This is a genomic window from Azotobacter salinestris, from assembly GCF_009363155.1.
GTDB classification, from domain to species: domain Bacteria; phylum Pseudomonadota; class Gammaproteobacteria; order Pseudomonadales; family Pseudomonadaceae; genus Azotobacter; species Azotobacter salinestris.
Window position 1 is genome coordinate 477,274 of the sequence record NZ_CP045302.1, and the last position, 57,671, is coordinate 534,944.

At 65.9% G+C, this 57,671-nt stretch carries 44 protein-coding genes (1 of these 44 running past the window's edge); 19 read left to right on the forward strand and 25 right to left on the reverse strand.

Annotated elements, in window-relative coordinates; all coding sequences use genetic code 11:
- The 6 genes in view from nuoI to nuoN are tightly spaced (at most 27 nt apart) and all read left to right on the forward strand, a layout consistent with a single transcriptional unit that may run on beyond the window.
- A protein-coding gene (gene nuoI / locus GCU53_RS02305; RefSeq protein WP_152386184.1) for an NADH-quinone oxidoreductase subunit NuoI crosses the window boundary here: on the forward strand, positions 1–236 show its end. It extends 313 nt beyond the left edge of the window; only the last 236 of its 549 coding nucleotides appear in the window; the start codon falls outside the window, past its left edge; it ends in the stop codon at positions 234–236.
- A 13-nt stretch (positions 237–249) separates the two neighbouring features.
- A complete protein-coding gene (gene nuoJ / locus GCU53_RS02310; RefSeq protein ID WP_152386185.1) occupies positions 250–750 on the forward strand; it encodes an NADH-quinone oxidoreductase subunit J in 501 nt (166 codons plus the stop codon).
- Between the two features lie 4 nt (positions 751–754).
- Positions 755–1,063: an NADH-quinone oxidoreductase subunit NuoK gene (gene nuoK, locus GCU53_RS02315; protein ID WP_152386186.1), complete on the forward strand. Its 309-nt coding sequence runs from the start codon at positions 755–757 to the stop codon at positions 1,061–1,063.
- Positions 1,060–2,907 (forward strand): NADH-quinone oxidoreductase subunit L, encoded by a 1,848-nt coding sequence (gene nuoL / locus GCU53_RS02320; RefSeq protein WP_152386187.1) that lies wholly within the window; start codon positions 1,060–1,062, stop codon positions 2,905–2,907. Before nuoK ends, nuoL begins: the two co-directional genes overlap by 4 nt.
- A 27-nt stretch (positions 2,908–2,934) precedes the next feature.
- Positions 2,935–4,464, forward strand: a complete 1,530-nt coding sequence (gene nuoM, locus GCU53_RS02325; protein ID WP_152386188.1) for an NADH-quinone oxidoreductase subunit M — start codon at positions 2,935–2,937, stop codon at positions 4,462–4,464.
- A gap of 8 nt (positions 4,465–4,472) precedes the next feature.
- Positions 4,473–5,945 (forward strand): NADH-quinone oxidoreductase subunit NuoN, encoded by a 1,473-nt coding sequence (gene nuoN / locus GCU53_RS02330; protein ID WP_152386189.1) that lies wholly within the window; start codon positions 4,473–4,475, stop codon positions 5,943–5,945.
- Positions 5,946–6,024: 79 nt separating this feature from the next.
- Here nuoN and GCU53_RS02335 read toward each other — a convergent pair whose 3' ends face one another.
- Genes GCU53_RS02335 through GCU53_RS02345 form a run of 3 tightly spaced genes read right to left on the reverse strand, consistent with a single transcriptional unit; the run spans position 6,025 to position 8,326 of the window.
- The gene (locus GCU53_RS02335; protein ID WP_152386190.1) at positions 6,025–7,347 is read right to left on the reverse strand and encodes a sensor histidine kinase; all 1,323 of its coding nucleotides are present in this window, start codon (positions 7,345–7,347) and stop codon (positions 6,025–6,027) included.
- Positions 7,344–8,009, reverse strand: a complete 666-nt coding sequence (locus GCU53_RS02340; RefSeq protein ID WP_152386191.1) for a response regulator transcription factor — start codon at positions 8,007–8,009, stop codon at positions 7,344–7,346. The genes GCU53_RS02335 and GCU53_RS02340 overlap by 4 nt, the downstream gene beginning before the upstream one ends.
- Positions 8,009–8,326 carry a PepSY domain-containing protein gene (locus tag GCU53_RS02345; protein WP_425278169.1) on the reverse strand — a complete coding sequence of 106 codons (318 nt, stop codon included), beginning with the start codon at positions 8,324–8,326 and terminating at the stop codon, positions 8,009–8,011. The genes GCU53_RS02340 and GCU53_RS02345 overlap by 1 nt, the downstream gene beginning before the upstream one ends.
- A 277-nt stretch (positions 8,327–8,603) precedes the next feature.
- On the opposite strand from GCU53_RS02345, the gene queD reads away from it, so the two are divergent.
- Positions 8,604–8,960: a 6-carboxytetrahydropterin synthase QueD gene (gene queD, locus GCU53_RS02350; protein ID WP_152386193.1), complete on the forward strand. Its 357-nt coding sequence runs from the start codon at positions 8,604–8,606 to the stop codon at positions 8,958–8,960.
- Here the strand turns inward: queD and GCU53_RS02355 are convergent, their stop codons facing one another.
- Positions 8,961–9,575, reverse strand: coding sequence for a lytic transglycosylase domain-containing protein (locus GCU53_RS02355; protein WP_152386194.1), 615 nt, complete (start codon positions 9,573–9,575; stop codon positions 8,961–8,963).
- Positions 9,576–9,957: 382 nt separating this feature from the next.
- Between GCU53_RS02355 and gspG the strand changes: the two genes are divergently transcribed.
- A complete protein-coding gene (gene gspG, locus GCU53_RS02360; protein ID WP_152389758.1) occupies positions 9,958–10,386 on the forward strand; it encodes a type II secretion system major pseudopilin GspG in 429 nt (142 codons plus the stop codon).
- 12 nt (positions 10,387–10,398) lie between these two features.
- On the forward strand, positions 10,399–11,589 hold the full coding sequence (locus tag GCU53_RS02365; protein WP_152386195.1) for a type II secretion system F family protein: 1,191 nt from the start codon (positions 10,399–10,401) through the stop codon (positions 11,587–11,589).
- Positions 11,590–11,652: 63 nt separating this feature from the next.
- Here GCU53_RS02365 and GCU53_RS02370 read toward each other — a convergent pair whose 3' ends face one another.
- Together GCU53_RS02370 and GCU53_RS02375 are read right to left on the reverse strand one after the other, a co-directional pair.
- Positions 11,653–14,148 carry a bifunctional diguanylate cyclase/phosphodiesterase gene (locus GCU53_RS02370; protein ID WP_152386196.1) on the reverse strand — a complete coding sequence of 832 codons (2,496 nt, stop codon included), beginning with the start codon at positions 14,146–14,148 and terminating at the stop codon, positions 11,653–11,655.
- An 841-nt stretch (positions 14,149–14,989) separates the two neighbouring features.
- Positions 14,990–15,568, reverse strand: coding sequence for an antibiotic biosynthesis monooxygenase (locus tag GCU53_RS02375; RefSeq protein ID WP_208845432.1), 579 nt, complete (start codon positions 15,566–15,568; stop codon positions 14,990–14,992).
- A 255-nt stretch (positions 15,569–15,823) separates the two neighbouring features.
- Here GCU53_RS02375 and GCU53_RS02380 point away from each other — a divergent pair, with 255 nt between their 5' ends.
- The 3 genes from GCU53_RS02380 (at position 15,824) to GCU53_RS02390 (ending at position 19,333) form a co-directional block, all read left to right on the forward strand.
- Positions 15,824–16,537, forward strand: coding sequence for an SOS response-associated peptidase (locus GCU53_RS02380; RefSeq protein WP_152386197.1), 714 nt, complete (start codon positions 15,824–15,826; stop codon positions 16,535–16,537).
- A gap of 188 nt (positions 16,538–16,725) precedes the next feature.
- Positions 16,726–16,947 (forward strand): hypothetical protein, encoded by a 222-nt coding sequence (locus GCU53_RS02385; RefSeq protein ID WP_152386198.1) that lies wholly within the window; start codon positions 16,726–16,728, stop codon positions 16,945–16,947.
- Positions 16,948–17,743: 796 nt separating this feature from the next.
- On the forward strand, positions 17,744–19,333 hold the full coding sequence (locus GCU53_RS02390; RefSeq protein WP_152386199.1) for an ABC-F family ATPase: 1,590 nt from the start codon (positions 17,744–17,746) through the stop codon (positions 19,331–19,333).
- A gap of 57 nt (positions 19,334–19,390) precedes the next feature.
- On the opposite strand, the gene GCU53_RS02395 is transcribed toward GCU53_RS02390, so the two are convergent.
- The 3 genes from GCU53_RS02395 to GCU53_RS02405 are packed head-to-tail and all read right to left on the reverse strand — an operon-like array spanning position 19,391 to position 21,434.
- Positions 19,391–19,903: a DUF1993 domain-containing protein gene (locus GCU53_RS02395; protein ID WP_152386200.1), complete on the reverse strand. Its 513-nt coding sequence runs from the start codon at positions 19,901–19,903 to the stop codon at positions 19,391–19,393.
- Positions 19,904–19,939: 36 nt separating this feature from the next.
- A complete protein-coding gene (locus GCU53_RS02400) occupies positions 19,940–20,587 on the reverse strand; it encodes a DUF1294 domain-containing protein (RefSeq protein ID WP_152386201.1) in 648 nt (215 codons plus the stop codon).
- A gap of 13 nt (positions 20,588–20,600) precedes the next feature.
- Positions 20,601–21,434 carry an undecaprenyl-diphosphate phosphatase gene (locus tag GCU53_RS02405; RefSeq protein WP_152386202.1) on the reverse strand — a complete coding sequence of 278 codons (834 nt, stop codon included), beginning with the start codon at positions 21,432–21,434 and terminating at the stop codon, positions 20,601–20,603.
- 373 nt (positions 21,435–21,807) lie between these two features.
- On the opposite strand from GCU53_RS02405, the gene GCU53_RS02410 reads away from it, so the two are divergent.
- Together GCU53_RS02410 and GCU53_RS02415 are read left to right on the forward strand one after the other, a co-directional pair.
- Entirely contained in the window at positions 21,808–22,419 is a 612-nt protein-coding gene (locus tag GCU53_RS02410; RefSeq protein WP_152386203.1) for a hypothetical protein, read from the forward strand.
- A gap of 201 nt (positions 22,420–22,620) precedes the next feature.
- On the forward strand, positions 22,621–22,887 hold the full coding sequence (locus tag GCU53_RS02415) for a hypothetical protein (RefSeq protein WP_152386204.1): 267 nt from the start codon (positions 22,621–22,623) through the stop codon (positions 22,885–22,887).
- A 156-nt stretch (positions 22,888–23,043) separates the two neighbouring features.
- On the opposite strand, the gene nfuA is transcribed toward GCU53_RS02415, so the two are convergent.
- From nfuA to GCU53_RS02465, 10 genes are all read right to left on the reverse strand, one after another.
- Positions 23,044–23,628: a Fe-S biogenesis protein NfuA gene (nfuA, locus tag GCU53_RS02420; RefSeq protein WP_152386205.1), complete on the reverse strand. Its 585-nt coding sequence runs from the start codon at positions 23,626–23,628 to the stop codon at positions 23,044–23,046.
- 108 nt (positions 23,629–23,736) lie between these two features.
- Positions 23,737–26,007 (reverse strand): fatty acid cis/trans isomerase, encoded by a 2,271-nt coding sequence (locus tag GCU53_RS02425; protein WP_152386206.1) that lies wholly within the window; start codon positions 26,005–26,007, stop codon positions 23,737–23,739.
- A gap of 330 nt (positions 26,008–26,337) precedes the next feature.
- Entirely contained in the window at positions 26,338–27,873 is a 1,536-nt protein-coding gene (locus tag GCU53_RS02430) for an efflux transporter outer membrane subunit (protein ID WP_152386207.1), read from the reverse strand.
- Positions 27,870–30,977 carry an efflux RND transporter permease subunit gene (locus GCU53_RS02435; RefSeq protein WP_152386208.1) on the reverse strand — a complete coding sequence of 1,036 codons (3,108 nt, stop codon included), beginning with the start codon at positions 30,975–30,977 and terminating at the stop codon, positions 27,870–27,872. Before GCU53_RS02435 ends, GCU53_RS02430 begins: the two co-directional genes overlap by 4 nt.
- Positions 30,978–31,065: 88 nt before the next feature.
- Entirely contained in the window at positions 31,066–34,161 is a 3,096-nt protein-coding gene (locus tag GCU53_RS02440) for an MdtB/MuxB family multidrug efflux RND transporter permease subunit (protein WP_152386209.1), read from the reverse strand.
- A complete protein-coding gene (locus tag GCU53_RS02445) occupies positions 34,158–35,477 on the reverse strand; it encodes an MdtA/MuxA family multidrug efflux RND transporter periplasmic adaptor subunit (RefSeq protein ID WP_152386210.1) in 1,320 nt (439 codons plus the stop codon). Before GCU53_RS02445 ends, GCU53_RS02440 begins: the two co-directional genes overlap by 4 nt.
- 311 nt (positions 35,478–35,788) lie before the next feature.
- Positions 35,789–37,162, reverse strand: a complete 1,374-nt coding sequence (locus tag GCU53_RS02450) for an alanine/glycine:cation symporter family protein (protein WP_152386211.1) — start codon at positions 37,160–37,162, stop codon at positions 35,789–35,791.
- 103 nt (positions 37,163–37,265) lie between these two features.
- A complete protein-coding gene (locus GCU53_RS02455; protein ID WP_152386212.1) occupies positions 37,266–40,964 on the reverse strand; it encodes a translocation/assembly module TamB domain-containing protein in 3,699 nt (1,232 codons plus the stop codon).
- The gene (locus GCU53_RS02460; protein ID WP_167520021.1) at positions 40,961–42,685 is read right to left on the reverse strand and encodes an autotransporter assembly complex protein TamA; all 1,725 of its coding nucleotides are present in this window, start codon (positions 42,683–42,685) and stop codon (positions 40,961–40,963) included. Before GCU53_RS02460 ends, GCU53_RS02455 begins: the two co-directional genes overlap by 4 nt.
- A gap of 75 nt (positions 42,686–42,760) precedes the next feature.
- Positions 42,761–43,399 carry a GNAT family N-acetyltransferase gene (locus GCU53_RS02465; RefSeq protein ID WP_152386213.1) on the reverse strand — a complete coding sequence of 213 codons (639 nt, stop codon included), beginning with the start codon at positions 43,397–43,399 and terminating at the stop codon, positions 42,761–42,763.
- Positions 43,400–43,535: 136 nt separating this feature from the next.
- On the opposite strand from GCU53_RS02465, the gene xthA reads away from it, so the two are divergent.
- Both xthA and GCU53_RS02475 read left to right on the forward strand, forming a co-directional pair.
- Positions 43,536–44,348: an exodeoxyribonuclease III gene (gene xthA, locus GCU53_RS02470; RefSeq protein ID WP_152386214.1), complete on the forward strand. Its 813-nt coding sequence runs from the start codon at positions 43,536–43,538 to the stop codon at positions 44,346–44,348.
- A 133-nt stretch (positions 44,349–44,481) separates the two neighbouring features.
- Positions 44,482–45,861 (forward strand): substrate-binding domain-containing protein, encoded by a 1,380-nt coding sequence (locus GCU53_RS02475; protein ID WP_152386215.1) that lies wholly within the window; start codon positions 44,482–44,484, stop codon positions 45,859–45,861.
- Positions 45,862–45,913: 52 nt separating this feature from the next.
- Here GCU53_RS02475 and GCU53_RS02480 read toward each other — a convergent pair whose 3' ends face one another.
- Positions 45,914–47,071, reverse strand: coding sequence for a PilT/PilU family type 4a pilus ATPase (locus GCU53_RS02480; protein ID WP_208845433.1), 1,158 nt, complete (start codon positions 47,069–47,071; stop codon positions 45,914–45,916).
- 122 nt (positions 47,072–47,193) lie between these two features.
- On the opposite strand from GCU53_RS02480, the gene GCU53_RS02485 reads away from it, so the two are divergent.
- Both GCU53_RS02485 and GCU53_RS02490 read left to right on the forward strand, forming a co-directional pair.
- Entirely contained in the window at positions 47,194–47,472 is a 279-nt protein-coding gene (locus tag GCU53_RS02485) for a peptidylprolyl isomerase (RefSeq protein ID WP_152386216.1), read from the forward strand.
- Between the two features lie 207 nt (positions 47,473–47,679).
- A complete protein-coding gene (locus GCU53_RS02490; protein WP_152386217.1) occupies positions 47,680–48,909 on the forward strand; it encodes an MFS transporter in 1,230 nt (409 codons plus the stop codon).
- A gap of 21 nt (positions 48,910–48,930) precedes the next feature.
- Here GCU53_RS02490 and GCU53_RS02495 read toward each other — a convergent pair whose 3' ends face one another.
- On the reverse strand, positions 48,931–49,158 hold the full coding sequence (locus GCU53_RS02495) for a hypothetical protein (RefSeq protein ID WP_152386218.1): 228 nt from the start codon (positions 49,156–49,158) through the stop codon (positions 48,931–48,933).
- 90 nt (positions 49,159–49,248) lie between these two features.
- Here GCU53_RS02495 and GCU53_RS02500 point away from each other — a divergent pair, with 90 nt between their 5' ends.
- Positions 49,249–50,346, forward strand: a complete 1,098-nt coding sequence (locus GCU53_RS02500) for an IS630 family transposase (protein WP_152386219.1) — start codon at positions 49,249–49,251, stop codon at positions 50,344–50,346.
- A 161-nt stretch (positions 50,347–50,507) separates the two neighbouring features.
- Here GCU53_RS02500 and GCU53_RS02505 read toward each other — a convergent pair whose 3' ends face one another.
- The 4 genes from GCU53_RS02505 to GCU53_RS02520 all read right to left on the reverse strand — a co-directional run bounded on the left by GCU53_RS02505 (position 50,508) and on the right by GCU53_RS02520 (position 57,451).
- Positions 50,508–51,488: an IS5 family transposase gene (locus GCU53_RS02505; RefSeq protein WP_152385958.1), complete on the reverse strand. Its 981-nt coding sequence runs from the start codon at positions 51,486–51,488 to the stop codon at positions 50,508–50,510.
- Positions 51,489–51,705: 217 nt separating this feature from the next.
- Entirely contained in the window at positions 51,706–52,686 is a 981-nt protein-coding gene (locus tag GCU53_RS02510) for an IS5 family transposase (protein WP_152385958.1), read from the reverse strand.
- Between the two features lie 543 nt (positions 52,687–53,229).
- Positions 53,230–54,210, reverse strand: coding sequence for an IS5 family transposase (locus GCU53_RS02515; RefSeq protein WP_152386220.1), 981 nt, complete (start codon positions 54,208–54,210; stop codon positions 53,230–53,232).
- 670 nt (positions 54,211–54,880) lie between these two features.
- Entirely contained in the window at positions 54,881–57,451 is a 2,571-nt protein-coding gene (locus tag GCU53_RS02520) for a glycoside hydrolase family 32 protein (RefSeq protein ID WP_152386221.1), read from the reverse strand.
- Between the last annotated feature and the right edge of the window lie 220 nt (positions 57,452–57,671).

The following is a 57,671-nucleotide window of genomic DNA, read 5'->3' on the forward strand; positions in this document are numbered from 1 at the left end:
GCCTCTGCGAGGAGGCCTGTCCGACCACCGCGATCCAGCTGACGCCGGACTTCGAGATGTCCGAGTACAAGCGCCAGGAGCTGGTCTACGAGAAGGAAGACCTGCTGATCTCCGGCCCCGGCAAGTATCCGGACTACAACTTCTACCGCGTGGCGGGCATGGCGATCGCCGGCAAGCCGAAAGGCACCGCGCAGAACGAAGCCGAGCCGATCAACGTGAAAGGCCTGCTGCCTTAAGGACCCAGGAAAGATGGAATTCGCGTTCTACTTCGCTGCCGGGGCCGCCGTGGTGTCCACCCTGCGGGTGATCACCCACACCAACCCCGTGCATGCCCTGCTCTATCTGATCGTTTCCCTGCTGGCGGTCTCGATGTGTTTCTTCAGCCTCGGCGCTCCCTTCGCCGGCGTGCTGGAGATCATCGTCTACGCCGGCGCCATCATGGTGCTCTTCGTCTTCGTGGTGATGATGCTCAACCTCGGCCCGGCCGTCGCCGAGCAGGAGCGGCAATGGCTGAAGCCCGGCATCTGGGCCGGACCCACGGTACTGTCCGCCCTGCTGCTGGTGCAGCTGCTGTACGTGCTGTTCGGCACCTCGAGCGGTGCCGTCGTCGGCCTACAGACGGTCGATGCCAAGGCCGTCGGCATCGCCCTGTACGGCCCCTACCTGCTGGCCGTGGAGCTGGCTTCCATGTTGCTGCTCGCCGCACTGATCGCCGCCTACCACCTCGGCCGCCGCGAAGCCAAGGAGTGACCCGATGAATGCAATTCCCATGGAGCACGGCCTGGCGCTGTCCGGCGTGCTGTTCAGCCTCGGCCTGGTCGGCCTGATGGTGCGCCGCAACATCCTGTTCGTGCTGATGAGTCTGGAAATCATGATGAACGCGGCTGCCCTGGCCTTCGTCGTCGCCGGCAGCCGCTGGGCGCAGGCCGACGGCCAGATCATGTTCATTCTGGTGATCACCCTGGCAGCCGCCGAGGCCAGCATCGGCCTGGCGATCCTGCTGCAGCTGTATCGCCGCTTCCATACCCTCGATATCGACGCTGCCAGCGAGATGCGCGGATGAACCTACTATTCCTCACCTGTCTGTTCCCGCTGATCGGCTGGCTGCTGCTGGCCTTCTCCCGCGGACGCCTTTCCGAAAACCTGTCGGCGCTGATCGGCGTCGGCTCCGTGGGCCTCTCGGCCCTGACCGCTGCCTGGGTGATCTGGCAGTTCAACAGCGCCCCGCCGGAAGGCGGCGTCTTCACCCAGACGCTGTGGCAGTGGATGAGCGTGGATGGCCTCGCGCCGAGCTTCACCCTCTATCTGGACGGCCTGTCGGTCACCATGCTCGGCGTGGTCACCGGCGTGGGCTTCCTGATCCACCTGTTCGCCAGCTGGTACATGCGCGGCGAAGAGGGCTACTCGCGCTTCTTCGCCTACACCAACCTGTTCATCGCCAGCATGCTGTTCCTGGTGCTGGGCGACAACCTGCTGTTCCTCTACTTCGGCTGGGAAGGCGTGGGGCTGTGCTCCTACCTGCTGATCGGCTTCTACTACCACGAACGCAAGAACGGCAACGCAGCGCTCAAGGCCTTCATCGTCACCCGCATCGGCGACGTGTTCATGGCCATCGGCCTGTTCATCCTGTTCTTCAATCTCGGCACCCTGAACATCCAGGAACTGGTCGCCCTGGCCCCGCAGAAATACGCCGAAGGCGACAGCTGGCTGTGGATCGCCACCCTGATGCTGCTCGGCGGCGCGGTCGGCAAGTCCGCCCAGCTGCCTCTGCAGACCTGGCTGGCCGACGCCATGGCCGGTCCGACCCCGGTCTCGGCGCTGATCCACGCGGCGACCATGGTGACCGCCGGCGTCTACCTGATCGCCCGGACCCACGGCCTCTACCTGCTGACCCCGGAGATCCTCGCCCTGGTCGGCATCGTCGGCGGCCTGACCCTGCTGCTGGCCGGCTTCGCCGCCCTGGTGCAGACCGACATCAAGCGCATCCTCGCCTACTCGACCATGAGCCAGATCGGCTACATGTTCCTCGCCCTGGGCGTCGGCGCCTGGGATGCGGCGATCTTCCACCTGATGACCCATGCCTTCTTCAAGGCCCTGCTGTTCCTCGCTTCCGGCTCGGTGATCCTTGCCTGCCACCACGAACAGAACATCTTCAGGATGGGTGGCCTGCGCAGGAAGCTGCCGCTGGCCTACGCCAGCTTCCTGGTCGGCGGTGCCGCACTGGCCGCCCTGCCGCTGCTGACCGCGGGCTTCTACTCCAAGGACGAGATCCTCTGGGAGGCCTATGCCAGCGGCCGCGTCCTGCTGCTCTTCGCCGGCCTGGCCGGTGCCTTCCTGACCTCCCTGTACACCTTCCGGCTGATCTTCATCGCCTTCCACGGCGAGGCCAGGGGCGAAGTGCACGAAGGACACGGTCTCGCCCACAACCTGCCGCTCGTGGTGCTGATCGTCCTGTCGACCTTCATCGGCGCCTGGATCGTGCCGCCGGTGCATGGCGTGCTGCCGGAAAGCGTCGGTCACGCCGGCGGTGGGGCCAAGCACGTGCTGGAAATCATCTCCGCGATCATCGCCGTGGCCGGGATCGCCCTCGCCGCGCGCCTCTACCTGGGGGACCGGAAACTGCTCGAGGGCATAGCGCAGAGCGAGCCGGCGCGCCGGATGATCCCGCTGTGGTATGCCGCCTGGGGCTTCGACTGGCTCTACGACCGACTGTTCGTCACTCCCTACCTGCAGCTCTGCCGTCTGCTCGGCCGCGACCCCATCGACCGCGGCATCGGCGTGATCCCCCACCTGGCCCGTGGCGGCCATGGGATCCTGAGCCGCAGCGAAACCGGCCAGCTGCGCTGGTATGCCGGCTCCATCGTCGGCGGTGCCGTGCTGCTGCTCGGCATCGTGCTGTTGGCCTGACATTTTGCGAAAGGAATTGAGCCCGTCATGATTCTGCCCTGGCTGATCCTGATCCCCTTTATCGGCGGCCTGCTGTGCTGGCAGGGTGAGCGCTTCGGCGCCACCCTGCCGCGCTGGATCGCGCTGCTGACCATGTCCCTGCTGCTGGTTCTCGGCCTCTGGCTGTGGACCACCGGGGACTTCACCCTGGCTCCCGCACCCGGAGCCGCGCCCCTCTGGACCTCCGAGTTCCGGCTGAGCTGGATCGAGCGCTTCGGCATCGAGCTGCACCTGGCCCTCGACGGCCTGTCGATGCTGATGGTGGTGCTCACCGGCCTGCTCGGTGTGCTCTCGGTCCTCTGCTCCTGGAAGGAAATCCAGCAGAAGGTCGGTTTCTTCCACCTCAACCTGATGTGGATCCTCGGGGGGGTGGTCGGCGTCTTCCTGGCCGTCGACCTGTTCCTGTTCTTCTTCTTCTGGGAAATGATGCTGGTGCCGATGTATTTCCTCATCGCGCTCTGGGGTCATAGCGGTAGCACCGGCAGCACCCGCATCACGGCCGCCACCAAGTTCTTCATCTTCACCCAGGCCAGCGGCCTGGTCATGCTGGTGGCCATCCTCGGCCTGGTGTTCGTCCACTACAGCCAGACCGGCGTGCTCACCTTCAGCTACGCCGAGCTGCTGAAGACCCAGTTGGCGCCGGGTACCGAGTTCCTGCTGATGCTCGGCTTCTTCGTCTCCTTCGCGGTGAAGTTCCCGGTCGTCCCGGTCCACTCCTGGCTGCCCGACGCCCATGCCCAGGCGCCGACCGCCGGCTCCGTGGACCTGGCCGGCATCCTGCTGAAGACCGCCGCCTACGGCCTGCTGCGCTTCGCCCTGCCGCTGTTCCCCAACGCCTCGGCGGAATTCGCGCCGATCGCCATGGGCCTCGGCGTGTTCGCCATCGTCTATGGCGCCCTGCTGTCCTTCGCGCAGACCGACATCAAGCGCCTGGTGGCCTACTCCAGCGTGTCGCACATGGGCTTCATCCTGATCGCCATCTACTCCGGCAGCCAGATCGCCCTGCAGGGCGCTGTGGTGCAGATGATCGCCCACGGCCTCTCCGCCGCAGCGCTGTTCATCCTCTGCGGCCAGCTCTACGAGCGCCTGCACACCCGTGACATGCGCGAGATGGGCGGCATCTGGGGGCGCATGCCCTGGCTGCCGGCCGTCAGCCTGTTCTTCGCCGCCGCTGCGCTCGGCCTGCCGGGCACCGGCAACTTCGTCGGCGAGCTCCTGGTCCTGATCGGCACCTTCCCGCAGGCTCCCTGGGTCACCGTGCTGGCCTCCACCGGCCTGGTGCTCGGCTCGGTCTACTCGCTGATCATGATCCATCGCGCCTACTTCGGTCCGAGCAAGGCGGAAGGCGCCCTGCTCGGCCTGAACGGTCGCGAGCTGAGCATGGTGCTCGGCCTGGCAGGACTGCTGATTCTCCTCGGCGTCTATCCGCAGCCGGTTCTCGACACCTCTGCCGCCAGCATGCAAGGCGTGCAGCAGTGGCTGAGCACCGCCCTCACCCAACTCGTTTCGGCCCGGTAAGTAGAGCCATGCACATGACGACGCAACATCTCATCGCCCTGCTGCCGCTGCTCATCACCTCCGCCACCGTCGTGGCGGTGATGCTCGGCATTGCCTGGAGGCGCAATCACTCGCAGACCTTCATCCTCTCGGTGTCCGGTCTCAACCTCGCCCTGCTGTCGGTCATTCCGGCGGTCAAGGTCGCGCCGCTGGCGATCACCCCGCTACTGCAGATGGACAGCTTCGCCGGCTTCTACATGGCGCTGATCCTGGTCGCAACCCTGGCCTGCGTGACCCTGATCCATGCCTACATGGGCGACAAGAGCGGCGCGCCGGGCTATCCCGGCAACCGCGAGGAAATGTACCTGCTGATCCTGCTCGCCACCGCCGGGGCACTGGTCCTGGTCGGAGCCCAGCACCTGGCCGGGCTGTTCATCGGCCTGGAACTGCTTTCGGTACCGGTCTACGGCATGGTCGCCTACGCCTTCTTCAACCGGCGTTCTCTGGAGGCCGGCATCAAGTACATGGTGCTCTCGGCGGCCGGCTCGGCCTTCCTGCTGTTCGGCATGGCCCTGCTCTACGCCGAATCCGGCAGCCTGAGCTTCGCCAGCCTGGGCAATGCCATGGCGCCGGATGGCGTGCAGGGCAGCCTGATCCATGTCGGCATCGGCCTGATGCTGATTGGCTTGGCCTTCAAGCTGTCGCTGGTGCCCTTCCACCTGTGGACGCCGGACGTCTACGAGGGTGCTCCGGCACCAGTCTCGGCCTTCCTGGCGACCGCCAGCAAGGTCGCGGTGTTCGCCGTGCTGCTTCGCCTGTACCAGATCTCTCCGGCGACCTCCGGTGGCTGGCTGAACGATCTGCTGAGCCTGATCGCGGTCGCCTCGATCCTGCTCGGCAACCTGCTGGCGCTGCTGCAGAGCAACCTCAAGCGTCTGCTCGGCTATTCGTCCATCGCCCACTTCGGCTACCTGCTGGTGGCGCTGATCGCCAGCAAGGGCGTGGCCGTGGAGGCGATCGGCGTCTACCTGGCGTCCTACGTGCTGACCAGCCTCGGCGCCTTCGGGGTGATCACCCTGATGTCCACCCCCTACAGCGGCCGCGACGCCGACGCCCTGTACGAGTACCGCGGCCTGTTCTGGCGCCGTCCGTACCTGACCGCCGTGCTCACCACCATGATGCTGTCGCTGGCCGGCATCCCGCTGACGGCCGGCTTCATCGGCAAGTTCTACGTGATCGCTGCGGGCGTCGAGTCCGAACTCTGGTGGCTGCTCGCGGCGCTGGTCATCGGTAGTGCCATCGGCGTCTACTACTACCTGCGGGTGATGGTCACCCTGTTCCTGGTCGAGCCGAAGCTGCAGCGTCGCGATGCTCCGCTCAACTGGAACCTGGGCAGCGGCGGCATCATGCTGCTGCTCATCGCCCTGCTGGCCTTCGGCCTCGGCGTCTACCCGCAACCCCTGCTGGAACTGGTGCAGCAGAGCGGCCTCCTGGTCGGCTGAAGCCGGATCTCCGGTGCGGCGAAGCCTCTTCGCTGCACCGGGATCGGTCCGAACGCCCCCCGCAAGCCCCTTCCCCCGCTCACGCCTCCCTGCGCGCCGGCAACTCGATTGCCACCCGCAAACCGCCCAGCGGCGAATCCTGCAACGCCAGCCGGCCACGCCAGGCCTCGAGAATATCGCGCACGATGGCCAGACCCAGACCGTGCCCCGCGACTTGCTCGTCCAGGCGGATGCCGCGATTCAAGGCCTCGCCACGGAATTCGGCGGCCATCCCCGGACCATCGTCGTCGACCCGGATCAGCCAGCCGTCCGGCGCTCCGGCGATCTCCAGATTCACCCGCGTGCATGCCCACTTGCAGGCGTTGTCCAGCAGGTTGCCGAGCAGCTCCAGCATATCCTCCCGATCCCATGGCAAGCGCACGCCCGGCGGGGCCTGCCAGTCGAGCGCCAGTCCCCGGTTGTGGACCATCGCCAGGGTGGCGAACAGTCCGGGCAGTTCCACGGCACAATCGAAATGACTGGCCGGCAGAGCCTCGCCGGCCAGCCGCGCGCGGCCCAGCTCGCGGGCCAGCCGCTGCTCGATCTGCGCCAACTGCTCCTGCAGCGACGCCTGCAGCTCCGGGCAGGCCGCCAGTTCGGCCCGCGCGGCCAGACTGGTCAGCACCGCCAGGGGCGTCTTCAGGGCATGGCCGAGATTGCCGACCGCATGCCGCGAACGCTGCAGGGTGCTCTCGGTCTGGCGCAGCAGATGGTTGATCTGCGCCACCAGCGGCTCCAGCTCGATGGGGACTCCGGGGTCCAGCGCCTGGCGCAGCCCCTGCTGCAGCTGCTCGACCTGACGACGCACCTCCTCGAGCGGTTGCAAGGCCCGGCGCACCGTGAGTCGCTGCAGCACCACCACCAGAACCAGCACCGCCAGCCCGAGCAGACAGGCGAGCCACTGCACACGCCGGTAGGCCTGCAGGATCGGTGTGTAGTCGGAGGCGACATTGATCGAAATGTCCTGCCCGAAGCGCCGGTAGTCGGCGCGATAGAGCAGTAGGCGCTGATCGTTCGGGCCATCGACCAGCCCGTCTTGCAGGCCTGTGGCAGGCGATGGCGTCAGGGCATGATCCCAGAGGGAACGCGAGCGCCAGCTCTCGCCCGGCAGGTCGATGCGAAAATAATGGCCGGAATAGGGACGCTGATAGATGCCCGGCAGGTGCGGATCATCCAGCTGGATGCCGCTCTGTCCGCGGACCAGGCTCGCCAGCAGGGTTTCAGCCTGCTCGCGCAGATCGTCCTGCAGGTAGCGGCGCAGCCCCGCATCGAGCATCCAGAGGGTGGCCTGCGCCAACAGCAGCCCTGTGCCCAGCAGGACGCCGATCAGGCCGATCCCCAGGCGGCGCTGGATCGATCTCAACGCACACCGGTGAAGCGGTAGCCCTGGCCGCGGCGGGTTTCGATCACCGTCCGGCCAAGCTTGCCGCGCAGGCGGTTGATGTGTACCTCGATGACGTTGGAGTCGCGCTCGGTTTCGCCGTCGTAGAGGTGCTCGGCGAGCTGCCCCTTGGAGAGCAGTTGGCCCGGATGCAGCATCAGGTAGCGCAGCAGGCGGAATTCGGCGGCGGTGAGTTCGATATCCTCGCTGCCGCAGCGAACCACCTGGCGCGCCTCGTCGAGCTGCAGCCCGCCCGCCTCCAGCTGCGGCTGGTTGGCCAGGCCGTGGGCCCGGCGCAGCAGCGCCTGGATGCGCAACTGCAGCTCTTCGGGATGAAAGGGCTTGCACAGATAGTCGTCGGCCCCCGCCTTCAGCCCCTCGATGCGCTCCGCCCAGGAAGCGCGTGCGGTGAGCACCAGCACCGGCGTGGCCAATCCCTGGGCGCGCCACTCGCGCAGCACCTCCAGCCCTGGTTTGCCGGGCAGCCCCAGATCGAGAATCATCAGGTCGTAGGGCTCGCAAGCGCCCTGGCGAGCAGCATCGCGCCCGTCGGCCAGCCAGTCGACGGCATAGCCCTGGCGCTGCAGACCGGCCACCAGCTCATCGGCCAGACCGACCGAGTCCTCCACCAACAGCAGGCGCATCAGTCGTCTTCCTCGTCCTTCAGGATGCGACCGTCGCGGGCATCCAGCTCCAGCTCGCGCACGACTCCGCCAGGTGTGAGAATCTCCACCTCGTAGACGTAGACGCCATGCTCCTCTTCCAACTCGGCCTCCAGCAGGCGGGCCCCCGGGTAACGATCCAGGGCATTGCGGACCAGCTGCTCGAGCGGCTGGATGACGCCCTCCTGACGCAGACGCAGGGCCTGATCCTGATCCAGGTCCCGCGCACTCGCGCTCAGCAGGCAGAGAGCGCCAAGCAAGGCGCCTCCCCAGGCGCCGAATCGGGCACGCAAGCGCATCATCGGGCAGGCACGGATCCCGAGAGCGGGACGGTGAAAGCGTGCATGGAAACCCTCCTCGGGAAACATGGCGGAAAGACAGCCGGCAGGAGCAGCCGCCTCCAGGCGAGCCCCCTTGGCCAGTCTGGGGCGGGCGCCTTAATTCAAGCTGAACGGCACCTTCCGGTCGCTTTCGCTGAACCATAAGCCGACCCAGGGGGTAAAATCCACCCTGCGCGCCTGCGGGACGCGCCCCCGAGGCGGAAAGCGTCCAAATCACCTACTCAAGGCACTTTCAGTGGAATTATTCAAAGAATTCATATTCGAAGCGGCTCACCGCCTCCCCCATGTTCCGGCCGGACACAAGTGCGGCCGTCTGCACGGGCACTCCTTCCGCGTGGCCATCTACATCGAGGGCGAGGTCGATCCCTACACGGGCTGGATTCGCGACTTCTCCGAGATCAAGGAGATCTTCAAACCGATCTACGAGCGGCTGGACCACAACTACCTGAACGAGATCGAAGGCCTGGAGAACCCGACCAGCGAGATCCTCGCCAAGTGGATCTGGCAGCAGCTCAAGCCCCTGCTGCCCGAGCTTTCCCGGGTGCGCATCCACGAAACCTGCACCAGCGGCTGCGAATACCGCGGCGACTGATCAGCCGCCGCTCTGCAGGCGACGGTAGTACTCGAGCACCTTGGGTACATAGCGCTGGGTCTCGGCGAAGGGCGGGATGGCGCTGCCGCTGCCGATGACCGCTCCCGGGCCGGCGTTGTAGGCGGCCACGGCCAGGCTGAGGTCCTGGTCGAACATCTCCAGCAGGCGCTTCAGGTAGCGGGCGCCGCCGCGGATATTGGCGGCCGGGTCCCAGACATCCGTCACACCCAGCTCGCGGGCGGTATCCGGCATCAGTTGCATCAGACCGGCCGCCCCCTTCGGCGAGACGGCCCGCGGATCGTAGTTGGACTCGGCACGGATCACCGCATGCAGCAATGCCTCGGGCAGGCCGTGCTCGGCCGCCGCGACGGCCACCAGCGAGGCGTAGGGCAGCGCCCCGACCGGCACCCCGTGCCTCGGCGCAGGAGCGGCGAATACCGGCGGCGGTGCAGGCGGCTCGCGGCGCAGGCGCACGCTCTTGCGTTCCCGGCGATAGACATTGGTGAGGATGATGCTGCCGTCCGCCGCCACCTCCCTGTAGATATCGCCGTATGCCGGCATCGCCGACACCAGCACGGCCCCCATGCCGAGCAGAACCACGGTTACCCGTCCCATGCATCCCTCTCCCAATGGCGGCCGCGTCTCCCGGCGGCTCCTGCATCCACCTGTCAGCAGCCAAGCAAGAATCGTGCAGCCTCGAGAGAATGCCGCCCCCCTCGGTACGCCGGGCTTTTCCGCGGTCCGAAGGGATCGGGGGAGCGTCCATATCGGGGAAAAGTGGGTGAAAATCCCCAATTCCCCAGCAGGCCACGGCCAGAGCCCGCGAAAAACGACCTCAGGCGCCTGGCCCGAAGCTTGCTGAACTCCCGGCGCGCTCCGGCGTTTATCGCCTGTCGACGGCAGCGCCGGGGGCCTCCACTGCGGGAGTGGCCGCCCCAGCGCTGTCGCGGCATCGCCCCTTCTGTCACCGGAACCCGAGGTCAGCCAGATGAAACGGATGCATACCCTTGCCCAGGCCCGCCACAGCCCGGGCTTCACCCTGCTGGAACTGCTGGTCGTGCTGGTCGTGCTCGGCCTGCTGGCCGGCATCGTCGGCCCCAAATACTTCAATCAGCTCGGCCGCTCGGAAACCAAGGTCGCCCGCGCGCAGATCGAGGGCCTGAGCAAGGCGCTGGACATCTACCGGGTGGAAACCGGCCACTACCCCAGCACCGAGCAGGGACTCAACGCCCTGGTCACGGCGCCCAGCGACGAACCGCGCTGGTCCGGCCCCTATCTGCAGAAGGCCGTACCGCTGGACCCCTGGGGTCGTGCCTACGTCTACCGCTCGCCGGGCGAGAACGGCGACTACGATCTGCTGACCTTCGGCAAGGACGGTCAGCCCGGCGGCGAGGGCGAGAACGCGGAAATCACCAGCTGGCAATGACGGGAGCCGGACATGCGCTTTCAGATCAAGGGCATGCGCAAGGCCGCGGAAGTGGTGTCGCTGGTCCTCGAGGCGCCGAGCCCGGCCGACGCCCGGCGCCTGGCCGAACACCAGGGCCTGAGGGTGCTCAGCCTGCGCGCCGAAAGGCGCTGGTCGCCTCTCCACTGGCGGCGCCGCGAAGCCTTCCCGCTGGTACTGTTCAGCCAGGAGCTGACCACCCTGCTGAATGCCGGCCTGGCGCTGATCGACGCCCTGGAAAGCCTTGCCGAGAAGGAGTCCGACGCCCAGGCGCGCAAGATCCTCTCCGATCTGGTGCGCCTGCTCTACGAGGGCAAGTCCCTTTCCCAGGCGCTGGGCGAATTCCCTTCGGTCTTCCCGCCGCTCTACGTGGCGCTGGTGCAGTCCAGCGAGAAGACCGGCGCGGTCGGCGACGCCCTGGGCCGCTATGTGGCCTACCGCATGCGCATGGACGAAGTGCGCCAGAAGATCGTCAGCGCCTCGGTCTATCCGCTCCTGCTGCTGCTGGTCGGCAACGGGGTGCTGCTGTTTCTGATCGGCTACGTGGTGCCGCGCTTCAGTCTGGTCTTTGAAGGGCTAGGCTCCAACCTGCCCTGGCTGTCGCAGGTACTGCTGAGCGTCGGGCAGTTCATTCATACCCATCAGAATGCGCTGCTCGGCAGCCTGCTGCCGACCCTGGTCGCCCTCGTCGTCCTGCTGCGCCAGGAGCGGGTCCGCAGAGCTCTAGGGCGGCTGGTCGAGAAGATCCCGACCATCCGCGAGCGCCTGTTCATCTACGAGATGGCGCGCTTCTACCGCTCCCTGGGCATTCTGCTGCAAGGCGGCATCCCCATCCTCACCGCCCTGGGCATGGTCCGCGGCCTGCTGGGCTCCGCCTCGCGGGTCCGCCTGGACCGGGCCGCCGGACTCATCCGCGAGGGCCACGCCCTGTCCCGCTCGCTGGAGGAGAACCACCTGGCGACCCCGGTCTCCCTGCGCATGCTGCGCGCCGGCGAACAGGCCGGCAACCTCGGCCTCATGATGGAACGCACCGCGGATTTCTACGATGAGGAAACCGGCCGCTGGATCGATTGGTTCGTGCGGCTGTTCGAACCGCTGCTGATGACTTTCATCGGACTGATCATCGGGGTGATCGTGATCCTGATGTACATGCCGATCTTCGAACTGGCCTCGAGCATCCAGTAGCTTCGGGAGCGAGCGCCTCACGGCCTCTTCCACCGCCCCCTGGTGACCCCGTTCGGCACGGGATCACCAGCTGCTCACGGAGAACTCGTGCAACGTGGGCAGGAACTCCGAGGCCGGCAACGGCTTGCAGAACAGGTAACCCTGCCCCGAATCGCAGCCCAGCGCCTCCAGAAGCTGGCGCTGCTCCTCGGTCTCGATCCCCTCGGCTATGGTCTGCATGTCCAGATCCTTGGCCAGACCGATGATGGCCTGGACGATGGTCCGATCGCTGCTGGTGGCCGAGATGGCCTGGATGAAGGAGCGGTCGATCTTCAGCTTGTGCACCTGCAGTTTCTTCAGGTAGCTGAGCGACGAATAACCCGTTCCGAAGTCGTCGATGGACAGCTTCACGCCTCGGGAGCGCAAGCTGCGCACGATCTCGATGACCTGCTCGGGATTTTCCATCGCCACGCTTTCGGTCAGCTCCAGCTCGAGCGACCATGGCGGCAACTGGCTTTCGGCGAGCGCCGTATCGATCTTTTCCAGCAGGGCGGCATCGCGGAACTGGGCCATGGAGATATTGACCGCGATGCTCATATCCCCCGGCAAGCCCGCATCCAGCCAATGCCTCATCTGCTGCGTGGCCTTCTGCAGGACCAGATCGCCGATCTTGATGATCTGGCCACTGATCTCGGCGATCGGGATGAACTCGGCAGGACTGATGAAGCCCAGCTCGGGATGGCACCATCTCACCAGCGCCTCGGCCCCCTCCAGCCGCCTGCCCGTTATGTCGAACTGCGGCTGGTAATAGACGTCCAGCTGTCCCCACTGGATCGCCTCGCGCAGCGCTCCCTCCAGCAGCAGGGAGCGGGCCGTACAGGCCTGCATTTCCCCCGTGAAGAACGCATAGTGGCTGCGGCGCTCGTGCTTCGCCCGATACATGGCGATGTCGGCATGGCTGGACAGGGTTTCCAGATCCCGCCCATCCTGGGGAAACAGGCAGATGCCCATCGATGCGGCGACATGCAGCGTATATTGCCCCACCTGGATGGGCACCTCGATGGACCTTTTTATGCATTCGGCCATTTGTCCGGCCGCGTGCACATCCGCCTCGGGGAGCAGGAACATGAACTCGTCCCCGCCCTGACGGGACACTATGTCCCTTGGGCGCAGAACCTTTTCCAGACGAGAAGCGAGTTCGATCAGCAATGCATCGCCGACCTTGTGGCCGAGCGAGTCGTTGACGTTCTTGAAGTTGTCGAGATCCATGAAGATCAGCGCCAGAGGCTGCTGATTCTTCTCGCAGCGCGTCGCCTCGAAATCGAAGCGGGTATTGAACAGCGTACGGTTCGGAAGCCCGGTGAGCGCATCGAAATGCGCCATCTGCTCGATTTTGGATTGACTTCTGGCCTGCTCCGTCACATCCCGGATCAAAATGACGAAATGACTTTTCTCTTCAGGCCACTGGGCGAGCAGCGAGGCCGAAACCTCGAAGACCAGTCCTTCCGTGCCGTTGCCGATCTGGAACTTGAAGCCTGAGCCCTGCCCCTTGCCTTCCGCGGCCCGCATCGCCCGTATCAGGCACTCGAGGGCCTGGGGCGGAAGCAGGTCCTGAAGGTATTCGCCTGCCTTCGGATCCTTCGTCCCGAATAGTTTCTCATTCGTCGGAACATGGGTGCTGAGCAGCAGACCATCGAGACGGGCCTCGAGAATGATATCCGGCAGTGCCTCCATGAGGACTTCGACATGCTGTCTCGAATCTTCCAGCGACTTGTAGGGCGCCAGTATCGACTCCACGAAGATAGCCCTGTAGAGGATCAGATAAGCAATGATCTTGTAGATATGCCCGGACAGGTTGTACACGTCCGTGACACTGCTGTAGACCACGAAAAACATTGTGCTCATCACCATGACCAGCAGCGAGCAGAGCAGAAGACCTGTCTCGAGCCCCATATCCCGGTGCCTTCTCATCGACAGCAAGGCCATGCTGGTGCAGTAGAGAATAGCGATCGTGTATTCCGTCCTCTGCTTGAACGGGGTCAGGCCAACCCCCTCCTGATAAGTATCCGGAACGATTTCCGGAAACAGGAACAGGACCAGATGGGCAAGAGCTATGACGAACAGCGTGATGAACAGGGCTCTGTATCTATCCGCATTGGTGGAGCCGGAAGGAGTGGAGGCCACCAGCCTCCAGGGCATGCAGGCAATGATCAGAATGCCCAGCGCCGTCAGGCAGCGCGCCAGTAGCCAGAAGCTGATCGCCTTCTCCGGAGAATTCGGGCCGAGAAAATCGGGCATTCCCTTGTAGGACAGCATGTGCGAGAAGTCGGAAATCGCCACTGCCAGGAACGTACAGGAAACGATCAGGATGGCGCGATTCCCGTGCATCCTGAACGTATGCCAGCCCACGGCAAAGATCAGCACGCTCACCATGATGGAAGCGGTTTCCACTATCTGATGCAGCGTCAGAAAGTGCTGTATCGGCGGCAGCGAATCGCCCAGTAAATAAATCAGCAGCCAACCACCCAGCAGCAGCGACATCCACAGCCAGCGATTGCCAAAGGATTTACTTTTCTGCATGTCAGGCACCACCACTCGAGACAAGCTGCAGCCGAATAAAACGAGTCCATGTCATCAAGTAGAAACTCATACACTCCATGTTCCTGCAGACAGCTTGCCGGCATCGGGTGCGTACTGCGGATGCCGAACCAGGCCATGCCGGCAGGGAACGCATCGAACTCGGAAAAACCGTCTGGATTCGAGCGCGTATCGGCACGGGCAACTATCCGCTCATCAGCTCAGGGCTCGCTCTGCCTCCGACATGCCTGCGGCATCGGTCGCCAGCCCTTCAAGGCCTGAACGCCGTTGGCCATCAACCGATCCTCCTGTTGTCATTCAAGGAATCGGCTACAGACTGCACCCCGTGCACAACGGGCTTATCCGCGCGGGCGGCTTGCTTCCTGCTCCAGCCTGGCCGCAGAGGGCGCCGGATGCCGTGCGCGGCAGCAGTATCCGGGTAGGAGAAAAGGAGCGAAACGGCAAGCCTGGCCATAGGCACAATCAGTCCGTGATCAGGGCGGTACCACTGTAACCGTATCGTCTTGCAACGAGAGACGCGAACAAGCAGCCCATGGATAGCCTGTTTGCCTGATTGGAGGCCTCAAGTTTGAAGGCGCGGAGCCGATAGGGGGTGCCGGACCGCAGGGAATGCCGGAACAGTCGAGCCGTCCGGCAAGACGCCCCTATGCCATGCCCCCGACGCCGAAGGACGAACCGGCAGCTCGCCAAGCGCTTGCCCTGTCGCAGCAGCGGATTGCCTGAAGCGCCCTTGCGAGAGGAGGCGGATAAGGCCCCCCTTGCGTCCTGCGCGTCGAACCGGCCCCCACACGCCTCAGCGAGCGCTTGGAGGCCGGACTGCCCGCTATGATCGGCCCGGATGCAGCAGGCGCTCGAGACGCCCCAGGGCAGCGGGACGGCCATTGAGCCAGGGGGCCAGCAGGCGTGTGATGAGCGGGATGAAGAGGAAGACCATCAGGGGCGTCATCATCAGGGTACTGAGCAGTATCCGCGGGAAGAGCGGCAACGAGCCCAGCGAATCGCCGAACAGCCACTGGAATGCCAGGGACACGGGAAAGAACGCCAGCCAGATCGCCGTGGCCTGCTTCCAGCGCGGCGGAGCATTGCCTGCGGCATCGTGGAACCAGCTGCCCAGCCCGGTGGCACGGTGCTCGTGGGGAGCGTCGAAGAGGCCCTGCCCGCGAGCCAGCCAGGCATGCCGGGAGGCGGAATGCTCCCAGGCGGCCAGGGTGGACTCGTCGCGGAAGCGGAAGACGATCTGGTACTCGTCGTCGCCGGGCGGCGGTGCCAGCACACCGGATCCCAGAAAGCCATCGAAGTCGGCGGCCAGGCGGCGTCCTTCGTCGAGCCAGGCGCTGAAGGCCCGGTAGCGTCCGCGAGCCACGCGGCGCGCCACCATGAGGGTGACGGGGTCGTTAGACATCCTGTATCTCCTTTTCAGTGTCCGGCTACCCGGGTAGGGCCTGCCGAAGAAACGGGGAGTCTGGGTAAAACCCTCCGAAAGGCAGGTCAAAACTACTCCATCCGGCAGCAAGGAACCAACCCCCGAATGCAGCGGGAAACCGCTCCTGGCTCGGGCTGCCGGACGACCGCCCTGCTTCCTTGGACAGGCTTTCTGGCCGCACTCGCAAAGGCTGGCAATACTTCGAAACAGACGGACCATGCAACGGAGGCCGGCATGTGCGGCAGATTCGTGCAGTACCGGGCGGCGATCGACTACCTGCAGGCACTGCACAGCGAGGCGCCGCTGGCGGCCGGCATCGAGCCCGTGCCGATCGCTCGCTACAACGTGGCTCCGCATACGCGGGTGCTGCTGATCCATGTGGATGCCGACGGGCTGCGCATGGAGCCCGTTCCCTGGGGTTACGCGCCAGCCTGGGCCCAGGGGCCGCGGGCACGACCACCAGCGATCAATGCCCGGGTGGAAACGCTGGCGAGCAGCCGCTTCTGGCGGGAAGCCTGGAAATCCGGACGCGCCCTGATACCGGCCGATGGCTGGTACGAATGGCAGCAGGAGGCAGCCGGCACGGGGCGCAAGCAGCCCTTCTTCTTTCGCCTGAAGAGCGGCGAGCCACTGTTCTTCCCGGCCATCGGCCGGTTTCCGCGCGCAGGCGCAGCAGTGCGCGAAGGAGACGGCTTCGCCCTGATCACCCGGCCCAGCAAGGGACGGATGGGCGAGATCCACGACCGCCAGCCGCTGGTCCTGTCGCCCGAGACGGCCCGCGCCTGGATCGATCAGCAACAGACGCCGGCCCAGGCCGAGGAAATCGCCCTGCACCGGGGACTGCCATCAGAGGCGTTCGAGTGGTATCCGGTCGGACTGGCCGTGGGGAACGTGCACAACGAGGGGAGCGGACTGATTCAGCCTGTGGGACCGGCGAATGCAGGCTGAGACAGGCTCGGAATGCCACAGCGCTGGGCAGGCCAGCTCAAAAACTGGCAAGATCGCGCCCCTCATGCCCCTTCGTCTGCCTGCAGGCCGACAGCTCGGGCCAAGCAAGATCCGGAGTCGAACTCCGCCTTGACGACCAGAGCCAAGGCATTCCTCCTCCAGCCGCTTGATTAGCAAGGACACCCCCTATGGATACCCTTTGGATTAGCGTCGCAGTGATCGCCGCCATGGCAGTCGTGGCAGTAGCGATTCGCCTCGCGCTGAAGCCGCGTCGATTCAAACCCAGAGGCGACGCCTATTGGAAAGCAAAAGCCAGAGCCATCCAGAAGAGGCATACGGGACAAGTCATTTCGGGCAGCGTGCCTTTGGCCAAGAATCGTGCAAGTTCCAGAGCGAAGAATGATCGCTAATGCGGGAGCGGCAAGTCCTGCTGCGTCCAAGGCCACACCGCCCGCCGGCTGCCTGGGGATCGGCAAGGGCGCTGGAAGTGCCGCACGCCATGCACCCGGCCTGGTTCACCCAGGCAAGACGGTGGTGCAGAAGTTGTCGACAGCATGGCAATAGCCAGAAAAACCGACCGCCCACGTACAGGGCCGAACTCCTGCAAAGCGCGGTCGCTCCCTGCGGAGACGGCTTGCAAGTTTTCAATTGATAATAATTATCATTTGTGTATTATGGAGATGCCGTCGGCAGATCGGCATGCAAGCGGCGTCAGCTGGCCATTGCCAAGAGGTGGCCACGCCGGGTTTCACGGTTCCCGGCAAGGCGCGCGGCCTGTTCGAGTAATCTGCAAGCCTGGGGGTTCATCAGCCCCATCCTGCTGGTAGGCATGCCAGCGGCGACACAGTGCCCGACTAGCCGGCGTAACCGGCCAATCCCTCTCCTGCCCATATCCCAGCCGACCGCTACCTCCCCCTGGAGCGGTTCCGCTATGCGCGCGCCATACCGGCCGGTGGAAATCGTGCCGCTGGGCCGGATGGGCCGGGTTGCAGCTCCGTACAACTACCGGCATACCTATGCAACAATACGCCCCATGTCAGGCATGAATCCTGCCTTTATTGATTGCCCGGCAGCCCGACCACAGCGTCCACTGCTGCTCCCCACACACGTCCGCCGGCTGAATCCAAGTCGCGACCGGCAGGTGAGCTGACAGCCCCAGCCCAAGCCCGAAACAGACACCGCGCAACTCCCTGATAGGTAAGCCCCTTGATCTCTACCGCCAACATCACCATGCAGTTCGGCGCCAAGCCGCTGTTCGAGAACGTTTCCGTCAAGTTCGGCAACGGCAACCGCTACGGCCTGATCGGCGCCAACGGTTGCGGCAAGTCCACCTTCATGAAAATCCTCGGCGGCGACCTGGAGCCCTCCGCCGGCCAGGTGATGCTCGAGCCCAACGTGCGCCTCGGCAAGCTGCGCCAAGACCAGTTCGCCTACGAGGACTTCACGGTGATCGACACCGTGATCATGGGTCACGAGGAACTGTGGAACGTGAAGGCCGAGCGCGACCGTATCTATGCGTTGCCGGAGATGAGCGAAGAGGACGGCATGAAGGTCGCCGACCTCGAGGTGCAGTTCGCCGAAATGGACGGCTATACCGCCGAGTCCCGTGCCGGCGAGCTGCTGCTCGGGGTGGGCATTCCCATGGAGCAGCACTTCGGCCCGATGAGCGCCGTCTCGCCCGGCTGGAAGCTGCGCGTGCTGCTGGCCCAGGCGCTGTTTTCCAACCCGGACGTGCTGCTGCTCGACGAGCCGACCAACCACCTGGACATCAACACCATCCGCTGGCTGGAAGGCGTGCTCACCGCGCGCAACTCCACCATGATCATCATCTCCCACGACCGTCACTTCCTGAACAGCGTCTGCACGCACATGGCCGACCTGGACTACGGCGAGCTGCGCCTGTTCCCCGGCAACTACGACGAGTACATGACTGCGGCGACCCAGGCCCGCGAGCGCCTGCTGGCCGACAATGCCAAGAAGAAGGCGCAGATCGCCGAACTGCAGACCTTCGTCAGCCGCTTCTCGGCCAACGCCTCCAAGGCCAAGCAGGCGACCAGCCGCGCCAAGCAGATCGACAAGATCCAGCTCGAAGAAGTCAAGCCGTCCAGCCGGGTCAGCCCGTTCATCCGCTTCGAGCAGACCAAGAAGCTGCACCGCCAGGCGGTGACCCTCGAGAAGGTCAGCCAGGGCTTCGACGGCAATGCGCTGTTCAAGAACCTGTCGATGCAGATCGAGGCCGGCGAGCGGGTGGCGATCATTGGCCCCAACGGCATCGGCAAGACCACTCTGCTGCGCACGATGGTCGGCGAGATGCCGCCGCTGTCCGGCGAGGTGAAGTGGACCGAAAGCGCCGAGGTCGGCTATTTCGCCCAGGACCACGCCGACGACTTCGAACAGGACATGACCCTGTTCGACTGGATGGGCCAGTGGACCCAGGGCGGCGAGCAGCTGATCCGCGGCACCCTCGGGCGCATGCTGTTCTCCAACGACGACATCCGGAAATCGGTGAAGGTGATTTCCGGCGGCGAGCAGGGCCGCATGCTGTTCGGCAAGCTGATCCTCAACAAGCCCAACGTGCTGGTGATGGACGAGCCGACCAACCACCTCGACATGGAGTCCATCGAGGCGCTCAACCTGGCGCTGGAGAACTACCCGGGCACGCTGATCTTCGTCAGCCACGACCGCGAGTTCGTCAGCTCGCTGGCTACCCGCATCATCGAACTCTCCGCAAGCGGCGTGACCGACTTCAGCGGCAGCTACGACGACTACCTGCGCAGCCAGGGCGTGGTGATCTGAGGCCTTGCCTGCATCAGAAGCCCCGCCTCATGATGCGGGGCTTTTTCATAGCTGAACTCAGACCGGCGGCTTGCCGAGAAAATCCATCTTGCCGATGTCCAGGCCGTTGTGGCGCAAGATGGCGTAGGCCGTGGTGACATGGAAATAAAAATTGGGCAGGACGAAATCGAGCAGGTATTCGCCGCCGCCGAACTTCAGCTCCATCTTGGGAAAGTTCAGGGTGATGGGCCGCTCCTCGCTGCCATCGAGCTGTGCGGCATTAATGCTCTCGAGAAAGGCCACGGTCTTGGCGATGCGCTCCTGCAACTCGGCGAAGCTGCTCTCGGTGTCCGGGTAGCTGGGAACCTCCACCCCGGCCAGGCGCGCAGCACAGCCCTTGGCGGTGTCGCTGGCGATCTGGATCTGGCTGCTCAGCGGCAGCATGTCCGGTGCCAGGCGTGCGTTGACCAACACGGCAGGGGCGATGCCGCGTGTCTCGGCGTAAGCGGAGGCCTTGTGCAGGATGGCCGACAGGTTGCCCAGCATGCGGACAAAGATGGGAATCGACGCCTGGTACATGGACAGCGGCATGGTGCAGTTCCTCGCAGGGGGATGGGAGATATCAGACTAGCCGAGGAAGCGCTGCATGAGGGTCGAAGCGAGGAGCCGCTGGAAATACAGGTAGTCGATCCAGGCTGCCTGGTGCAACAGCACGATGCCCCAGAACACCAGCTGATAGGCGAGCTTGCGGGTCTTGTGGCGGAACCGCTGCTGCGCCAGCAACGCGCCGGGCCAGCCGCCGAGCAGTTCGACGGCATGCAGGCTGGCCTCCGGAATGCGCCAGCGCCCCGTCGCAGCGCGGCGCTTGTCCAGCCAGTACTGCAGAAAGCTGACGAAGCTGAACAGCGCGTAGCCGCCGAGCGCCCAGAACGGACCATCCTGTGGCAGCTTGAATGCTCCGGCAAGCGGCAACGCGCAGAGTGCGAGAAACGCCAGGAGCTTGGGCAGCGGATGGCGCACGCCGTTGGCCGTCCGGCGCGGGCTGCGGATCGACGGCTCGTCGAGGCTCAGCCCGGCATGGCGCATGTGCCTGGCCCGCGCCCTTCCCTCCCGGTCGCGCCCGGCGACGAACAACACCGTCTCGCCCGCCCTGGGCCGGCGGTCGCCGCGCATCGCCGAAATATGCACGAACAACGGCTCACCGCCCGCCTCCGGCTCGATGAAGCCGAAGCCCTTGCGGTCATCCCAGCTTTTCAGCACGCCGCGTCGTTCCATGAGCGCTCCGTCCTCAGCCCTGCGCCGTGCTCCAGTCGACCATGCCCATCTGCCAGGTGGCGAGAATCAGCAGGCCGAAGCCGATGCGGTACCAGGCGAACACCGCATAGCTGTGGCTGGCGATGAAGCGGAGCAACGCGCGCACGGCGAGCATGGCGAAGATGAAGGAGACGACGAAGCCCAGCGCGAAGACCGGCAGGTCGCCGCCGTTTTCGAACAGGGCACGGTGCTTGTAGCCGGAATAGACCGCAGCGCCGACCATGGTCGGCATGGCGAGGAAGAACGAGAACTCGGTCGCCGCCTTGCGCGACAGGCCGAACAGCAGGCCGCCGATGATGGTCGAAGCCGAGCGCGAGGTGCCCGGAATCATGGCCAGACACTGGGCGCAGCCGATCTTGAGGGCGTGCGTCCAGTTCATCTCGTCCACCGCATGCACCTCGATGGCGTGCTGGCGCCTCTCGGCCCAGAGCATGACCAGGCCGCCGATCACCAGCGCGCTGGCCACGGTGATCGGGTTGAACAGCCAGTGCTCGATCAGATCGGCGAAGGCCACGCCGAGGATCACCGCCGGAAGGAAGGCGACCAGCAGATTGACGGTGAAGCGCTGAGCCTGACGCTCGCGCGGCAGGCCGAGGATCACGCCGAAGACCCGCTGGCGGAACTCCCAGACCACGGCCAGGATCGCCCCGAGCTGGATGATGATGTTGAACGCCTTGGCCCGGTCGCCGCCGAAGCCGATCAGATCGGCGACGATGATCTGGTGCCCGGTGCTGGATATCGGCAGAAACTCGGTCAGTCCCTCAACAACCCCCAAGATGAATGCCTGCGCGGCGAGCCAAAGCTCCATCGATCCTCCATTCGAAATGCAGAAATGATCCAGCCGTCCGCCGGACCCTGACGAAGGGAGCGAACACTGCCAACGAAGTCGCACGCCGAGGGGAACGGCAACACGGATGCCCGCCCTCGCCTTGCGGGCCGGCATGCTAGCAGAGCGAAACGAGTGGTGCCGCAACTTCAATGTATGAAGTTCAACAACGGTTGAGACATATTCTCTTGGCATTATGATGGCAACCTGGAGTGCTGTGGACGCGGGTACCAATTCACGTGCAGATCGCCAAGGCGGAATCGCGGTTGCAGAAATGCTCACCGAACCGCTTGCTTGCCAGGATCCTTCCGCCCACTCGGCAGCTTCGTCACCAGATCGCGAGAAAGAGCCACGCATGAGCAGCATGAAGCATCAGGAAGTCGATTTCAGCAAACCGGTCAACCCCGACCTGGTATGGGAACTGGACCACATTGCCCGCCGCGAACTGGCCGAGCGCTTCATCCAGTTGTTCGAGAACCGGCTGTGCGTCTATTCGGAGTCGGTACGCCAGCTGTACACCAACTACAACCTGCACTTCCCGGCCGATCTCGGCCGGAAGATGGTGGTTTTGCCCAATCCCTATGCCTTCCATGACACCCTGCACGGCATCGACTCCCTAGCCGTCCGTCCGACAGGCCTTTTCATCCTGCCCGGCCGGGTATTCGGCAGACCGGGTCTGCTGCTGACCAAGCACCTGAAGGAAGGCGAATCGATTCCAAAGAGCATGCCCTTCAAGCAGGCGCTGGCGCAGATCATCAGCAACCAGAAGAAGCTCGGCGACGTATTCCTGCCCATCCTGATCAAGGGAGACCTGCGCGAATTCGGCCAGCAGCTGCCCTATCTTCACCTGCACCGCCTGCAGGTCAGCAAGCTCAGCCACCTGTCCAGCTTCGAGCGGATCGACATCCAGAACACCATTACCCGCAAACTTCTATTGCTCTATCGCCAGGCGGATACGCTGGGCTGACATTCGTCGGAAAAATCTGTATCAAACTTGCGACACCGGCCTATACTTCATTCTGTCATGTGAGTTTCAGGGCAGCGGAAGGAATCCGTTAGCCCAGGCAAGTTCCAGACTCCTGTCACGCTCACGTGACATGGCTTTGCCTGAAAGACAAAACGGCCGCATCAGACGGCCTCATCATGGTACTCAAAGAGGGATCGATCCATGACCAACCCGCTCCGTTTCAACGAAGCCCTTCTGATCGCCAACCGCGCGTTCAAACCCCTGCAATGCATCGCCTGGACCCAGGAAATCAACAGTGAGCTGAACCTGACCGTCGTGGATCGCGCCAATACGCGCACCCTGGGGCACAAGCGCATTCCCTGCTCGACCTATTCCGACCCGAAGAAACTCGCCGCCGTCATCCAGCAAACCCGCCAGGAACTGACCCGCCAAGGCTTCAACCTGGCTCCCTGGAACATGCCCGACTGAGCCATCCGATACATGATGGAGCCTTGTCCCGGCAGGGCTTCGCGACAGGGTGCGACATACGGGCCGAATCGGCAGGACGCATCCCTCGCAAAACAACAAGCAAACGAAAGGCGGCCATGGCCGCCTTTTTCATGCCTTCCCGCCACCAACCATCGGTCAGTAATAGGCGTTTTCCCGATTGCTGTGGTCGGTGACGTCGCGCACGCCCTTGAGGTCTGGGATGCGCTCCAGCAGGGTCCTCTCCACGCCGTCCTTCAGCGTCATGTCGACCATGCCGCAGCCCTGGCAGCCACCGCCGAAACGCAGTACGGCGACGCCTTCCTCGACGATGTCCACCAGGCTCACCTGTCCGCCGTGGCTGGCCAGACCCGGATTGATCTCGGTCTGCAGGTAATAGTTGACCCGCTCGCCCAGCGGGCTGTCCTCGCTGATCATCGGTACCTTGGCGTTCGGTGCCTTGATGGTCAGCTGGCCACCCATGCGATCGCTGGCATAGTCGACGACGGCGTCCTCGAGAAAGGGCTCGCTGACGGCGTCGATCCACACGGTGAAGCTCTTCAGCGCCAGGGGGGTGTCGTCCGGGTGCCGCTCGTGCGGCCGGCAGTAGGCGATGCAGGTCTCGGCGCTGGGCGTGCCGGGCTGAGTGATGAAGATGCGGATACCGATGTCGGTGCCGCTCTGCTTGGCCAGCAATTCGGCCAGATAGTCGTGTGCGGCGTCGGTGATGGTGATGGCGCTCATGGCAGCTCCTCGCGAATATGGCTTCGAGTGTACGCCAAGCACCCGAGGGGATAAAGTCCTAGTGTGATTGTCGGATTAGTCCGGAAGATCCGATACAGACGTGCCGGTTCACAGATTCCGGTAGCGGTTCATGTCCAGCACCCCGGCCTCCAGCGGCTCGGTTTCCCTCATCCAGGCCGAGAGATCGTTGAAATGGCGCCAGAACTCCGGATGGCTGCGGCGGATGCCCCAGCGCTCGACCACGGCCGTGAAGCTCGCCCCCACCCTCGCCTGCTCCAGCGCCGCGACGAACTCCGGCACCTCGTCGGCGCGGACGTTGAACAGGAAATTCGGGTAGCTGCTCATGACCCCCGGATAGAACGTCAGGGTATCCAGTGCCGGCTTGTGGCGCAGATGCTCGCCGAAGATGAACGCCACATTGCTGTGGGCGCGGTTGCGCAGCAAGCTGTAGATCTCCCGCCGCCCCTCGCCGTACTCGATGCGCAGCAGACTGGCCTCCGGCAAGGCGAGCACCACCGGCAGGCTGATGGCGGGCCGACCGGCCAGCCGGCTGAGGGCCTGCTCGGCGTATTGCAGCTCCCGCGCCACACCGGGACGGTGGCAATGCGCCGAGCGACAACGGTTGATCGGATCGGGCCGGGCATTGATCGCCGTGTGTCGCCCCAGCAGGAGCTCGGCAAAACTGCGGATCGGCTCGCGCTGCGGCAGGCCGAGTGCCGAAGGGGTCTTGCCGTCGACCTCGGTATAGGCCAGCCAGAGCTTGAGCTGGCCGCTGTTCTCGTACCAGCTGTCGAGGATCGCCTGGCGCGAGTCGGCCGGCAGCAGGCGCAGGAAGTTCTGTTCGGCGCCGTTGCGGATCAGGTCGAAATACAGGCGTGTCTGCAACTGGTGGGAGAGGTTGCCGAACACGTCGAAGTTCACCACCAACTGATAGTAGGTCCGCTCGAACAGCGGGAAATCCAGCAGCCACAGGGTCTGCGGCACGGCCCCGACCAGCCCCTTGCGCACCGAGGCGCTGTCGTGCTGGCGGAAGATGGTCAGCAGCGCGTTGTCGTTGCCGGCCCACAGATCCGACCACTCGGCCGGATGCTCGGCGTAGGCCTGCCTGCGCAGGCTCTCGTAGCGCCTGAAGCGCTCCAGGTAGGTGCTCCAGAGGCTCCACAGACTGGCGATGTCGTCGAGCTGGCCGGGCAGCGCGAGCAACGGCGTCACCGCCTCGCGGTACTCTGCATCGGTGAGATAGCGGTCCCGCTCGGGAGCCTGGAACAGCGTCCAGAAGTGATCGCGGATCACGTCCGTGGCGATCTGGCCACGACATACCGGACCGCGAATGAAGGTACGCACGAAGTATTCGGCGTTGTCCAGCATGAAGCGGTAGCGCGCCTGCGCCGGAATCGCCGCGAAGGTCTCGAACGGATTGGCGCGGCGCTGGGCGCCGTAGCCGGGCAGCTCCGCCACCTGCCAGTCGCCGGCGAGGAACAGCTCGCGCACCCGCGCCAGCTTCTGCGGGCCGAGCGGATAGGTGATGTGCGTCTTGTGCACGATCACGTCGGAAATCGGCCGCAACCGGTAGTAAAAATCGCTGCCGGGATCGTCGTTCGGACGCCGCGTGGCGATCGGCTCGACCGGCTGGCCGGAAGGCGTGCGCGAACGCACCAACTGGAAGAAGTGCCCCGGTGCGCCCCCCTCGAAATGCAGGTGGGCGAGGAACAGGTGCTCGTACAGCCAGCGGGCGACCAGCCGGAAGCGCTTGTCCTGCACATTCAGCAGCCGCTCCCAGTCGGCGATCTGTGCCGCCTCGGCCGGCGACGGCGCGAGCAGCGCCTCGTCGACTGGCGCGCCCTGCGCCAGCCATTTCCGCAGGGTCGCATATTCGCCGTCGGTCAGGCCGGTGACGGCGAAAGGCATGCCGGCCAGGGGATTGTCGCGGGCGAAGGCCGCGAACTCGCCGGGCAGCGGACAGCTGTTCCGTCGCTCGATGCCGATCTCCAGGTCCTCCGGCAGCAAGGCGTTGTGTATCAGCGGCCGGTTGCGGCCGAGCTCCAGCATGCGCGCCATCAGCGCCGCCTGGCCTCCGGCTTCGAGTACCGAGTGAAAGCCCTTGCGCCGCCAGGCCGCCTCGCCCTCGGCATCCAGGAACAGCCGGGTGGTTTCCTGGGCCTCGGTGCGCAGGCCGTTGTAGACCGGCAGCTTGTGGGCGCCACGCCGCGCGCCCTCGCCGCTGCCCAGGTTGAGCTGGCAGGGCGAGTCGTAGCAGGCATGGCAGGCCAGGCACTTGGCGGTGAAGATCGGCTGGACGTCGCGGCGGTACGAGAGCTCTTCGGCCCGCGCCACGGCGCCAAGCGCCAGGAGCACGAGGAGGAGAAGGCGAAGCGGCATGGGGCAGGTCCTAGGGGGTGTTGGCGTTTTGGCGTGAGCCGCGTTGCCGCGTCAAATGCCGCCAGGCAAGGCGCAGGGCGCCGGCAATGGTCATTCCCTTGCCAAGCCCTGCAACGCCGCATGGCGGCATTTGCCGCGCAACCCGTAGGGACGGAGCCCGTTTGGCGCAGCACGGCGTCGCTCGTCGCTCATTTGGAGCGACCAAACTTCTCTCCTCGCTCCTTGTTCTGCGCCAAACGGGCTGCCGTCGCGGCCTACGCCAAAACGCCAACACCCCCTATGCGGGACGGCATTCTAACCGCAAGCGCATCCCGTCATCGCCAGAGGCCGTCAATCCTCTTCCTGCCTTGCCTGTGCCTGCTCCAGTCGCTCGTCGAGCCTTTCCAGATTGTCCAGCTCGACACTGTCCCAGCCGCCGCCGAGCGCGGCGATCAGCTGCACGCTGGCGGTCAGCCGGTTGCTCAGGAGGGTCAGGCTGGTGCGTTCGTTGGTCAACGCCGCGGTCTGCACGTCGACCACGCTGGTGTAGTCGACGGTACCGGCCTTGTACTGGTTCTCCATCAGCCGGCGGGATTCCTGGGCAGCCTCCACCGCCTCCTGCTGGGCCTGGCTCTCGCGCTCCAGCACGCTCAGCTGCACCAGGTAGTCCTCCACCTCGCGGAAGCTGTCCAGCACGGTCTGCCGGTAGGTCGCCACCGCCTGCTGGTGGGTGGCCCGCGCCCGATCCACCTGGGAGCGCAGCAGGCCGCCGTCGAACAGGGTCAGGGCCATCTCCGGGCTGATGTTCCAGAAGCGGTTGTCCTGCTCGAACCAGTCGTCCGTGTGGCTGGCACGATACCCCCCGGCCGCGCTCAGGCTGAAGGTCGGGAAGCGGGCCGCCTTGGCCACGCCGATCAGGGCGTTGGCGGAGATCACCTCGCGCTCGGCCGCAGCCACGTCCGGACGCCGCTCGAGCAACTGCGACGGCAGCAGCGTGGGAATTTCCGGCAGCGCCGGCAGAGTCTCCACCTCGGCCAGGGCGAACTCGGCCGGCGGCATGCCGATCAGCACGGCGATGGCGTGTTCCAGCTGGGCACGCTGGTAGTCCAGGTCGATGGACTGCGCCTCGGTACTCTTCAGCTGGGTCAGCGCCTGGGTCACGTCGGACTTGGTGACCATGCCGGCGCGGTACTGGTTTTCGGTCAGGCGCAAGCTGCGTGCGTAGGCCTCCACCGTGGCCCTGAGCAGGCGCCGCTGGCCGTCCAGCACGCGCAGTTGCAGGTAGCTCTGGGCCAGCGTGGACTGCTGACTGAGGCGTACCGCGGCGAGATCGGCGGCGCTGCCCTGCAGGCCGGCGCGGTCCGACTCCAGCTGGCGGCGCATCTTGCCCCAGAAGTCCAGCTCCCAGCTGATGTTGCTGACCGCGTTGTAGCTGTTGGAGATGTCGCCGCCACCGCCGCCGGAGCTCACCGTGGAGCCGTCGGGCAGGCGCGACGTACCGCCGCCGCCGCTGGCCGTCGACGAGCGGGTCTCGTCGACGGTGACCCGTCCGGTCGGGAAGAAGTCCGCCTTCGCCGCACGCACCGCCGCCTTCGCCTGCAGGTACTGGGCGACCGACTGGGCGACGGTCTGGTTGGACTCGTCCAGCCGGCGCATCAGGTCGTTGAGGAGGGGATCGCCGTACATCTCCCACCAGGGACCGCGCTCGGCCTCGTCGGCCGGCGTGGCGAGCTTCCAGCCCTCGCCTTCCTTGAAGCTGTCCGGGGTGGCCAGCTGCGGACGCTCATAGTCCGGGCCGAGGGTGCAGCCAGTCAGGGCCAGGCTCAGGGCGAGCGTCACCGACCAGGCCAGGCGGTTCGGTCGAACGGCTAAAACGGTTGCGGTCATAACGAGGTATCCAGGGCGGCATCGCTGTGCACGCCGCGCCAGCGGTTGAAGCGGTGGCGCAGGCGGTCGAAGAACAGGTAGACCGCCGGCGTGCTGTAAAGGGTGAGCAGTTGGCTGAGAACGAGGCCGCCGACGATGGCGATCCCCAGCGGCCGGCGCATTTCCGCGCCCTCGGCGGTATCCAGCAGCAACGGCAGGGCACCGAGGATGGCCGACAGGGTGGTCATCAGGATCGGCCTGAAGCGCAGCAGGCAGGCGCGGCGGATCGACTCCAGCGGACTGAGCCGCTCCTGGCGCTCCAGCTGCAGCGCCAGGTCGATCATCAGGATGGCGTTCTTCTTCACCACGCCGATCAACAGGAACAGGCCGAGCAGCGAGATCAGGCTGAACTGGTCGCCGACCAGCTCGATCGCCAAAAGCGCGCCGACGCCCGCCGAGGGCAGCGTGGAGAGGATGGTCAGCGGGTGGACGTAGCTCTCGTAGAGGATGCCGAGGACGATGTACACCACCACCAGCGCGCCGAGGATCATCAGCGGCTGGGCCTTCTGCGCCTGCATCAGCGCACCGCCGGTGCCACCGAGCATGCCCTGCACGTCGGTGGGCAGGCCGAGCCGCGCCACCGCCTGCTGGATCGCCTGGCTGGCCTCCAGGGCGCTGTAGCCGGGGGCGATCGAATAGCCGATGTTCTCCGCGGCGAACTGGCCCTGGTGCTGCACCCGGTCCTCCTCCAGGCTGCGCTCCCAGCGGGCGAAGGCCGACAGCGGCACGCGCAGCCCGTCGTCGGTGATCAGTTGGACCATGTCCAGCGCCTCCGGGGACTGGGCGTACTTCGGGTCGATCTCCATCACCACCTTGTACTGGTTGAGCTCGTCGTAGATGGTGGAGATCTGCCGCTGGCTGAAGGCGTTGTTCAGCACCGTGGTGACCATGCTCATGTCCACGCCCAGACGCTTGGCGCTCTCGCGGTCGACCACCAGGCGAATCTGCTGGGCGCCCTCGCCTACGTTGCTGTCGAGGTCGGTGAGCTGCGGCAGCGCGGCCATCGCCTCGCGCACCCTGGGCAGCCAGGTGCGCAGCAGGTCGAGGTCGCTGGAGAGCAGCACGTACTCGTTCTCCGAGCTGCGTCCCTGGCGGCCGCCGAACTGCAGGTCCTGGTCGGCCATGAGGAACAGCTGGCCGCCCGGCACCTTCGGCAGGTTCCGGCGCAGGCGATCGATCACCTGCTGGGCGGAGAGGCGGCGCTCGGCGATCGGCTTCAGGCGCACGATGATGAAGGCGTTGCCGATCCCGCCCTTGCCACCGATGAAGCCGGCCACGCTCTGCACCGCCGGATCGGCCAGCAACGCCCGGCGGAACTCCTGCAGCTTCGGCTGCATGACCTGGAAGGACAGCCCGTCGTCGCCGCGGATGAAGCCCATCAGTTGGCCGGTGTCCTGCTGCGGCAGGAAGGTCTTGGGCACCGCGACATAGAGGTAGACGTTGAGGGCGATGGTCGCCAGTAGGCCGAACAGCATCAGCTTCGAGTGCCGCAGGGTCCAGTCCAGGCTGCGCGCGTAGCCGGCCAGCACCCGCGCCTGCAGCCAGTCGGAGAAACGCTGCAGGCGACCGGGCGCACGCGTCCCGGTCTCTGGCTTGAGCCAGCGCGCGCAGAGCATCGGCGTCAGGGTCAGCGAGACCGCCAGAGAGATCAGGATGGCCACTGCCAGGGTGATGGAGAACTCGCGGAACAGCCGTTCGACGATGCCACCCATGAACAGCATGGACAGGAACACCACCACCAGCGACAGGTTCATCGACAGCAGGGTGAAGCCTACCTCGCGCGAGCCCTTGAGCGCCGCCGCCAGCGGCTTCTCGCCGTCCTCAATGTGCCGGGCGATGTTCTCCAGCACCACGATGGCGTCGTCCACCACCAGGCCGGTGGCGATGATCAGCGCCATCAGCGACAGGTTGTTCAGCGAGAACCCCCACAGATACATCACCGCGAAGCTGCCGACCAGCGACACCGGCACCGCCAGCGCCGGAATCAACGCGGCGCGCCAGTGGCCGAGGAAGGCCAGCACCACCAGGATCACCAGCCCCACCGCGATCAACAGGGTGCGCTCGGCCTCGTGCAGGGTGGCGCGGATCACCGGCGAGCGGTCCATCGCCACCTCCAGCTCGACGCTGGCCGGGATCACCGCGCGCAGCGCCGGCAGCCGGGCGCGGATCTCGGCGATGGTTTCGATGATGTTGGCGTCGGCCTGGCGGTTGACGATCACCAGCACCGCATCCTTGTCGTTGTAGAAGCCGCTGTTGTAGCGGTCCTCCACGCCGTCGTGGACCTTGGCCACGTCGCTCAGGCGCACCGGACCGTCGTTCTGGTAGCGGATCACCAGCGGCCGGTAGTCGGCGGCGCGCATCAGCTGGTCGTTGGCCTGCACCTGCCAGTGACGCTCGCCGTCCTCCACGGCACCCTTGGGCCGGCGCACGTTGGCCGCATTGATCGCGGCGCGCACCTCGTCGAGGCCGATGTTGTACTGGTCGAGCAAGCGCGGCTCCAGTTCGACCCGCACCGCCGGCAGCGAACTGCCGCCGACCTGCACCTCGCCGACGCCGCTCACCTGCGACAGCTTCTGCGCCACGATGGTCGAGGCGACGTCGTAGAGCTGGCCCTTGTCGAGTACCGGCGAGGTCAGCGAGAGCACCATGATCGGCGCCTGCGAGGGGTTGACCTTGCGGTAGGTGGGCATGCTGCGCATGCCGCTGGGCAGCAGGTTGCGCGCCTCGTTGATCGCCGCCTGCACCTCGCGGGCGGCGGCGTCGATGTCGCGGCCGATGTCGAAGAGAATGATGATCCGCGTGTTGCCCTGGCTGCTGCGGCTGGTCATCTCGCTGATTCCGGCGATGCCGCCCAGCGCCCGCTCCAGGGGCGTCGCCACGCTGGATGCCATGATCTGCGGACTGGCCCCGGGCAAGGTGGCCTCCACGGTGATCGCCGGGAAGTCCATCTTCGGCAGCGGCGCCACCGGCAGCAGGCCGAAGCTCACCGCGCCGAGCAGGAGGATCGCCAGGCTCAGCAGCAGGGTCGCGACCGGACGCAGGATGAAGGGGGCGGAGAGGTTCATGCGGCCCACCCCGCAGGAGCACATTCATTTGCGACAGGTGCAACGCAAATCGCCAATGAATTGGCTCCCCCACCAAACGGCTTGAGGCTCATATCGCCACCCCCGCCGCGCTGCGGCCCACCAGACGCCGCGACAGGCGATCGAAGGCGAGGTAGATCACCGGCGTGGTGAACAGCGTCAGCAACTGGCTGAGCAGGAGCCCGCCGACCAACACCAGGCCCAGCGGCTGGCGCAGCTCGGCGCCGGAGCCGGTGGCGAACATCAGCGGGATGGCGCCGAACAGCGCGGCCAGGGTGGTCATCAGGATCGGCCGGAAGCGCAACAGCGCCGCCCGGTGGATCGCCGCCTGCGGCTCCATGCCCTGATGGCGCTCGGCCTCCAGGGCGAAGTCGATCATCATGATCGCGTTCTTCTTGACGATGCCGATCAAGAGGATGATGCCGATGATCGCGATCAGTCCCAGGTCGTTGCCGGAGAGCAGCAGCGCCAGCAGCGCGCCCACCGCCGCCGAAGGCAGCGTGGAGAGGATGGTGATCGGGTGGATGTAGCTCTCGTAAAGCACGCCAAGCACGATGTACATGGTGACGACGGCGGCGAGGATCAGCAGCAGGGTGCTCGACAGCGAGGCGCGGAACGCCTCGGCGGCGCCCTGGAAACGGCTCTCGATGCCACCCGGCAGGCCGATCTCCTCCTGCACCCGCTCGATCGCCGCCACCGCCTGGCCGAGCGAGACGCCCGGCGCCAGGTTGAACGACAGGGTCACCGCCGGGAACTGGCCGATGTGGTTGATCAGCAGCGCCGCCGCCCGCTCCTCGACGCGCGCCAGGGACGACAGGCGCACCTGGCCGCCCTCGGCGCTGGCCACGTGCACCTCGTCCAGCGCCGCCGGGCCGAGGCTGTCGACGGCACGGCTCTCCAGGACCACCCGGTACTGGTTGGCCTGGGTATAGATGGTGGAGATCTGCCGCTGGCCGAAGGCATCGTAGAGCGCATCGTCGATGGCGGCGACGGTCACGCCCAGGCGCGAGGCGGCGTCGCGGTCGATGTTCAGGTAGACCTGCAGGCCGCGGCTCTGCAGATCGCTGGCCACGTCGGTCAGCTCCGGCAGGTCGTCCAGCGCTTCGACCAGGCGCGGCGTCCACTCCTCCAGGAGGTCGCCGTCCGGCGACTCCAGGCTGAACTGGAACTGAGTGCGGCTGACCCGGTCCTCGATGGTCAGATCCTGCACCGGCTGGAGGAACAGCTGGATGCCCGACACCGTGGCCAGCTGCGGGCGCAGCCGCTCGATCACCTGGCTGGCGGTGACATCGCGTTCGGCATGCGGCTTGAGATTGATCAGCAGGCGTCCGCTGTTGAGGGTGACGTTGTCGCCGTCCACGCCGATGTAGGACGACAGGCTGGCCACCGCCGGGTCCTGCAGGATGACCTCGGCCAGGCGCTGCTGGCGCTCGCTCATGGCACGGAAGGAAATGCTCTGCGGCGCCTCGGAGATGCCCTGGATCACTCCGGTGTCCTGGACCGGGAAGAAGCCCTTGGGCACCGCCTGGTAGAGCACCACGGTGAGGCCGAGAGTGACCACGGCGATCAGCAGGGTCAGCCCCTGGTGGCGCAGCACCCAGTGCAGGGCGACGTCGTAGCGTGCGATCAGGGCCTCGATCCAGGCGCCGCTGGCACGGTAGAAGCGGCCCTGGCGCTCCGCCGGCTCTTCCGGCTTGAGGAACAGCGCGCACATCATCGGCGTCAGGCTCAGCGAGACCAGCAGGGAGATCAGGATCGACACCGCCAGGGTGATGGCGAACTCGCGGAACAGTCGGCCGACCACATCGGCCATGAACAGCAGCGGGATCAGCACGGCGATCAGCGAGAAGGTCAGCGAGATCAGGGTGAAGCCGATCTGCTTCGCGCCCTTCAGCGCCGCCTCGAGCGGCGTCGCGCCCTCCTCCAGATGGCGGGCGATGTTCTCCAGCATGACGATGGCGTCGTCGACCACGAAGCCGGCGGCGACGGTCAGTGCCATCAGCGTCAGGTTGTTGATGGAGAAGCCGGCCAGGTACATGACCCCGAAGGTGCCGATCAGAGACAGCGGCACGGCGATCGACGGGATCACCGTGGCCGACAGCTTGCGCAGGAAGACGAAGGTCACCAGCACCACCAGGCACACCGCCAGCACCAGCTCGAACTGCACGTCGCGCACCGCGGCGCGGATGGTCTGGGTGCGGTCGGTGAGCTGGATTACCTCGAGGCTGGCCGGCAGGGTCGCGGCGATCTGCGGCAGCAGCGCCTGGATGCGCTCGACCACCTCGATGACGTTGGCCCCCGGCTGGCGCTGGATGTTCACCAACACCGCCGCGTTGCGGTCGGCCCAGGCGGCCAGGCGCTCGTTCTCGGCGCCGTCGACGATCCGCGCGACATCCTTCAGGCGCAGGGTCGCGCCGTTCTGGTGGGCGAGGATCAGGTTGCGGTACTCGTCGGCGGATTTCAGCTGGTCGTTGGCGTCGAGCTGGGACACCCGGGTCGGGCCGTCGAAGTTGCCCTTGGGCTGGTTGACGTTGGAAGCGGTGATCAGCGAACGCACGTCGGACAGGTTCAGGCCGTAGGTGGCGAGCGCCTGCGGATCGACCTTGATGCGCACCGCCGGGCGCTGGCCGCCGGCCAGGCTGACCATGCCGACGCCGGTGATCTGCGCCAGCTTCTGCGCCATGCGGGTATCGACCAGGTCGTTGACCTGCGGCAGCGGCATGGTCGCCGAGGTGACCGCCAGGGTCACCACCGGGGTATCGGCCGGGTTGACCTTGTTGTACACCGGCGGCGTCGGCAGGTCGTCGGGCAACAGGTTGCTGGCCGCGTTGATCGCCGCCTGCACCGACTGCTCGGCGACGTCCAGGTTCACCTCCAGGCTGAAGCGCAGGGTGATCACCGAGGCGCCGCCCGAGCTGGTCGAGGACATCTGCTTGAGGCCCGGCATCTGGCCGAACTGGCGCTCCAGCGGCGCGGTCACCGCGCTGGTCATCACTTCCGGGCTGGCGCCCGGATAGAGGGTCATCACGCGGATGGTCGGATAGTCCACCTCGGGCAGCGCGGAAACCGGCAGCAGGCGGTAGGCGATCACCCCGCAGAGGAAGATCGCCACCATGATCAGCGTCGTGGCGACCGGACGGAGAATGAAGGGGCGCGAGATGTTCATGCGTCGGGCTTCGCTCTCTGCGGCCGGCCGGCCGGTGCGGGGCTGGTCGCCTCGCCGACGGCCGTGCGCTTGTCGTCGATCACCTCGACCCTGGCGCCGTCGCGCAGGCGGTCGGTGCCCTCCAGCACCAGCCGCTCGCCAGCGTTCAGGCCCAGCTCGATCAGGGTCGTGGTGCCGTCGCCAGGGCCGGCCGTCACATAGCGCAGCTCCACCTTGCTGTCTTCGCCGACCACGTAGACGAAGGTGCCCTGGGAGCCGAACTGCAGCGCCGCCGCCGGCGCCAGCGTGGCCTGCTCGCGGGTGGTCACGCGCAGCCGGACATTGACGAACTGGTTGGGGAACAGGCGCTGCTCGATGTTTTCGAAGCGCGCCTTGAGGCGCACGGTGCCGGTGGTCAGGTCGATCTGGTTGTCCAGGCTTTCCAGCTCGCCGACGGCCAGGCGGTTGCGCTCGCTGCGGTCCCAGGCCTCCACGGCCAGGCGCTGGCCGGCCTGCACCTGCTCGAGGACCTGCGGCAGCTCGCCCTCGGGCAGGGTGAAGCTGACCGAGATCGGCAGGGTCTGGGTGATGGTCACCAGCGGCGTGGTGTCGCCGCTGCTGACCAGGTTGCCGACGTCCACCTGACGCAGGCCGAGACGCCCGGCGATGGGCGCGCGCACCTGGGTGTACTCCAGGTTGACCTTGGCCTCCTCGACCGACGCCAGGTTGGAGCGCACCGTGCCCTGGTACTGGGCGACCAGCGCCTCCTGGGTGTCGAGGGTCTGCTTGGCGACGGAGTCCTCGGCGTACAGGGTCTTGTAGCGGGCCAGGTCGATCTCGGCGTTGCGCAATTGCGCACGGTTCTGCTGCAGGGTGCCTTCGGCCTGCTTCAGCGCCGCCTGGTACAGACGCGGGTCGATCACCGCCAGCAGGTCGCCGGCCTTGACCTGCTGCCCCTCGCGGAACAGCACCTTGATCAGCTCGCCATCCACCCGCGAGCGCACGTTCACCGTGTTGTAGGCAGTCACGGTGCCCAGCGCCCTGAGCTCGACCGGAAAATCGCCCTGGTGCACCTCGCCGACGCGCACCGGCACCGGCCCGCCGAAGGGACCGCCGGGGCCGCCCGGACCTCCCGGCCGCCCACCGCCCGGCCGGCCCATCCCCGGTCCGCCCGCAGCGGGACCGCCCGCCGCCGGAGCGGACGCTGTCCAGAGGCCGGACAGCGCGGGCCACTGCCACCAGGCGGCGAGCGCGGCGGCGACGAGGGCCGCCAGCACCCCGTAGAGCCAGCGACGGCGGGGAGCGGGGAAAGGAGGATTCAGGTTCGACTCGGACATGACGGACAACCACTTTCAAGGGAGGCTGAACGATAAGTAGTCGCTTCAACCAAGCAAAGGGCCTTTACGGGTCTTTTACGTTATTCGCACCCGCGCCTGTCGGAATGGGCCGAGACGCCCGCAGCAACGTGACACTACCGCTATCCGTGCATCGCGAAACGGGCGCCTTGCGAAGCCGGACAGGCCGCTGCCGGGAGAAGAAGATGGCGCTGCCGCGCAGGCGGGAGCGGATGCCTGCGCGCCCCTGAGCAGGCGGTGGCGCAGGCGTCCGGGAGCTTGTCGTGGGAGCGGAGCGGCGGCCGCTTCGGCGATCAGCCGGATGCGGGCCCCTGTGCCGTCTCCCGCTGCTCCGCGAAGTATTCCCGGGTCAGCCGCAACACCACCGGACTCAGCAGCAGCAGCGCGATCAGGTTGGGGATGGCCATCAGGCCGTTGAGGGTGTCGGCCACCAGCCAGGCGAAATCCAGCTGGGCGATGGCCCCAAAAGGCACGGCCGCCACCCAGATCACCCGGAACGGCAGGATCGCCCGGGTGCCGAACAGGAATTCCCAGCACTTCTCCCCATAATAGCTCCAGCCGAGGATGGTGGTGTAGGCGAAGGTCACCAAGGCCAGGCTGAGGATGGCCGCGCCGAAGCCCGGCATGGCCGACTCGAAGGCCGCCGCGGAGAGCGCCGCGCCGCTCTTGCCGCTGGTCCAGACGCCGGAGCTGAGGATCGCCAGGCCGGTCAGGGTGCAGACCACGAGCGTGTCGATGAAGGTGCCGAGCATGCCGATCAGCCCGGAGCGCACCGAACTGGTGGTGGTGCCGGCAGCCTGGGCGATGCCGGCGGTGCCGAGTCCCGCCTCGTTGGAGAACACGCCGCGGGCCACGCCATAGCGGATCGCCGCCATCACCGCCGCGCCGGCGAAGCCGCCGGTGGCGGCCACCGGGCTGAAGGCGTGCTCGAAGAGCAGCGCGAAGGCACCGGGAATCGCCTCGGCGTTCACCACCAGCACCACCAGCGCGGCGGCCATGTAGGCCAGGCACATGAAGGGCACCAGAGCCTCGGCCACCCTGCCGATGCGCCGGATGCCGCCGAGGATCACCAACGCGGTGACCACCATGGCCGCCAGGCCGGAACTCCACATCGGCACGCCGAAGCTGTCCTCCAGGGCGTGGGCCATGCTGTTGACCTGCACCATGTTGCCGATGCCGAAACCGGCCAGTCCGCCGAACACGGCGAAGGCGCCGCCCAGCCAGGCCCACTTCGGGCCCAGGCCGTTGCGGATGGCGAACATCGGCCCGCCGACGTGCTCGCCGCGGTCGTCGCGCTCGCGATAATGCACCGCCAGCACCACCTCGCAATACTTGGTGGCCATGCCGACCAGCGCGGTGCACCACATCCAGAACAGCGCGCCGGGGCCGCCGAGGAAAATCGCGGTAGCCACCCCGGCGATGTTGCCGGTGCCGACGGTGGCCGCCAGGCCGGTCATCAGCGCCTCGAAGGGGCTGATCTCGCCGCTCGCACCCGAGCCCCTGGCGCGTCCCTGCCAGAGCAGGGCGAAGCCCATCGGCAGCCGCCGCCAGGGCATGAAGCGCAGGGTGAGCAGAAGAAAAAGACCGGTGCCGAGAATCAGCACCAGCATCGGCGCTCCCCAGACGAGGCCGTTGAGGCCATTGACCAGGTTGTGGATGGACTCCATCGAAGGCTCCTTCGTTGTTGTTGCGCGACGGATTGAGCCGACAATGGAAGCATGAAGCGGTCCAGTACGCACGATTTCGCTGAAATCGCCCGTACCGCTCCGTTCAGAAATCCCGCTTGTAGAAGAGATCCAGCGAACTGGCCAGCCCGCTGGCCGCCTCGAGGTACAGCCGGCGGGTCAGTTGGTAACGCAAGGCGATGCTGTTCAGGGGCTCGAATACGCCGACCCCGTAGACCAGGCTGAGGCGGTCGGACAGCTTGCCGCTGGCCACCACGCTGGTTTCCGAACCGCTGCCCTGGGTGCCCAGCTCGAACTGCTCGATGCCCAGGTTCTCCGCCAGGCTGCCGGTGATCGAGGAACTGCCGGCCAGGCCGAGACCGAGCGCGGCGCGGGCCAGCAGGTTGCTGTCGCCACCGTCGGCGCGGCCCGGCGCGCGGCCCAGCAGCAGGTAGGACAGGGCCTGCTCCTGACTCATCGCCGGCTCGCTGAACACGTCGGTGCGCGGCTCCAGGACATTGCCGGCGACCCGCAGGCCGGCGACCACGTCGTCGACCTGACGGATCGCCTCGATGTCCAGATACGGCTGGTCGATCGGACCGATGAACAGCAGGCGCGCCCGGCGGATGTCCAGGCGCTGGCCATAGGCGCGGTAGCGGCCGTTCTCCAGCCTCAGCTCGCCGCGGGTGTCGAGGTTGTCGCCGATGTGCAGGTGGCCGGCCAGCTCGGCGTTCAGGCCGAAACCGCTGAAGGTCAGCTTGTCCCGGCCGACCTCGACATCGATGTCCATCTGCATGGCCAGCTGGCGACGGGGCTTGACCTCGCGGCCGGCCACCACGGCGTCCTCGGAGACGCGGACGGTGGAGGCCGGCAGCTCGCGCAGGGTGATCGCCCCGCGCGGCACCCCCAGCGTGCCGCTCAGGGCCAGCTGCCGATCGGCCGCACTCCCGGCCAGCCGCACCTGCAGGTCCGGCTCCACCTCCAGCTCGGCATAGGGCTGCACGGTCACCGGCAGACGGCTGCCGCGGATGCGCAGCTCCAGCTCCGGCGCCTGGCGCCAGTCCAGGGTGCCGTCCAGGCTGCCGCGACCGCGCTCGCCGCTGCGCCAGCCACCGTTCAGGCGCAGGCTGTCGCCGGCGATCTGCGCCTGCAGGGCGAGGTCCTCGATGCGGATCGGCAGTTCGCTGCCGGCCACCAGCCCGTCGCGCAGCTGCAGGCGGCCGTCGATCTGCGGCTGCAACAGGGTGCCGCGCAGGGTGCCGCTGCCGTCGAGCGTGCCGTCCAGCTCCTCGACCGGCGCGGCGAAGGGACGCAGCACCCCGAGCTCCAGCCCACGCAGGGCGAACTGACCGGAGAGTGGCTTGTCCCGGCCGCGCGGGTCGATCTGCGCATTGAGTTCCAGCTCGCCCAGCTGCGCACCGCTGAAGGCCAGCCTGGCGTCGATGCGGCTCGGCTGCAGACGGCTGTCGAGCAGCAGCTCGCGGTAGGGAAACTCCTGCCAGCGGTCCCTCTCGCGCAGGCGCAACACACCGTTGCCGGCATCCAGACGAATCTGTCCGTGCGGCCCGGCGTCCGGCAGCTCGAGCTGCAGATCGCCGTTCAGCCGGCCCTGCCAGGCGAAGCCCTGCGGCCACAAGGCGGCCAGGCTTTCCAGCGGGAAGTTGCGCAGCCGGTAATTCAGACGGGGGTCGGGCAGCAGCCGTTGATCCTCGCCGCAGAGGCTCGCCGAACCGAAGCGCCAGCAGTGCGCACCGAGGTTCACCCGGCCGCTGGCCAGGCGCTCGAGGCGCGCCGGCTCCTGCAGGCGCCAGTCCTGGCCATGGCTGCGCACCTCGCCGCGGCTCAGCCGGCCGCGCCAGTTCCAGCCTTGGGCCAGCTCCTCCAGGCGGCCGTCGAGCGCCAATGCCAGCTCCAACTCGGGGCCGTCGAGGTCGAGGGTCAGGCTCTGCGTGCGCCGGTCGCCCTGCCCCAGCACCTGGAGCCGGCCCAAGGACGTGGCGCCGAGCTGAATGCCACCGGCATCCAGGGTCACGCGGCCGCGCTGGGCCGCATCGAGATTGCCGGCCAGGGTCAGGCTGTCCAGGCGCCGTTCGCCCAGGCGCAGCCGACGACCGTTCAGGTCGAGCCGGCCCTGCGGGGCCGCCAGGGTGCCGGCGAGATCGAGGCGGCCGCTGGCGCTGCCCTGCAGGCCCGGCCAGAGCTGGCCCAGCTGCGGCAAGGCCAGCTCCAGCCGGCCCCTGAGGCGCTCGTCGAGCTGCCCGCTGCCATGGACGCGGTTGGCGCCGAGCGCCAGGTCGAGCTTCGCCAGCTCCCAGGCGTCGTCCGCGCCCTTCGCCTCGAGCAGCAGGCGCGCCCGCTGGCCGCGCAGCTGCCCGGAAAGGTCGACGCTGGCGTCCAGCTGCAGGCGGCCGTCGCGCAGCGACCCCTGGCTCTTCAGCGGCCCGCCGAGGCGGCCGCCCAGCTCGGCGAGCCAGTAGGCGGGATCGAACTCGCTCAGCCGCAGGTCGGCGTTCCAGCCGATGCCGTCGGCGAAGCGCAGGCCGAGCACGCCCTGCGCCCGCCCCTGGCCGGCGACCAGCTGCAGTTGCGGCAGGTGAAGCTGGGTGAGGTCGCCGCTCAGCGGACTGGCCAGGGTGAAGGGACCGGCCGGTCCTTCGAGGGCGGCAGCGAAGTTGCCGAGATAGCCGCCGTCCCGGTAGGACAGCTCGCCATCGAGGCGCCTGAGGCTCACCGCCGGCTCCTCGATGGCCGGGTAGAGCCGCCGCCAGGGAAAGTCCCGCCAGGCGATGCGCAGCTCGCCGGCTAGCCCCTCGCGCCAGTCCAGACGGCCGGACAGATCGACCCGCCGCTTGTCGCCGGCGTCCAGCCGGAGCCTCGCAAGCTCCGCGCCCTCGGCCGTCACCTGCCCGCGCAGGGCCAGCGCCACATCACCGCCCTCGCCCGGCAAGCTGGCGTCGCCCTTCAGGGCATAGCCCTTCTGCAGGTCGCCGTCGAGACTGAGCTCGAGCCGCTGCAGGCGCAGGGTATCGGGCAGTTCGGCAGCCGCCTTGAAGCCATCGGCGGTCAGGGTCAGGCTGGCCGGGACATGCTCGGCGAGCGGCCGGAGCGCGCCGCTCAAGCGCCCGCTCAGATAGCCCTGGCTGTCGGCCTGCACGCTCAGGCTGCCCTGCAGATCGCCCTCCACCTGCAGGTCGAGGTTCCAGGACTGGCCCTCCGGTGCCGGCAGGCGCAGGCTACCGCCCGCGGTCAGCGGCCAGGTGCCGGCGGGCACGAGGTGGCCCTGCAGGTCCAGCCTCAGGTCGTCGCGCCGGGCCTCGAGCCTGTCGATGCGCAGTCCCTCGGCAGTCCAGTGCGCCGAGAGCTGCAGATCCTGCCCCTGTTCGCCGCCGTTCAGCAGCAACCGGCCGACGCGTGCCTCGACCAGGCGGATCTGCAGCGGCAGCTTCAGCTCCGGCAGTTGCAGCGGTCCTTCTGCCGCTGTCTCCTCCTTGCCCGGCGGCAGCTCCAGGCTCACCTGCGCGGCGACCAGGCGGTCCACGCAGAGGCTCAGCCCCAGCAGGCAACTCGGGCGCCAGGCGAATTCGACGTCGCTCAGCTCGACGCGCCGCTCGCCCTGGCGCCAGTCCAGCCGCTCGGCTTGCCAGGTGCCGGCGAGACGCCCGGAAAAGTCCTCCACCTGCAGCCCCGGCACCCGCCCGAGCAGCCAGCGGCTACCGGCGCCAGTGCCGAGCAGCGCCGCCAGCGCGGCCAATATCAACGCCAGTCCCAGCAGGAGGCCGTACAGTGCCAGTCTCAGGCCCTTCATAATTCCGGTCCCATGGAGAAGTGCAGGCGAAAAGTGTTGTCGTCGATGCCGTGAGCCACGTCCACGCGCAGCGGTCCGACCGGCGATACCCAGCGCACGCCGAAGCCCACCCCGGTCTTGACGTTGGAGGAGCCCAGCGAGTTGAAGGCGTTGCCCTGGTCGACGAAGGTGGCGATGCGCCACTTGCCCATCAGCGAGTACTGGTATTCCAGGCTGCCGGCGATCATGTAGCGGCCGCCGACGTGGTCACCGTCGGAGTTGGTCGGTGACAGCGTCTGGTACTCGTAGCCGCGCACGCTCTGGTCGCCGCCGGCGAAGAAGCGCAGCGACGGCGGCACCGTGACGTATTCGTCGGTGAAGTTGCCGCCGAGCTGCAGCCGGCCGAGCAGGCGGTGCCGGTCCGCCAGGGTGGTCAGCCCCTTGAGCATGACGGCGCTGTGGATCAGGTTGGCGTCCGACAGCAGGCTTTCGCTGGCCGCGGCCATCTCCACCTGCAGGCGATAGCCCCGGCTCGGATCGAGAGGATGGTCGCTGTTCAGGTAGGAATAGGCCACGCCCGGCAGCAGCAGGGTGCTCTGGCCATTGTCGTCGCCGAGGCGAAAGTCCTCGTTCTGCCATTTCAGCGAAAACACCTGCTGCCAGCCGTTGTCCAGCCGGCGGTGCCACTCGGGCCCGATCTTGAGCAGGCGGCTGCGGGTGTCGGTGTCGGCCAGCTCCTCGTACTGGTAGCCGCCGACGAAGCGCAGTTTGTCGGTCATCGGCGGATCGAGGGGGATGTCGTACCAGAGGCCGACGTTCTGCTTGGGCTGCGACAGCTCCATCTCCGCACCGTAGTTGTGGCCCTGGGGGTTGGCCCAGTGGCGCGTCCAGTTGGCCCGGCCGCGCGGACCGACGTCGGTGGAGAAGCCGGCGCCGATGCCGAAGCTGCGCGGCTTGCGCATCTGCAACTGGACCACCACGGGAACCAGGTCGCCGCGGGCGCCGGTGGGGTTGGCATCGACCCGCACGCCCTCGAAGTAGCCGGGCGCCTGAAGGTTCTGCTGCAGCTTGGCGATCAGATCGGAATCGTAGGGCGCGCCTCCCTCGAAGGGCACCATGCGCCGCATGAACGCCTCGTCGAACGGGGTTTCGCCCTGGAAGACCACCTCCCCCAGCCGGTAGCGCGACCCGCTGACATAGACCAGCTCGATGTCCGCGACGCCGGCGGCCGGGTCGACGAACAGACGCTGGCGGCTGAAGCGGCCGTTGAAGAAGCCGAAGCGCGAGGCCTGGTTCTGGATCAGCTTCTTGGCACTCTCGTAGCGACCGTGGTTGAGCTGGGCGCCGGGCCTGAGGCGGGAGCCCTGCGGGAGGCGGAACGCTTCGAGCTGCGCCGCCGGCCCCTCGATGCGGATGTCCACGCGGCGCAGGCGCACCGGCTCGCCGGGCGTCACGCGCAGGATGAGGGTCGGCGGATCGCCGGGGCGCACCGCGCTGGAAATCCGCGCATGGTAGTAGCCGAGCGCCTCGGCCGCGCTGCGGGCCTGGGCCTCGGCGGCCGGGGCGAGACGGCGCAGGGCCTGCTCGTCGCGCTCGCCGAGCTCGCCGATGTAGCCCTCGATATTCCTCCGCAGGCTGGCCCTGGCCGGCTCGACCTGCACCTCCAGGCGCGCCTCGGCGAACACCGCGGAACCACCGAGCAACAGCCCCAGGAACATCCCTGTATGGATCGAAACTCTCATGCGCAACGATGCTAGCACGGCTGCTCGTGTACTCCGACCGCCCTTACCGAGCGTTTACACGGCACTGGCGGGGGCTCAGGCCCCCACTCCCACCAGCGGCTGCGGGTTGGGATGGATCAGGATGTGCTCGTGAACCGGGCCCAGCTCGACCTGGCCGATCTCCTGGTAGCCCTGGCGATGGAGGAAGTCCAGATAGTGCGGATCGCCGGTGTCGAGCACGATGCCGCGGGAGTTGCTGTCTCCGGCACACCAGCGGTGCAGGGCTCCGAGCAGCTGCTCGCCGTAGTGCCAGCCCTGGAACTCCGGACGCACGCCGATCAGTGGCAGCATGTGGTAGGCGCCCGGCGGCAGGCAGGCGATCACCGCCTCGTGGTAATCCAGATAGCGCCGGGTGCAGCGGAATCCGGCGGTGAGCAGCATGCGCATCCGCCAGCTCCAGCTTTCGGTGATCTCCAGCCGGCGCTGCGGCGGGGAGATCAGCGCCACACCGATCAGCCGCTCGCCGAGCAGCAGGCCGAGCGTCGGCAGGTCATCGGCGAAGTGGCGGCCCAGCAGCTCGCGCACGGTGGCGCGCACCCGCTGCTCGTAGCCGGGACGGTCGGCCTCGAACAGGTAGGCGAAGGTCGGCGTATGGCGATAGGCCTGGTAAAGCAGCGAGCAGGACTCGCGCAGATAACCCCCGTCGATGAGGCGGACTTCGGCAGGCGCGGTCATGGGCAGGGCCTCCTGGCGGCGGTTCGTTTTCCCCTTCCTGCACGTTAGCACCGGCTCCCGGGGGTCGCCAGGCGACTGGCCCGGCCGCGCGGCGATCGGCTAGCATGGCGCCTCCGATTCGAACCGGCAGCCCTCCATGAAGATCGTCTCCTTCAATATCAACGGCCTGCGCGCCCGCCCGCACCAGCTTTCAGCGCTCATCGACAAGCATCGACCGGACGTGATCGGCCTGCAGGAGACCAAGGTCGCCGATGAGCAATTCCCGCTCGAATCGATCCAGGCGCTGGGCTATCACGTGCACTACCACGGACAGAAGGGCCACTACGGGGTCGCACTGCTCTCCCGGCAGCCGCCGCTGGAAGTGCAGAAGGGCTTTCCCGAGGACGGCGAGGACTCCCAGAAGCGCTTCATCTGGGGCGTCTACGCCGATGCCGCCGGGCAGCCGGTCACCGTGATGAACGGCTACTTCCCGCAGGGCGAGAGCCGCGCCCATCCGCTGAAGTTTCCCGCCAAGACGCGCTTCTACGCCGACCTGCAGGCCCTGCTGGAGAGCCGCTTCGATCCCGAACAGCCCCTGGCGCTGATGGGTGACTTCAACATCGCCCCGGAGAACGGCGACATCGGCATCGGTGCGGAGAATGCCAAGCGCTGGCTGCGCACCGGCAAGTGCAGCTTCCTGCCGGAGGAGCGCGAATGGATGGCCAGGCTCAAGGAGTGGGGCCTGCAGGACAGCTTCCGCGAGCTGCACCCGGAGGTCTGCGACCGCTTCAGCTGGTTCGACTACCGCAGTCGCGGCTTCGAGGACGAGCCCCGGCGCGGCCTGCGCATCGACCTGATCCTCACCTCCCGTGCCCTGCGTCCGCGCCTGCGCGCGGCCGACGTGGACTACGAGCTGCGCGCCATGGACAAGCCCTCCGACCATGCGCCGATCTGGCTGGAGTTCGACTGACAGCCGCGGCCGTGACCGGCTTCACAGCCGGACACGGCCGCCGCCACCGCCGGTCATCTGTCACATAAGTGCAACCAAACGGACTTATTCTCGCGCCACCCTCCCACCCGAGTAGTAAGAAGGTGCCACCCCCATGTCGCGCGCCAAGCCCTTGCACGCCCGCCTTTCGGGAATTCCCGCCCGTTCCCTGCTGATCGCCCTGCTCTGCTCCAGCCTGCCGTGGAGCACAGCGGCAAGTCAGTCCGCCCCTGCCGATCAGACTCCCGTGCTGCGCATCCAGGGCTCCAACACCCTCGGCGCCGAACTCGGCCCGGCCCTGGTGGCCGGCCTGTTCGAACAGCAGGGGCTGCGCGAGGTGCGCGTCGAGGATGGCGGAGCGCCGAACGAACGCCGGGTACTGGGCCTGGATGCCCAGGGCCGGCAGGTGCTGGCGGAGATCAGCGCCCATGGATCGAGCACCGGCTTCGCCGCCCTGCTGGAAGGCCGCGCCGATCTCGCCGCCTCCTCGCGGCCGATCAAGGACAGCGAGGTCGCCGCACTGGCGGCGCTGGGCGACCTGCGCAGCCTGGCGGCCGAGCAGGTGATCGCCATCGACGGCCTGGCGGTCATCCTCCACCCGGACAACCCGCTGCGCGCCCTCAGCCTCGAGCAGTTGGCCCGGGTGTTCGCCGGCGAGGTGAAGACCTGGGAAGAACTCGGCGGACGCGGCGGCGCCATCCACCTGTATGCCCGCGACGCCCAGTCCGGCACCTTCGATACCTTCAACGAACTGGTGCTCAAGCCCCAGGGCAAGAGCCTCGCCGCCGGCGCCAGGCGCTTCGAGTCGAGTACCGAGCTGTCCGCCTCGGTCAGCCAGGACCCGGCGGGCATCGGCTTCATCGGCCTGCCCTACGTGCGCAAGGCCAAGGCCCTGGCGATCTCCGCCGGCGAGTCCCGGCCGATGCCGCCTGAGCCCGGTCTGGTCGCCACCGAGGACTATCCCCTGTCGCGCCGCCTGTTTCTCTACAACCAGCCGCAGCAGCCCAGCCCCTGGACCACGGCCCTGGTCGAATTCGCCCACAGCCCGCGCGGGCAGGAGGTGGTCGCGCAGAACGGCTTCGTCGCCCAGCAGGTACAGGCGGTGCAGGTCGATCCCCATGCCAGCATGCCGCCGAGCTACCTGCAGCTGGCCCGCGAGGCGCAGCGCCTGTCGGTGAACTTCCGTTTCCAGGAAGGCAGCGCCCTGCTCGACAACAAGGCGCTTCGCGACGTCGAGCGCGTGCTCGCCTACCTGCGCGAGCACGGCAAGCTGGAGAACTCGGTGGTGCTGGTCGGCTTCGGCGATCCCAAGCAGGACGCCGAGCGCAGCACGCTGCTGTCGAAGCTGCGGGCGATGGCGGTACGCCGCGAGCTGGCCAGGGGCGGCGCGACCTTCCGCGAGATCGTCGGGCTCGGCGACGCCCTGCCGGTGGCGGCCAACACCGGCGAGGAAGGGCGGATCAAGAACCGCAGGGTCGAGGTCTGGGTGTACTGACCGGGCGGCAGACGCAGGACGGGGCGCCCGTGCGGCGCCCGGCCTGAACGACTCAGGCCTTGCCGGCCTCCTCCGGCTCTTCCAGCATCTCCAGGCTCAGCCCCGGCCAGGCACTCTCGCTATCCGGCTTGTCGGCAGCGCCCGCCCCGCCGTCACGGTGCAGTTTCAGCTTGAGGCGCACGTTGTTCGCCGAGTCGGCGTTCTTCAGCGCCTCCTCCTCGCTGATCGCCCCCTCGTTGACCAGCTCGATCAGTGCCTGGTCGAAGGTCTGCATGCCGAGGTTGCGCGACTTGTCCATGATCTCCTTGATCTCGGACAGCTCGCTGCGCTTGATCAGATCGCGCACCGTCGGCGTGCCGAGCAGCACCTCCACCGCGGCCCGCCGCTTGCCGTCGACCGTCTTGACCAGGCGCTGGGAGACGAAGGCCTTGAGGTTGTTGCCCAGGTCGTTGAGCAGCTGCGGACGGCGCTCCTCGGGAAAGAAGTTGATGATGCGGTCCAGCGCCTGGTTGGCGTTGTTGGCGTGCAGCGTGGAGATCGCCAGGTGGCCGGTGTCGGCGAAGGCCAGAGCATGCTCCATGGTCTCGCGGTCGCGGATCTCGCCGATCAGGATCACATCCGGCGCCTGGCGCAGGGTGTTCTTCAGCGCGGCGTGGAAGCTTCTGGTGTCCACCCCGACCTCGCGCTGGTTGATGATCGACTTCTTGTGCCGGTGCACGTATTCGACCGGGTCCTCGATGGTGATGATGTGCCCGCCGCTGTTGCGGTTGCGGTAGTCGATCAGCGCCGCCAGGGAGGTCGACTTGCCCGAGCCGGTGCCGCCGACGAACAGCACCAGGCCACGCTTCTCCATCACCACGTCGAGGAGGATCTTCGGCAGCTTGAGGTCCTCGAAGCGCGGGATGTCCAGCTTGATGTTGCGCGCGACGATGGACACCTCGTTGCGCTGCTTGAAGATGTTGATGCGGAAGCGGCCGATGTTCGGCAGGGAGATCGCCAGGTTCATCTCCAGGTCGCGCTCGAATTCGATGCGCTGTTCGGCATCCATCAGTCCCTCGGCGATCTTCGCCACGGCGCCCGGCTGCAGCACCTCCTGGGAGAGCGCCTTGAGCACGCCGTTGAATTTCGCGCAGGGCGGCGCGCCGGTGGACAGGTAAAGGTCCGAACCGTCCTGGGTAGCCAGGACTCTCAGCATCGATTGAATATCCATGGAATAGATCCGCAAGGCATATGTCGTTCAGAATCAAGCGGTTGTCAAACCGACCCAAGCCACTCTAGTCAGCCCTTCCGATCTGGCACAATGCGCAGACTTCCAAGTTGAGGACTCCTTCTATGGCCAAAGCGATGGCACGTCACATTCTGCTCGCCAGCGAAGCCGAGGCGGCGCAGCTGAAGCAGCGCCTGGCCAAGGGCGAGGACTTCGCCCAGCTGGCGCGGCGCCACTCGCTCTGCCCCTCGGGCAAGCGCGGCGGCGATCTGGGCGAGGTCCGCCCGGGACAGATGGTGCGCTCGATCGATCAGGTGATTTTCAGGAAGGCCCTGCGCGAGATCCATGGCCCGGTGAAGTCCCAGTTCGGCTATCACCTGGTGCAGGTGTTCTATCGCGACTGAACGGGCGTCGGCCTCGTCATCCGGCGGCGCCCCGCTCCTCGAGCCGCATCCCGTGCGATCAGCGCACGCCTTTTCCGCAGACGACGCACCACCGGCTTCCGCTGCCGGCCTCCGAGCACGCATCATGTTCCGCGGCCACCTGAGGGTTGCGCTATTGCCAAAATAGTTGTCTGATAACATACCTCATGGAGCATCCCGGAACCCTTCATGTCCCGCATGCCAGCCACAGCATCCGTCCAGAGCAACACCCTGCAGATCCTCTCCATCGTCTGCTTCACCTTCCTCGGCTTCATGAGCATCGGCATCCCCATGGCAGTCATGCCCGGGCTGATCCATCACGAGCTGGGCTTCAGTACCCTGGTCGCCGGCCTGGTGATCGGCCTGCAGTATCTGGTCACCCTGCTGGTGCGTCCCTTTTCCTGCCGGCTGATCGACACCGCAGGCCCCAGGCAGGGTGTCCTCTACGGACTGGCCGGCTGCGCCCTGGGCGGCCTGCTGATGCTGCTGGCCACGCTCTGGCCGGCCCTGCCGCTGCTCAGCCTTCTCACCCTGGTGCTCAGCCGCCTGGTGCTGGGCATGGCCCATAGCGTGCTCGGCGCCTCCGCGATCGCCTGGGGCATCGGCCAGGTCGGCAGTGCGGGCACCGCCCGGGTGATTTCCTGGAACGGCATCGCCAGCTATGGCGCAATCGGCCTGGGCGCACCGTTCGGCGTCTGGCTGGTGGAGCGCTTCGGCCTGCCCTGGATGGGCGCCAGTGTGCTGCTGATCGCCCTGTCCGGGCTCGCCCTGGCCTGGCGCAAGACCGGCGTGCCGGTGATCGCCGGCGAGCGGCTGGGCTTCATGAACGTGCTCGGGCGGGTCAGCCCGTATGGACTGGCGATGGCCCTGGGCACCCTCGGCTACGGCACCATCGCCGCCTTCATCACCCTGTACTACGACAGCCGCGGCTGGGCCTGGGCGGAATACGCGATGACCGCCTTCGGGCTGAGCTTTATCGCCGTCCGCCTGCTGTTCGCCAAGGCGATCGACCGTCTCGGCGGCTACCGGGTGGGCATCGCCTGTCTGCTGGTCGAGGGCGGCGGCCTGCTGCTGCTCTGGGCGGCGCCCGGCCCGCTGCTGGCCATGCTCGGCGCGGGGCTGAGCGGCTTCGGTTTCTCGCTGGTGTTCCCGGCCCTCGGCGTGGAGGCGGTGAAGAGCACACCGGCCTCGAACCGCGGGGCGGCGATCGGCGCCTATTCGCTGTTCCTCGATCTGGCGCTGGGTGTCGCCGGCCCGCTGGTCGGCCTGCTCATCGGCAGCCACGGCTTCCGCTCGATCTTTCTGATCTGCGCGCTGGCCTCCTTCTGCGGGCTCGGCCTGACCCTGGCCCTGCAGTACCGGAGAACCCGCCAGCCCGTCGCAGTCGAGGTGGAGCCGGCGACGGTCGAGGTGGATTAGCCCCCTGCCGGGCGGACAGCTTCAGTGCCGGCGCTCCGGCCGCGCCAGTCCCGGCTCCTCGATGCAGGCTGAAGTGGAGCCTGGGCCGCAGGGTTCCTGGTAAGTGGCATTGCCCGGCGTCGCCGCCTCGAGGGTGCCCGGCATGACGAGGCCGGCCGCCGAAGTTGCCAGCACAAGGGCGCGCATATCGAAGATTCGGTGGCATGGAGTGCTGCGCACCGTCAGACGTGCAGGATCATAATTCTTCATCTGAAGCTTTCCCTAGTGTGGTGAATCACAACTACTCAGGATAAGTCTTGTCTGCCGCGGAGCTGGCAGAGTTTTTTCGGAGGGCATGCGATGAAAACAGGCCGCCCAGCCGTTCGGATCGAACTGACCGAACACGAGCATGCCGAACTCACCCGCCGCCGAGCCAGGCACAAGGGGCCTGCCGATATGCAGCTGCGCGCCGAGATCATTCTGTCCTGCGCTCGAGGCGAGTCCGGCTCTTCCATTGCTCGACGGCTCGGCATTACGGCGCAAACCGTTTCGAGGTGGCGCCTTCGCTTCGCCCGTTTGGGCCTGCAAGGCCTCAATGACGAGCCGCGCTCAGGCCGCCCACGCAGCATCAGTGATGAAAAGGTCCAGGAAGTGGTCGACCGGGTGCGGCAGACCCGGCCCGACGATGCCAGTCATTGGAGCTCGCGCCGGATGAGCAAGGCCACCCATATTTCACCGGCGAGCGTACAGCGTATCTGGCGAGCCTTCGGGCTCAAGCCTCACCTGGAGCACACCTTCAAGCTGTCCACCGATCCTGCCTTTGTCGACAAGGTGCAGGATATCGTAGGGCTCTACCTGAATCCGCCGGATAAAGCGCTGGTACTGTGCGTCGATGAGAAAAGCCAGATCCAGGCGCTCAATCGAACACAGCCGGGGCTGCCGCTGGAGCCTGGGTATCCGGCGACCCGTACCCATGATTATCAGCGCCATGGCACGACGTCCTTGTTTGCCGCCCTGGATGTGGCCACCGGCGAGGTGATCGGACGTCTCAAGCGCCGTCACCGCAGCGCAGAATTCCTGGAGTTTCTCAGGGCCATCGAGGAAACGGTCGAGAGCGACAAGGCCATCCACCTGATCATGGATAACTATGCCGTGCACAAGACCGACAAGGTGCGTGCCTGGCTTGTCGCACACCCGCGTTATCACGTGCATTTCACCCCGACGTCTGCGTCATGGCTGAATCTGGTGGAGCGCTTTTTCTCGATGCTCACCCAGAAGTGGATAAAGCGCCAGGCCCATACCAGCGTGAAGGATCTCGAGCAGTCCATCGAGTATTACCTGGCGACCTACAACCAGAATCCAAGGCCCTTCCGCTGGCGTAAGGGAGCAGGTGAAATCCTGGCCTCTGTCGGCAGGGCTGCTCGAGCCTTGCAAAGAAATAATGAAGCGAACTTGTGATTCACCACACTAGGGATGGTCTGAAGTAGTCATGTATTTCTGGCTGACTTCAGCCCCCCGCCGACTTTGAAAGCGGAGAATCGATCAAAAACGATCAGATCACCCGCTCGTTTCTGCGTTTTTTAGCTGCCGCGAGCACGTCGCAGCAACCGTTTCCCGCATTACAGGCGCACCTCTCCTGCATTCGCCAGTAAATATCGGCGCGCCATCCACAGATTCGACAAGGCGAACAGCGTCACCAACTGTGACGTGTTTTTGGCCAATCCCCGGAAGCGCACCTTGGTGTAGCCAAACTGGCGCTTGATCACGCGGAACGGATGTTCGACCTTGGCTCGTACCTGGGCCTTGGCCTTCTCGATCTTGCGGATCGCTTTGTATAAGGCGCTACGCTTGCCATGCTTCTTGTAGGTACTGCGCCGGGCCGCGACCTGCCAGATGACCTGCCGACCTTCATGCTCGGGGCGCTTCTCTACGCCGGTATAGCCCGCATCGGCACTCACTACGTTTTCCTCGCCATGCAGCAGTTGGTCGACTTGGGTGACATCTGCCACGTTGGCTGCCGTGACCACCACGCTGTGCACCAGACCCGACTCAGCGTCGGCACCAATGTGAGCTTTTGCGCCGAAGTAGTACTGGTTGCCCTTCTTCGTCGAGTGCATTTCCGGGTCGCGCTTGCCGTCCTTGTTCTTCGTCGAGCTCGGCGCATGGATCAGGGTGGCGTCGACAATGGTGCCCTGGCGCAGCGACAGTCCGCGCTCGCCCAGATAGCCGTTGATCACCTCCAGTATTCCCCCGGCCAGTTCGTGCTTCTCCAGCAGGCGACGGAAGTTGAGGAGGGTCGTTTCGTCCGGGATGCGCTCCAGGCTCAGGCCGGCGAACTGGCGCAGGAGAGTGGTTTCGTACAGCGCTTCCTCCATCGCCGGATCGCTGTAGCCGAACCAGTTCTGCATCAGGTGCACGCGCAGCATGGCTGCCAGCGGGTAGGCGGGCCGACCGCCTTCGCCCTTGGGATAGTAGGGCTCGATCAGGGCGATCAGCCCCTGCCACGGCACCACCTGGTCCATCTCGAGCAGGAAGCGCTCGCGGCGGGTCTGCTTGCGCTTGCCGGCATACTCGGCATCGGCGAAGGACAGTTGCTTCATCGGGAAACTCGGACAAGGGAGCGGGTGTATTTCACCAGAATCGGGAAGTCTTTTTCAGGATTTCCCTAGGGATGGTCTGAAGTAGTCATGTATTTCTGGCTGACTTCAGCCCCCCGCCGACTTTGAAAGCGGAGAATCGATCAAAAACGATCAGATCACCCGCTCGTTTCTGCGTTTTTTAGCTGCCGCGAGCACGTCGCAGCAACCGTTTCCCGCATTACAGGCGCACCTCTCCTGCATTCGCCAGTAAATATCGGCGCGCCATCCACAGATTCGACAAGGCGAACAGCGTCACCAACTGTGACGTGTTTTTGGCCAATCCCCGGAAGCGCACCTTGGTGTAGCCAAACTGGCGCTTGATCACGCGGAACGGATGTTCGACCTTGGCTCGTACCTGGGCCTTGGCCTTCTCGATCTTGCGGATCGCTTTGTATAAGGCGCTACGCTTGCCATGCTTCTTGTAGGTACTGCGCCGGGCCGCGACCTGCCAGATGACCTGCCGACCTTCATGCTCGGGGCGCTTCTCTACGCCGGTATAGCCCGCATCGGCACTCACTACGTTTTCCTCGCCATGCAGCAGTTGGTCGACTTGGGTGACATCTGCCACGTTGGCTGCCGTGACCACCACGCTGTGCACCAGACCCGACTCAGCGTCGGCACCAATGTGAGCTTTTGCGCCGAAGTAGTACTGGTTGCCCTTCTTCGTCGAGTGCATTTCCGGGTCGCGCTTGCCGTCCTTGTTCTTCGTCGAGCTCGGCGCATGGATCAGGGTGGCGTCGACAATGGTGCCCTGGCGCAGCGACAGTCCGCGCTCGCCCAGATAGCCGTTGATCACCTCCAGTATTCCCCCGGCCAGTTCGTGCTTCTCCAGCAGGCGACGGAAGTTGAGGAGGGTCGTTTCGTCCGGGATGCGCTCCAGGCTCAGGCCGGCGAACTGGCGCAGGAGAGTGGTTTCGTACAGCGCTTCCTCCATCGCCGGATCGCTGTAGCCGAACCAGTTCTGCATCAGGTGCACGCGCAGCATGGCTGCCAGCGGGTAGGCGGGCCGACCGCCTTCGCCCTTGGGATAGTAGGGCTCGATCAGGGCGATCAGCCCCTGCCACGGCACCACCTGGTCCATCTCGAGCAGGAAGCGCTCGCGGCGGGTCTGCTTGCGCTTGCCGGCATACTCGGCATCGGCGAAGGACAGTTGCTTCATCGGGAAACTCGGACAAGGGAGCGGGTGTATTTCACCAGAATCGGGAAGTCTTTTTCAGGATTTCCCTAGCTTGGATTTTTTAGCCGGCCGGGCATATGCGAACTTGCCTGTGCGCAAGCCCTTGCAACACAAGCGTAAAACATCCACTTGCCTCCGTCAGGCCTGCCGCTTGAAAAGCACTGCCACTTTGATCTTGCCCACGATCTTGGGCGAAGAAATAAAGAAAGCCATCCATGCAAGACCTCGGCAATAGACAGCGCTATCCATGGATGGTCGCACTGCCACCCAGCCAAGCCTATTGCCACTATCGTGTTATTTTTATCGATTATCGCTGGACTGCATTAAGGCAATGCCTGGAACCCGGCGACTCCATTCTCATAAAGATAGCGCTATCCCAAGGAAAGTCTGAATTAGCCCCCGTCATTTCCTGCCCGAGCGCTCGATTGCTCAAAAAACGGCAGTTCCATGCAACTCAGGCCGATACCTCTTTGCAAATCCATGTTTTGCCCTTGACGAGGCGCTTTGCCGGGATGATTCCCCGCATTACGGACGCACCTCTCCTGCCACCAGCAGATGTTTTCGCGCCATCCACAGGTTCGACAGGGCGAACAGCGTCACCAATTGCGCGGTGTTCTTCGCCAGGCCGCGAAAGCGCACCTTGACGTAGCCGAACTGCTGCTTGATCACCCGGAACGGATGCTCGACCTTGGCCCGCATCTGCGCCTTGGCTTTCTCGATCCGCCGTTTGACGCGATACAGGACACTGCGCTTGCCGTGCTTCTTGTAGGTGCTGTGGCGAGCCGCGATCTGCCAGACGACTTTCCGTCCGGCATGCTCCGGACGCTTCTCGACACCGACATAGGCCGCATTGGCACCGACCAGGTTTTCCTCGCCATGCAGCACCTTGTCGACCTGGGTGACATCCGCCACGTTGGCCGCCGTTCCCACCACGTGATGCACCAGGCCCGACTCGGCATCGACGCCGATATGCGCCTTCAGGCCGAAGAAGTAGTACTGGTTGCCCTTCTTCGTCGAGTGCATTTCCGGGTCGCGCTTGCCGTCCCGGTTCTTCGTCGAGCTCGGCGCATGGATCAGGGTGGCGCCGACGATGGTGCCCTGGCGCAGCGACAGCCCGCGCTCGCCCAGGTAGCCGTTGATCACCTCCAGCATGCCTCCGGCCAGTTCGTGCTTCTCCAGCAGGCGGCGGAAGTTGAGGATGGTCGTTTCGTCCGGGATGCGCTCCAGACCCAGGCCGGCGAACTGGCGCAAGAGAGTGGTTTCGTACAGCGCTTCCTCCATCGCCGGATCGCTGTAGCCGAACCAGTTCTGCATCAGGTGCACGCGCAGCATGGCTGCCGGCGGGTAGGCGGGCCGACCGCCTTCGCCCTTCGGATAGTGGGGCTCGATCAGGGCGATCAGCCCAGACCACGACACCACCTGGTCCATTTCGAGCAGGAAGCACTCGCGGCGGGTCTGCTTGCGCTTGCCGGCATACTCGGCGTCGGCGAAGGACAGTTGCTTCATCGGAAAACTCGGGCAAGGGAGCGGGTGTATTTCACCAGAATCGGGAAGTCTTTTTCAGGATTTCCCTAAAAAAATAAAACCTCTTTTGGCAACCTCGAAATCACCGATAAATCATTAATTTCTACCTGAATGAAACTATTCAGCCGTAGCAGCTCAATACCATTGCAACTGGCGCCAGGCCTTCCTCCACATCGCCATCAATATGGCCAGCACAGTTTTATCAGGCTGCGCGAAGCTCGCGGGGCCAGGCGAAGTTCGTTATCACTCTCGGCAAACCGAAAAATCGGGCTATAATCGATACAAGTTTGGAGCTTTCATTTATTCAGAAGTACCTGCCTACCGCGATCGAACGAAATGCATATGCGGTGATGGCCGGCGTGATGTATGTGAGCAGTCCGAAACCTCCACAGGCTCCCATCTTCATGCACGACCTGAGCTGGCTGCGCTCCCGTCATCCTTTCCTGCACCCGCCGCGCGCATGAAACCGGCAATCCAGCCACGATGGCGACAAGGCCTGATCGGGCGCCACTCCGTCCGCGTGCAGCACCGAACGGCGCTCCCCCTCAAACGGACCGAGCTTCTCCCCGGCCGCGTCCTGCCAGGGCCGCGGGCCGGTGTGTCGCCCTTTCCTTCCCGCAGGGAAGCGCTCGAGTGTGTTGCCGCCGCTGCGCTACCGCGTCCAGCTCGAACCCAGAGGCCGGACCTGCAACGAGTCGAGCATCGCGCTGCCGCCCTCGGAGAAGAGCTGCACGCCGTCGCTCGTCGCGCCCGGGAAGATCTGCTCGGTGATGACGGTCTGCCCCTGGTCACCGAAGACCTCCACCGACGACCAGTCGACGAGCACATGCAGCCGGATCTTGCCGTCCCGCGCGCTCAAGGGCGCCCGCTGAACGCCGGGGAAGTCGGTGCTGAAGCCGTCCTCGCCGGAGCGCGTCCGGTCGACGTAGATTTCGCCAGCCTCGGCGTCGTAACCGATGAGGGTTTCCTCGCCGTTGCCACTACGGACCTTCAGCCCGACCCGCTTCGCGTCGCCGGAAAGCAGGTCGGCCTTGATCTCGAACGCCTTGCCCTGCAGCGGAAGCGTGGTCGTGCCGGGCGAAATCTGCTGTTGGCTGAACGTCTGCCAATCCTCTCCCAGCAGATCAAGCTCCTGCACGGGCTGCTGAACCAGCCGGAGAACGCCATCGATGGTGCGCAAGGCAAACTCGCGCGGAACACTCATCGCGCCACGCCAGGGGCTCGTCGGCGTCAATTGGCCGTAATTCCAGTTGTTCATCCAGCCGATCACGAGGCGGCGCGCGTCGGGCACGTTATTGAAGGTGATCGCGGCGTAGAAATCCTTACCGTAATCCACCCAACTGCTGCGCTGCAGGAGCGACAGCGCGGGCTCATCCGCAAACATGAAGTGGTCGGCGAGGATGTAACCCCAGCCGCCCGTGTTCCTGTCCCTGAGCTGGATTTGGGCGGTTTGGCCGATAAGGCTCCGGACGTTCCATGCGGCCCAGTCCAGCGTGGTGCTGTTGGGTCCCGTCGTCGACCGGACCACTTCGCCATCGATGAGCAGGTTGACCGTAGTTTCCGTGGAGCGCGGCAAGGCCGGCTCGTCGGAAAACATGAAGTGGTCCGCGTTGATGTGTCCCCAGCCGCCGGTGTTGCTGTCGACGATCTCAATGCGCGCCGTCTGGCCCCTGAGTTCGGAGACGTCCCAGTGGGTCCAGTTGAGGGCCTCGCTATCCTGACCGGTGGCCGTGCGCACCACCTCGCCATCGACGACCAGATTGACCGCTGTCGGAGGATTGTTGGCAGTGCCGGGATAAGGATGAGCGCCACCACCGACTAGAAAATTGATGTAATCACTCATGATGGTGAACCCAGGCGAGACAATCGTGCCGGTTCCGTTGTCATAGTCGATGAAGGTGTTGACCAGTTGGCGCCCCTCGTAGCCGCTGACGGACTGCTGGCCTGCGAGTGTGCCGGCCGCCGGCGCGCTACCGGCGAAAGTGCCGGTGGCGCTCCAACCGCTGCCGTAACTGCTCCCCTCGAAGTCGGCGAATACCGAGCCGGCGGGTACCGCCTGGTCCGAGATCGCGGGATCGTGCGGATGCTTGCCTCCGCCGACGAGAAAGTTGAGGTAAGGGCCTTCGATGGTAAAGGGGGGCGATGTCAGGGTTCCCGTTCCCAGGTCCGCGTCATGGTAACTGTTGACCAGGCCGCCACCGAGATATCCGCTCACCTCGCCCTGCGGCGAAATCGTGCCGGAGGTCGGGCCCGAGCCGAACGCGGTACCGGTCGTGCTCCACTCACCGTAGTCGCGCTCCTCGAAGCCCTGGTAAAGCTCGCCTGTGGGCGGCGTATAGTCGCCGAGGACATTGTCGGCCCGAAAGGTCGTCCCGTCGAAGTCTCCGACGAAGTACTGCATGCCGGAGCCGCCCGCGATGCTGCCAGGGTTGAGGCTGACCAGAAGCACCCACTTGATCCGGCTGGAATCGCCGTCGACGGGAAGCGGAAAGAGGTCGGGACACTCCCAGGCCCCTCCCGTGGCGTTGGCGGGACCGAAGTCGCTCATGTGCGTCCAGTTCTTCAGATCGGGCGAGCTGTAGAGCTTGACCTTGTGCTCCAGCGCCGCGACCACGGCCATGACCCACTTCCGCTCCGCCTCGTACCAGAACACCTTCGGATCGCGGAATTCCGCCGAGCCGATGTCGAGCACGGGATTGCCACCGTATCGGCTCCAGGTACGCCCGCGGTCGGTACTGTAGGCAAGCGACTGGGCCTGCGATCCCGGCCGTGCGCTGGTGTAGATGGCCACCATCGGCGGATTGCGCCGGCTCCCGAAGCCGCTCGTGTTGTGCTTGTCGACCACCACGCTGCCGGAAAAGACCATTTCGTCGCCCAGTTCGGGAATGGCCACCGGCAAATGCTCCCAATGCATCAGATCCGGGCTGACGGCATGCCCCCAGGACATATGCCCCCAGGTATCGCCGAACGGGTTGTACTGGTAGAACAGGTGATATTCGCCGTCGTGGTAGACCAGTCCGTTCGGATCGTTCATCCAGTTCTCGGCGGGACTGAAGTGGAACTGGGGCCGGTAGGGTTCCTGATAGGTGCCATTGCTCGACGCCCCGGTGGCATCCTGCATGGCGAGGCTGGCTGCGGAAATCGCCAGCGCAAGGAGCCGTATGGTCGAGCGTCGGCAGACCAGGGCATCACGCCCTCGACTTGCATGCTTGTTATTGTTCATTTTTCAGCTTTCCCTAGCTTGGATTTTTCAGACGGCCAGGCATATACGGGCTTACCATGCACAAGCCTTTACAACAAAAGCGCGGAACGTTGAGTTATTTATTTGAATTCACCCCAGCGCGTTACAACTTCGACTCGACTGAGAACACCCCCTCCAAAACAAATCCCCAGGAACATGCCTATCCATCCGCAAGCGCGCACTCGCGACCTGCAACGCCGCA

Coding starts and splice junctions, on each gene's coding strand:
- nuoJ (WP_152386185.1), top strand. CDS start 250: ATGGAATTCGCGTTCTACTTCGCTGCCGGGGCCGCCGTGGTGTCCACC.
- nuoK (WP_152386186.1), top strand. CDS start 755: ATGAATGCAATTCCCATGGAGCACGGCCTGGCGCTGTCCGGCGTGCTG.
- nuoL (WP_152386187.1), top strand. CDS start 1,060: ATGAACCTACTATTCCTCACCTGTCTGTTCCCGCTGATCGGCTGGCTG.
- nuoM (WP_152386188.1), top strand. CDS start 2,935: ATGATTCTGCCCTGGCTGATCCTGATCCCCTTTATCGGCGGCCTGCTG.
- nuoN (WP_152386189.1), top strand. CDS start 4,473: ATGCACATGACGACGCAACATCTCATCGCCCTGCTGCCGCTGCTCATC.
- GCU53_RS02340 (WP_152386191.1), bottom strand. CDS start 8,009: ATGCGCCTGCTGTTGGTGGAGGACTCGGTCGGTCTGGCCGATGAGCTG.
- GCU53_RS02345 (WP_425278169.1), bottom strand. CDS start 8,326: ATGCGCTTGCGTGCCCGATTCGGCGCCTGGGGAGGCGCCTTGCTTGGC.
- GCU53_RS02355 (WP_152386194.1), bottom strand. CDS start 9,575: ATGGGACGGGTAACCGTGGTTCTGCTCGGCATGGGGGCCGTGCTGGTG.
- gspG (WP_152389758.1), top strand. CDS start 9,958: ATGCATACCCTTGCCCAGGCCCGCCACAGCCCGGGCTTCACCCTGCTG.
- GCU53_RS02365 (WP_152386195.1), top strand. CDS start 10,399: ATGCGCTTTCAGATCAAGGGCATGCGCAAGGCCGCGGAAGTGGTGTCG.
- GCU53_RS02370 (WP_152386196.1), bottom strand. CDS start 14,148: ATGCAGAAAAGTAAATCCTTTGGCAATCGCTGGCTGTGGATGTCGCTG.
- GCU53_RS02375 (WP_208845432.1), bottom strand. CDS start 15,568: ATGTCTAACGACCCCGTCACCCTCATGGTGGCGCGCCGCGTGGCTCGC.
- GCU53_RS02380 (WP_152386197.1), top strand. CDS start 15,824: ATGTGCGGCAGATTCGTGCAGTACCGGGCGGCGATCGACTACCTGCAG.
- GCU53_RS02385 (WP_152386198.1), top strand. CDS start 16,726: ATGGATACCCTTTGGATTAGCGTCGCAGTGATCGCCGCCATGGCAGTC.
- GCU53_RS02395 (WP_152386200.1), bottom strand. CDS start 19,903: ATGCCGCTGTCCATGTACCAGGCGTCGATTCCCATCTTTGTCCGCATG.
- GCU53_RS02400 (WP_152386201.1), bottom strand. CDS start 20,587: ATGGAACGACGCGGCGTGCTGAAAAGCTGGGATGACCGCAAGGGCTTC.
- GCU53_RS02405 (WP_152386202.1), bottom strand. CDS start 21,434: ATGGAGCTTTGGCTCGCCGCGCAGGCATTCATCTTGGGGGTTGTTGAG.
- GCU53_RS02410 (WP_152386203.1), top strand. CDS start 21,808: ATGAGCAGCATGAAGCATCAGGAAGTCGATTTCAGCAAACCGGTCAAC.
- GCU53_RS02415 (WP_152386204.1), top strand. CDS start 22,621: ATGACCAACCCGCTCCGTTTCAACGAAGCCCTTCTGATCGCCAACCGC.
- nfuA (WP_152386205.1), bottom strand. CDS start 23,628: ATGAGCGCCATCACCATCACCGACGCCGCACACGACTATCTGGCCGAA.
- GCU53_RS02425 (WP_152386206.1), bottom strand. CDS start 26,007: ATGCCGCTTCGCCTTCTCCTCCTCGTGCTCCTGGCGCTTGGCGCCGTG.
- GCU53_RS02430 (WP_152386207.1), bottom strand. CDS start 27,873: ATGACCGCAACCGTTTTAGCCGTTCGACCGAACCGCCTGGCCTGGTCG.
- GCU53_RS02435 (WP_152386208.1), bottom strand. CDS start 30,977: ATGAACCTCTCCGCCCCCTTCATCCTGCGTCCGGTCGCGACCCTGCTG.
- GCU53_RS02440 (WP_152386209.1), bottom strand. CDS start 34,161: ATGAACATCTCGCGCCCCTTCATTCTCCGTCCGGTCGCCACGACGCTG.
- GCU53_RS02445 (WP_152386210.1), bottom strand. CDS start 35,477: ATGTCCGAGTCGAACCTGAATCCTCCTTTCCCCGCTCCCCGCCGTCGC.
- GCU53_RS02450 (WP_152386211.1), bottom strand. CDS start 37,162: ATGGAGTCCATCCACAACCTGGTCAATGGCCTCAACGGCCTCGTCTGG.
- GCU53_RS02455 (WP_152386212.1), bottom strand. CDS start 40,964: ATGAAGGGCCTGAGACTGGCACTGTACGGCCTCCTGCTGGGACTGGCG.
- GCU53_RS02460 (WP_167520021.1), bottom strand. CDS start 42,685: ATGAGAGTTTCGATCCATACAGGGATGTTCCTGGGGCTGTTGCTCGGT.
- GCU53_RS02465 (WP_152386213.1), bottom strand. CDS start 43,399: ATGACCGCGCCTGCCGAAGTCCGCCTCATCGACGGGGGTTATCTGCGC.
- xthA (WP_152386214.1), top strand. CDS start 43,536: ATGAAGATCGTCTCCTTCAATATCAACGGCCTGCGCGCCCGCCCGCAC.
- GCU53_RS02475 (WP_152386215.1), top strand. CDS start 44,482: ATGTCGCGCGCCAAGCCCTTGCACGCCCGCCTTTCGGGAATTCCCGCC.
- GCU53_RS02480 (WP_208845433.1), bottom strand. CDS start 47,071: ATGGATATTCAATCGATGCTGAGAGTCCTGGCTACCCAGGACGGTTCG.
- GCU53_RS02485 (WP_152386216.1), top strand. CDS start 47,194: ATGGCCAAAGCGATGGCACGTCACATTCTGCTCGCCAGCGAAGCCGAG.
- GCU53_RS02490 (WP_152386217.1), top strand. CDS start 47,680: ATGTCCCGCATGCCAGCCACAGCATCCGTCCAGAGCAACACCCTGCAG.
- GCU53_RS02495 (WP_152386218.1), bottom strand. CDS start 49,158: ATGAAGAATTATGATCCTGCACGTCTGACGGTGCGCAGCACTCCATGC.
- GCU53_RS02500 (WP_152386219.1), top strand. CDS start 49,249: ATGAAAACAGGCCGCCCAGCCGTTCGGATCGAACTGACCGAACACGAG.
- GCU53_RS02505 (WP_152385958.1), bottom strand. CDS start 51,488: ATGAAGCAACTGTCCTTCGCCGATGCCGAGTATGCCGGCAAGCGCAAG.
- GCU53_RS02510 (WP_152385958.1), bottom strand. CDS start 52,686: ATGAAGCAACTGTCCTTCGCCGATGCCGAGTATGCCGGCAAGCGCAAG.
- GCU53_RS02515 (WP_152386220.1), bottom strand. CDS start 54,210: ATGAAGCAACTGTCCTTCGCCGACGCCGAGTATGCCGGCAAGCGCAAG.
- GCU53_RS02520 (WP_152386221.1), bottom strand. CDS start 57,451: ATGAACAATAACAAGCATGCAAGTCGAGGGCGTGATGCCCTGGTCTGC.